At 71.1% G+C, this 56213-nt stretch carries 51 protein-coding genes and 1 riboswitch; of the genes, 20 read left to right on the forward strand and 31 right to left on the reverse strand.

The window, feature by feature from the left end; translation table 11 throughout:
- Positions 1–470 precede the first annotated feature (470 nt).
- The 3 genes from P3T39_RS07830 to P3T39_RS07840 are packed head-to-tail and all read right to left on the reverse strand — an operon-like array spanning position 471 to position 3750.
- A complete protein-coding gene (locus P3T39_RS07830) occupies positions 471–1574 on the reverse strand; it encodes a low specificity L-threonine aldolase (protein WP_280696633.1) in 1104 nt (367 codons plus the stop codon).
- Positions 1571–2332: an SDR family NAD(P)-dependent oxidoreductase gene (locus tag P3T39_RS07835; RefSeq protein WP_280696634.1), complete on the reverse strand. Its 762-nt coding sequence runs from the start codon at positions 2330–2332 to the stop codon at positions 1571–1573. The genes P3T39_RS07830 and P3T39_RS07835 overlap by 4 nt, the downstream gene beginning before the upstream one ends.
- Complete coding sequence (locus P3T39_RS07840) at positions 2329–3750, reverse strand: DUF6421 family protein (RefSeq protein WP_280696635.1); 1422 nt, start codon at positions 3748–3750, stop codon at positions 2329–2331. Before P3T39_RS07840 ends, P3T39_RS07835 begins: the two co-directional genes overlap by 4 nt.
- 457 nt (positions 3751–4207) lie before the next feature.
- Between P3T39_RS07840 and P3T39_RS07845 the strand changes: the two genes are divergently transcribed.
- The 5 genes from P3T39_RS07845 (at position 4208) to P3T39_RS07865 (ending at position 8852) form a co-directional block, all read left to right on the forward strand.
- A complete protein-coding gene (locus P3T39_RS07845; RefSeq protein WP_280696636.1) occupies positions 4208–5113 on the forward strand; it encodes an ABC transporter substrate-binding protein in 906 nt (301 codons plus the stop codon).
- Positions 5110–6018 (forward strand): amino acid ABC transporter permease, encoded by a 909-nt coding sequence (locus P3T39_RS07850; protein WP_280696637.1) that lies wholly within the window; start codon positions 5110–5112, stop codon positions 6016–6018. The genes P3T39_RS07845 and P3T39_RS07850 overlap by 4 nt, the downstream gene beginning before the upstream one ends.
- A complete protein-coding gene (locus P3T39_RS07855) occupies positions 6015–6770 on the forward strand; it encodes an amino acid ABC transporter ATP-binding protein (RefSeq protein WP_280696638.1) in 756 nt (251 codons plus the stop codon). The genes P3T39_RS07850 and P3T39_RS07855 overlap by 4 nt, the downstream gene beginning before the upstream one ends.
- 229 nt (positions 6771–6999) lie before the next feature.
- The gene (locus P3T39_RS07860; protein ID WP_280696639.1) at positions 7000–7575 is read left to right on the forward strand and encodes a DUF5134 domain-containing protein; all 576 of its coding nucleotides are present in this window, start codon (positions 7000–7002) and stop codon (positions 7573–7575) included.
- A 302-nt stretch (positions 7576–7877) separates the two neighbouring features.
- On the forward strand, positions 7878–8852 hold the full coding sequence (locus P3T39_RS07865; RefSeq protein WP_280696640.1) for a M56 family metallopeptidase: 975 nt from the start codon (positions 7878–7880) through the stop codon (positions 8850–8852).
- A 7-nt stretch (positions 8853–8859) separates the two neighbouring features.
- Here P3T39_RS07865 and P3T39_RS07870 read toward each other — a convergent pair whose 3' ends face one another.
- Positions 8860–9297 (reverse strand): MarR family transcriptional regulator, encoded by a 438-nt coding sequence (locus P3T39_RS07870; RefSeq protein ID WP_280696641.1) that lies wholly within the window; start codon positions 9295–9297, stop codon positions 8860–8862.
- Positions 9298–9384: 87 nt separating this feature from the next.
- Between P3T39_RS07870 and P3T39_RS07875 the strand changes: the two genes are divergently transcribed.
- Entirely contained in the window at positions 9385–10923 is a 1539-nt protein-coding gene (locus P3T39_RS07875) for an MFS transporter (protein ID WP_280696642.1), read from the forward strand.
- A gap of 240 nt (positions 10924–11163) precedes the next feature.
- Positions 11164–11802 (forward strand): TetR family transcriptional regulator, encoded by a 639-nt coding sequence (locus P3T39_RS07880; protein ID WP_280696643.1) that lies wholly within the window; start codon positions 11164–11166, stop codon positions 11800–11802.
- Positions 11803–11937: 135 nt separating this feature from the next.
- On the opposite strand, the gene P3T39_RS07885 is transcribed toward P3T39_RS07880, so the two are convergent.
- The gene (locus P3T39_RS07885; protein WP_280696644.1) at positions 11938–12804 is read right to left on the reverse strand and encodes a helix-turn-helix transcriptional regulator; all 867 of its coding nucleotides are present in this window, start codon (positions 12802–12804) and stop codon (positions 11938–11940) included.
- A gap of 418 nt (positions 12805–13222) precedes the next feature.
- Here P3T39_RS07885 and P3T39_RS07890 point away from each other — a divergent pair, with 418 nt between their 5' ends.
- Positions 13223–13759, forward strand: a complete 537-nt coding sequence (locus tag P3T39_RS07890) for an ATP-binding protein (protein WP_280696645.1) — start codon at positions 13223–13225, stop codon at positions 13757–13759.
- Between the two features lie 264 nt (positions 13760–14023).
- Here P3T39_RS07890 and P3T39_RS07895 read toward each other — a convergent pair whose 3' ends face one another.
- Positions 14024–14260 carry a DUF397 domain-containing protein gene (locus P3T39_RS07895; protein ID WP_280696839.1) on the reverse strand — a complete coding sequence of 79 codons (237 nt, stop codon included), beginning with the start codon at positions 14258–14260 and terminating at the stop codon, positions 14024–14026.
- Between the two features lie 442 nt (positions 14261–14702).
- Here P3T39_RS07895 and P3T39_RS07900 point away from each other — a divergent pair, with 442 nt between their 5' ends.
- The 3 genes from P3T39_RS07900 to P3T39_RS07910 all read left to right on the forward strand — a co-directional run bounded on the left by P3T39_RS07900 (position 14703) and on the right by P3T39_RS07910 (position 18022).
- Positions 14703–15596, forward strand: a complete 894-nt coding sequence (locus P3T39_RS07900; protein ID WP_280696646.1) for a hypothetical protein — start codon at positions 14703–14705, stop codon at positions 15594–15596.
- Positions 15597–16323: 727 nt separating this feature from the next.
- Positions 16324–16493, forward strand: a riboswitch (cyclic di-AMP (ydaO/yuaA leader).
- Positions 16480–17670 (forward strand): transglycosylase family protein, encoded by a 1191-nt coding sequence (locus P3T39_RS07905; RefSeq protein ID WP_280696647.1) that lies wholly within the window; start codon positions 16480–16482, stop codon positions 17668–17670. Its footprint overlaps the riboswitch before it by 14 nt.
- 151 nt (positions 17671–17821) lie before the next feature.
- Complete coding sequence (locus P3T39_RS07910; RefSeq protein WP_280696648.1) at positions 17822–18022, forward strand: hypothetical protein; 201 nt, start codon at positions 17822–17824, stop codon at positions 18020–18022.
- Between the two features lie 35 nt (positions 18023–18057).
- On the opposite strand, the gene P3T39_RS07915 is transcribed toward P3T39_RS07910, so the two are convergent.
- The 9 genes from P3T39_RS07915 to P3T39_RS07955 form a co-directional block, all read right to left on the reverse strand.
- Entirely contained in the window at positions 18058–18582 is a 525-nt protein-coding gene (locus tag P3T39_RS07915; RefSeq protein WP_280696649.1) for a hypothetical protein, read from the reverse strand.
- A gap of 284 nt (positions 18583–18866) precedes the next feature.
- Complete coding sequence (locus P3T39_RS07920) at positions 18867–19910, reverse strand: LacI family DNA-binding transcriptional regulator (protein WP_280696650.1); 1044 nt, start codon at positions 19908–19910, stop codon at positions 18867–18869.
- A 1-nt stretch (position 19911) separates the two neighbouring features.
- Positions 19912–21618, reverse strand: a complete 1707-nt coding sequence (locus tag P3T39_RS07925; RefSeq protein ID WP_280696651.1) for a glycoside hydrolase family 13 protein — start codon at positions 21616–21618, stop codon at positions 19912–19914.
- Positions 21619–21668: 50 nt separating this feature from the next.
- On the reverse strand, positions 21669–22571 hold the full coding sequence (locus P3T39_RS07930; protein ID WP_280696652.1) for a carbohydrate ABC transporter permease: 903 nt from the start codon (positions 22569–22571) through the stop codon (positions 21669–21671).
- Between the two features lie 52 nt (positions 22572–22623).
- Complete coding sequence (locus tag P3T39_RS07935) at positions 22624–23622, reverse strand: sugar ABC transporter permease (RefSeq protein ID WP_280696653.1); 999 nt, start codon at positions 23620–23622, stop codon at positions 22624–22626.
- A 108-nt stretch (positions 23623–23730) separates the two neighbouring features.
- Entirely contained in the window at positions 23731–25017 is a 1287-nt protein-coding gene (locus P3T39_RS07940; protein ID WP_280696654.1) for an extracellular solute-binding protein, read from the reverse strand.
- A gap of 437 nt (positions 25018–25454) precedes the next feature.
- Complete coding sequence (locus P3T39_RS07945) at positions 25455–26126, reverse strand: helix-turn-helix domain-containing protein (RefSeq protein WP_280696655.1); 672 nt, start codon at positions 26124–26126, stop codon at positions 25455–25457.
- Positions 26127–26220: 94 nt separating this feature from the next.
- A complete protein-coding gene (locus P3T39_RS07950) occupies positions 26221–27285 on the reverse strand; it encodes an aldose epimerase family protein (RefSeq protein ID WP_280696656.1) in 1065 nt (354 codons plus the stop codon).
- Positions 27286–27511: 226 nt separating this feature from the next.
- A complete protein-coding gene (locus P3T39_RS07955) occupies positions 27512–30490 on the reverse strand; it encodes an AAA family ATPase (RefSeq protein ID WP_280696657.1) in 2979 nt (992 codons plus the stop codon).
- A 264-nt stretch (positions 30491–30754) separates the two neighbouring features.
- On the opposite strand from P3T39_RS07955, the gene P3T39_RS07960 reads away from it, so the two are divergent.
- The 3 genes from P3T39_RS07960 to P3T39_RS07970 all read left to right on the forward strand — a co-directional run bounded on the left by P3T39_RS07960 (position 30755) and on the right by P3T39_RS07970 (position 33935).
- Complete coding sequence (locus P3T39_RS07960; RefSeq protein WP_280696658.1) at positions 30755–31702, forward strand: hypothetical protein; 948 nt, start codon at positions 30755–30757, stop codon at positions 31700–31702.
- A 330-nt stretch (positions 31703–32032) separates the two neighbouring features.
- Positions 32033–33556, forward strand: a complete 1524-nt coding sequence (locus tag P3T39_RS07965) for an aldehyde dehydrogenase family protein (protein ID WP_280696659.1) — start codon at positions 32033–32035, stop codon at positions 33554–33556.
- 1 nt (position 33557) lies between these two features.
- Positions 33558–33935 (forward strand): DUF779 domain-containing protein, encoded by a 378-nt coding sequence (locus tag P3T39_RS07970; protein ID WP_280696660.1) that lies wholly within the window; start codon positions 33558–33560, stop codon positions 33933–33935.
- A gap of 98 nt (positions 33936–34033) precedes the next feature.
- Here the strand turns inward: P3T39_RS07970 and P3T39_RS07975 are convergent, their stop codons facing one another.
- On the reverse strand, positions 34034–34462 hold the full coding sequence (locus P3T39_RS07975; protein WP_280696661.1) for a DUF6325 family protein: 429 nt from the start codon (positions 34460–34462) through the stop codon (positions 34034–34036).
- Between the two features lie 166 nt (positions 34463–34628).
- On the opposite strand from P3T39_RS07975, the gene P3T39_RS07980 reads away from it, so the two are divergent.
- Together P3T39_RS07980 and P3T39_RS07985 are read left to right on the forward strand one after the other, a co-directional pair.
- Positions 34629–34952 (forward strand): nuclear transport factor 2 family protein, encoded by a 324-nt coding sequence (locus P3T39_RS07980; protein ID WP_280696662.1) that lies wholly within the window; start codon positions 34629–34631, stop codon positions 34950–34952.
- A 50-nt stretch (positions 34953–35002) separates the two neighbouring features.
- Positions 35003–36034 carry an alpha/beta fold hydrolase gene (locus P3T39_RS07985; RefSeq protein WP_348534316.1) on the forward strand — a complete coding sequence of 344 codons (1032 nt, stop codon included), beginning with the start codon at positions 35003–35005 and terminating at the stop codon, positions 36032–36034.
- Positions 36035–36064: 30 nt separating this feature from the next.
- Here P3T39_RS07985 and P3T39_RS07990 read toward each other — a convergent pair whose 3' ends face one another.
- On the reverse strand, positions 36065–37291 hold the full coding sequence (locus P3T39_RS07990; protein ID WP_280696663.1) for a serine hydrolase domain-containing protein: 1227 nt from the start codon (positions 37289–37291) through the stop codon (positions 36065–36067).
- A 209-nt stretch (positions 37292–37500) separates the two neighbouring features.
- Here P3T39_RS07990 and P3T39_RS07995 point away from each other — a divergent pair, with 209 nt between their 5' ends.
- Positions 37501–38028, forward strand: a complete 528-nt coding sequence (locus P3T39_RS07995; protein ID WP_280696664.1) for an NUDIX domain-containing protein — start codon at positions 37501–37503, stop codon at positions 38026–38028.
- A gap of 122 nt (positions 38029–38150) precedes the next feature.
- Here P3T39_RS07995 and P3T39_RS08000 read toward each other — a convergent pair whose 3' ends face one another.
- Both P3T39_RS08000 and P3T39_RS08005 read right to left on the reverse strand, forming a co-directional pair.
- Positions 38151–38849: a cytochrome b/b6 domain-containing protein gene (locus P3T39_RS08000; protein WP_280696841.1), complete on the reverse strand. Its 699-nt coding sequence runs from the start codon at positions 38847–38849 to the stop codon at positions 38151–38153.
- Positions 38800–39525: a molybdopterin-dependent oxidoreductase gene (locus P3T39_RS08005; RefSeq protein ID WP_280696665.1), complete on the reverse strand. Its 726-nt coding sequence runs from the start codon at positions 39523–39525 to the stop codon at positions 38800–38802. Before P3T39_RS08005 ends, P3T39_RS08000 begins: the two co-directional genes overlap by 50 nt.
- A gap of 116 nt (positions 39526–39641) precedes the next feature.
- Here P3T39_RS08005 and P3T39_RS08010 point away from each other — a divergent pair, with 116 nt between their 5' ends.
- Together P3T39_RS08010 and P3T39_RS08015 are read left to right on the forward strand one after the other, a co-directional pair.
- Positions 39642–40493, forward strand: a complete 852-nt coding sequence (locus P3T39_RS08010) for a TetR/AcrR family transcriptional regulator (protein ID WP_280696666.1) — start codon at positions 39642–39644, stop codon at positions 40491–40493.
- A gap of 172 nt (positions 40494–40665) precedes the next feature.
- Positions 40666–42837 carry a hypothetical protein gene (locus P3T39_RS08015; RefSeq protein ID WP_280696667.1) on the forward strand — a complete coding sequence of 724 codons (2172 nt, stop codon included), beginning with the start codon at positions 40666–40668 and terminating at the stop codon, positions 42835–42837.
- A 79-nt stretch (positions 42838–42916) separates the two neighbouring features.
- On the opposite strand, the gene P3T39_RS08020 is transcribed toward P3T39_RS08015, so the two are convergent.
- The 11 genes from P3T39_RS08020 to P3T39_RS08070 all read right to left on the reverse strand — a co-directional run bounded on the left by P3T39_RS08020 (position 42917) and on the right by P3T39_RS08070 (position 53758).
- Positions 42917–43603, reverse strand: a complete 687-nt coding sequence (locus P3T39_RS08020) for a spermidine synthase (protein WP_280696668.1) — start codon at positions 43601–43603, stop codon at positions 42917–42919.
- Positions 43604–43766: 163 nt separating this feature from the next.
- The gene (locus P3T39_RS08025; RefSeq protein WP_280696842.1) at positions 43767–44750 is read right to left on the reverse strand and encodes a putative sulfate exporter family transporter; all 984 of its coding nucleotides are present in this window, start codon (positions 44748–44750) and stop codon (positions 43767–43769) included.
- Between the two features lie 89 nt (positions 44751–44839).
- Positions 44840–45403, reverse strand: coding sequence for a cysteine dioxygenase family protein (locus tag P3T39_RS08030; RefSeq protein ID WP_280696669.1), 564 nt, complete (start codon positions 45401–45403; stop codon positions 44840–44842).
- 120 nt (positions 45404–45523) lie between these two features.
- A complete protein-coding gene (locus tag P3T39_RS08035) occupies positions 45524–46429 on the reverse strand; it encodes a LysR family transcriptional regulator (RefSeq protein ID WP_280696670.1) in 906 nt (301 codons plus the stop codon).
- 78 nt (positions 46430–46507) lie between these two features.
- Positions 46508–47371 carry an amino acid ABC transporter permease gene (locus P3T39_RS08040; protein ID WP_280696671.1) on the reverse strand — a complete coding sequence of 288 codons (864 nt, stop codon included), beginning with the start codon at positions 47369–47371 and terminating at the stop codon, positions 46508–46510.
- Positions 47368–48012: an amino acid ABC transporter permease gene (locus tag P3T39_RS08045; protein WP_280696672.1), complete on the reverse strand. Its 645-nt coding sequence runs from the start codon at positions 48010–48012 to the stop codon at positions 47368–47370. The genes P3T39_RS08040 and P3T39_RS08045 overlap by 4 nt, the downstream gene beginning before the upstream one ends.
- 16 nt (positions 48013–48028) lie before the next feature.
- Complete coding sequence (locus P3T39_RS08050; protein ID WP_280696673.1) at positions 48029–48916, reverse strand: glutamate ABC transporter substrate-binding protein; 888 nt, start codon at positions 48914–48916, stop codon at positions 48029–48031.
- A 12-nt stretch (positions 48917–48928) separates the two neighbouring features.
- Positions 48929–49681, reverse strand: a complete 753-nt coding sequence (locus P3T39_RS08055) for an amino acid ABC transporter ATP-binding protein (RefSeq protein WP_280696674.1) — start codon at positions 49679–49681, stop codon at positions 48929–48931.
- 31 nt (positions 49682–49712) lie between these two features.
- Positions 49713–49967, reverse strand: a complete 255-nt coding sequence (locus P3T39_RS08060) for a LapA family protein (protein ID WP_280696675.1) — start codon at positions 49965–49967, stop codon at positions 49713–49715.
- Between the two features lie 180 nt (positions 49968–50147).
- Positions 50148–51920: an ABC transporter ATP-binding protein gene (locus P3T39_RS08065; RefSeq protein WP_280696676.1), complete on the reverse strand. Its 1773-nt coding sequence runs from the start codon at positions 51918–51920 to the stop codon at positions 50148–50150.
- The gene (locus P3T39_RS08070) at positions 51917–53758 is read right to left on the reverse strand and encodes an ABC transporter ATP-binding protein (protein ID WP_280696677.1); all 1842 of its coding nucleotides are present in this window, start codon (positions 53756–53758) and stop codon (positions 51917–51919) included. The genes P3T39_RS08065 and P3T39_RS08070 overlap by 4 nt, the downstream gene beginning before the upstream one ends.
- A gap of 337 nt (positions 53759–54095) precedes the next feature.
- On the opposite strand from P3T39_RS08070, the gene P3T39_RS08075 reads away from it, so the two are divergent.
- The gene (locus tag P3T39_RS08075) at positions 54096–54950 is read left to right on the forward strand and encodes an aldo/keto reductase (protein WP_280696678.1); all 855 of its coding nucleotides are present in this window, start codon (positions 54096–54098) and stop codon (positions 54948–54950) included.
- Positions 54951–55100: 150 nt separating this feature from the next.
- Here P3T39_RS08075 and P3T39_RS08080 read toward each other — a convergent pair whose 3' ends face one another.
- A complete protein-coding gene (locus tag P3T39_RS08080; RefSeq protein WP_280696679.1) occupies positions 55101–55925 on the reverse strand; it encodes a MarR family winged helix-turn-helix transcriptional regulator in 825 nt (274 codons plus the stop codon).
- Between the last annotated feature and the right edge of the window lie 288 nt (positions 55926–56213).

Genomic DNA, 56213 nt, shown 5'->3' on the forward strand with positions numbered 1-56213 from the left:
AGCCAGGATCAAACTCTCCGTGAATGATTACTCGGCCCCAAAATTCCAAGGGCCGGTTCACACTCGCGTTGAGCGGCACGGCAACCACCGGAATAAGGTAGTCCCGCGCACTGCGTCCTCGCTGTGTTTTATTTCAAAAGGAATCTCCAGCAAGACCATGACGGTCTCGCCGGGGATGTCAACATATCTGGCGTTGACTTTTGGCACGCTGTTGAGTTCTCAAGGAACGGACGCTTCCTTCGAGCCGCCTTCCAGCGGGCCCTCCGGGCGCTTCGTTCTTTCGTGTTTCCAGCTTATCAGATGTTTTCCGCTCCGTTTACCGGCGCTTCACTCACCAGACTTGCTTTTCTTCGCCCCTCTCGGTGCGACTCCGGAACTGTACGGGTCCCGGACCTCCATAAGCAAATCGCCCCCGCCCGGAGCCCCCCACGGGTCCCGGACAGGGGCGATCGACGGACCGGACACCGAGGTCAGGCCCGGCTCATCTCCTCCGCGATCGCTGCCGCGAAGGCGTCGATGTCGGCCTCTGTCGTGTCGAAAGCGGCCATCCAGCGCACCTCGCCGGTGTGCTCGTCCCAGAAGTAGAAGCGGTACCGCTTCTGCAGACGCTCACTGACCTCCCGCGGGAGCAGCGCGAAGACCGCGTTCGCCTCGACCGGGCGGACGACCGTCACACCGTCGATCTGGCGGACGGCGGCTTCCAGGCGCTTGGCCATGGCGTTGGCGTGTCCGGCGTTGCGCAGCCACAGGTCGCCGGCCAGCAGGGCCTCGAACTGCACGGAGACGAAGCGCATCTTCGAGGCGAGCTGCATCGACATCTTGCGCAGGTACTTGATGTCGCGGACCCGGTCGGGGTTGAGGACGACCACGGCCTCACCGAAGAGCAGGCCGTTCTTCGTGCCGCCGAAGGAGAGGACGTCGACGCCCGCGTCCGTGGTGAAGGCGCGGAAGGGGAGGCCGAGCGAGGCTGCGGCGTTGGCCAGGCGCGAGCCGTCCATGTGGACGAGCATGCCGCGCTCGTGGGCGTGCTCGCAGATCGCCCGGACCTCTTCGGCGGTGTAGCGGGTGCCGAGCTCGGTGCTCTGGGTGATGGAGACGGCGAGCGGCTGGGCCCGGTGCTCGTCGCCCCAGCCCCACGCCTGCTGGTCGATCAGCTCGGGGGTGAGCTTGCCGTCCGGGGTGGGAATGGTGAGCAGCTTGATGCCCGCGATCTTCTCGGGGGCGCCGCACTCGTCCACGTTGATGTGGGCGGTCCCTGCCGCGATGACCGCGCCCCAGCGCGGGAGCAGGGCCTGGAGGGCGACGACGTTGGCGCCGGTGCCGTTGAAGACGGGGTACGCCTCGGCGCGCTCGCCGAAGTGCTTGCGGAAGACCGTCTGGAGGTGCTCGGTGTACTGGTCCTCGCCGTAGGCGACCTGGTGGCCGTCGTTGGCCAGGGCTATCGCGGCGAGGATCTCGGGGTGGACCCCGGCGTAGTTGTCGCTGGCGAAGCCGCGGACGGCGGGGTCGTGCCGCCGTACCGCGTCCGTCGTTCCGGGGAGTGCTCCAGCGGGTGCGCCGGGGGTGGTGCTCATCGGGCTGTCAGCCACAGGTGCTGTCCGTTCAGTTCTGCTGCGGGGCGGTCCCAGAGGCCCGCCAGGGTCTCGGCAAGGTCGGCGGTGTCGGTGAAACCGGCGAACTTCGCCTCCGGCTTCTCGGCGCGCATCTCCGGGGTGACCAGTGCCTTGATCACCAGAATGGCAGCCGCAGCGGTCGGCAGGCCGTCGGTGGAGGTCGTCTCCTTCTTGAAGGAGTCGGCCATGGCGAGCGTCCAGGCTTCGCTGGCCGCCTTGGCGGCGGCATAGGCGGCGCCGCCCGCGGTCGGCTTGTGCGCGGCGGTGGCCGAGATCATGGCGTAGCGGCCGGAGGCGCTGCGGACCAGCGCGGGCTGGAAGGCCAGCGAGGTGTGCTGGAGGGTGCGGACGACCCGGTCGTGCAGCCAGTCCCAGTCGTCTATCCGGCTGTCGAAGAAGGTCTTGCTGCCGCGCCAGCCGCCGACGAGGTGGAAGAGGCCGTCGACGTGGCCGTGCTCGGCCTCGAGGTGGTCGGCCCAGTCGTGGACCTCCTGCGGGTCGAGCAGGTCGATGACCTGGCCGCTGATCCGCGCGCCCGGTACGGCCGAGCGCACCGCGTCGGTGGCGGCGTCGAGGCGCTGCGCGTCGCTGCCGGCGGCGATCACGGTGGCGCCCTGGGCGGCGAGGCGGCGCAGCGTGGCGCGTCCGGCCGGTCCGGTGGCGCCTGCGACGGCGACGACCTTGTCCGCGAGGGCGGTCGAGTAGGAGGGCGTGGTCACGCGGCGGCTCCCTGGAGGCCGGCACCGGTGATGCCGGTGGTGGCGGCGATGACGCCGCGGAGCTTCTTGGAGAGGGCCTCGTAGAACATGCTGAGCGGGAACTCGTCGGGCAGGACGGCGTCGCACAGCGCCTTGTTGAGGGCCTTGCCGTCGGTGATGTCGAGCGGCAGCGCCTCGGTTCCCTTGGCCCAGGTGGAGGCCGGGTGGGGGGTGAGGTAGCGGGAGACCAGCTGGTAGGCGGCGATCCAGTGGGCGGTCTTGGGGCGGTCGATGCCGTCGCGATAGAGGGTCTCGATCTCGCCGCACAGCTGGTTGGTGACCTCGGCGACGCGGGTCCAGTCGATGGTGAGGCGGTTGTCGCGCCAGCGCAGGGCGTCGTGCTTGTGCAGGTAGGCGAAGAGCAGCTGGCCGCCCATGCCGTCGTAGTTGCGCACGCGGTCACCGCTGACCGGGAAGCGGAAGAGGCGGTCGAAGAGGATCGCGTACTGGACGTCGCGGCCCTGTGCGTAGCCCTCGGCCTCCAGGTGGACGGCCTCCTTGAAGGCGGTCAGGTCGCAGCGGAGCTCTTCCAGGCCGTACATCCAGAACGGGCTGCGCTGCTTGATCATGAACGGGTCGAAGGGCAGATCGCCGTGGCTGTGGGTGCGGTCGTGGACCAGGTCCCACAGGACGAAGGTCTGCTGGGCGCGCTCCTGGTCGGTGAGCAGCTCGGCGGCGTCGGCGGGGATCTGGAGGCCGAGCTGGTCGACGGCGCTGGTGGAGACGGCGCGGAAGCGGGCGGCCTCGCGGTCGCAGAAGATGCCGCCCCAGGTGAAGCGCTCGGGGGCCTGGCGGACGGCGACCGTCTCGGGGAAGAGCACGGCCGAGTTGGTGTCGTACCCGGCGGTGAAGTCGCTGAAGGTGATCGGCACGAACATCGGGTTGTCGAAGCGGGTGTGCTCCAGCTCGGCCAGCCACTCGGGCCAGACCACCTTGAGCAGGACGGCTTCGAGGTTGCGGTCCGGGTTGCCGTTCTGGGTGTACATCGGGAAGACGACGAGGTGCTCGAGGCCGTCGGCGCGCTGCGCGGCGGGCTGGAAGGCGAGCAGCGAGTCGAGGAAGTCGGGCTCGCGGTAGCCGGTGTCGGCCCATTTGCGCAGGTCGGCCCGGACGGCGGTGAGGTACTCGGCGTCGTGCGGGAAGAGCGGGGTGAGCTCCTCGATCGCGGTGAGCACGGTGGTCAGCAGCGGGTCGACGACGTGCCGCTGCACGGCGGCGAGGTCGATGGAGCCGTCCTTGGACTGCAGGGGGCGCAGGGCCTCGACGGCGTCCTTGAGCCGGAGCCAGGCGGGGTGGGCCGCGTGGCCGGAGGGCTGGGTGGCCGGGGTCGCTACGGGAAGGTCGGCCGCCACAGCGAGCCTAGGCGAAAGATTCTGCATCTGAGACTCACTTCGACAGGAGTTATTTCGACACGGACACCATAGATTCGAAAGGTTCTCCTGTTCAAGGGGAACCGGTTCGCGATCCGGTGCAATCCGGGAGGTGTCCGCTATCTGGACAGCTCTCGGATGGTGTGGACAGCGGTGCGGACGGGATGCGCACCTCCCGCCGTGCTCCCGGCGGATCTTGTGACCTCCGGCCACCCCGACCTGCTCCGGGTGCGCTCCTGTTGTCGCGCGCGCGTCTGCTGCCTCTGCCGCCGCTGTCGTCACTGACGCCTGCTCGGGAGGCACCGCGGAGACGGTGCCGTACGCCGACCATGCCTCGTGCCCTGCAGCGCCGCCACCGGGAGGGATCCGGTGTTTTCACCGCGCGTGGTGGGCACCTTCCCGAGGGCATTCGTCCGCGATCCCACCTCTTCGCCCTCTCTGGAGTCCTGCCATGTGGAGTCCCGCCATGACCTCTGCCCCTGGTTCGCGTGCCGCCCGGCTGGCGCCGTTCGCCGCCCTGCTCGTCGCGGCCTCGGCGCTCACCGCCTGCGCCCCGCAGGAGGCCAAGACCGGTGGCGCGGCCTCGCCGGCCACCGGTGCCGGCTCGGCGCAGGCCGCGGGCGACTGCGCGAAGGGAGCGCTGGCGACCAGGAAGGCGGGCACGCTGACGGTCGGCACCGACAAGCCGGCGTACGCCCCGTGGTTCTCCGACGACAAGCCTGCGAACGGGAACGGCTTCGAGTCCGCCGTGGCATACGCGGTCGCCGAGCGGCTCGGCTACGGCAAGGACAAGGTCGACTGGGTCGTCAGCCCGTTCAACAAGGCGTTCGCGCCGGGTGCCAAGGACTTCGACTTCGACATCAACCAGGTCTCGATCAACGACGACCGCAGGAAGTCGGTCGACTTCTCCTCCGGCTACTACGACGTGCGGCAGGCCGTGGTCGCCCTGAAGGGCTCCAAGTTCGCGGGGGCCGCCGGCCTGGCCGGCCTCAAGGGCGCCAGGCTGGGCGCGCAGGTCGGCACCACGAGCCTGGCGAGCATCACCGACCAGATCAAGCCCAGCGGCCCGCCGGCCGTCTTCGACGACAACGATCTGGCGAAGGCCGCACTGAAGAACGGTCAGATCGACGCGCTGGTGGTCGACTTGCCGACCGCCTTCTACATCACCGGCGCCGAGGTGACGGACGCCAAGGTGGTCGGGCAGCTGGAGGGCGGCAGCGGCGCCGAGCAGTTCGGCCTGGTGCTGGACAAGGGCAGCACGCTGACCGGCTGCGTCAGCCAGGCTGTGAACGCGCTGCGCTCCGACGGCACGCTGGCCAAGCTGGAGCAGCAGTGGCTGTCGGATGCCGTGTCCGCCCCGGTGCTGAAGTGAGCGCCGAAGTGGGTACGCCGACGGCGGAGAGCCGGCGGCGCGGGGGCGGCGCGGCCGAGCCGTACCGCCCGTCCGACCGCCGGCTGGCCCGCGAGGCGTACCGCAGACAGCGTGCCCGCCGCTCGGCGCTGATCGCCGCTCTCAGCACTGCGGCCACCGCGCTGGTGCTCTACCTGGTGGTCGTCAACTCCCCGGGCTGGCAGCGCACTCGGGAGACCTTCTTCAATGCGCACTACGCCTGGCAGGCGCTGCCCGAGGTACTGAAGGGCCTTCGGGTCAACCTCGAACTGATGGTGTGCTGCGGGGTGCTGATCCTGGTCTTCGGCCTGCTGCTGGCGGTGCTGCGCACCCTGCGCGGACCGGTCTTCCTGCCGGTGCGGCTGCTGGCCACCGTGTACGTGGACTTCTTCCTCGGCCTGCCGATGATCATCTGCCTGCTGATCATGATCACCGGTGTGCCCGCGCTGAGGCTGACCGGTGTGACCACCGATCCGCTGCTGCTCGGCGGCGCGGCGCTGGTGCTCACCTACTCCGCGTACGTCAGCGAGGTGTTCCGCGCCGGGATCCAGTCGGTGCACCCGAGCCAGCGGGCCGCCGCCCGTTCGCTGGGGCTCAGCAACGCCCAGGCGATGCGCTACGTGGTGCTGCCGCAGGCCGTGCGCCGGGTGGTGCCGCCGCTGCTCAACAACCTGGTGTCACTCCAGAAGGACACCGGCCTGGTCTCCATCGGCGGAGTGATCGACGCGGTGTACGCGGCGAAGATCATCACCTCGCAGACCTTCAACTACACGCCCTACCTGGTCTCGGCGCTGGTCTTCCTCGTGCTGACCATCCCGATGACCCGGTTCACCGACTGGACGACCGCGCGGCTGAACCGCCGCCAGCACCAAGGAGGAACGGTGTGACCGAATCCGTGCTGCGTTTCGAGTCCGTCCGCAAGGGCTTCGGCGAGCACCTGGTGCTGCACGACGTCGAACTCGCCGTGCCCGCCCATTCGGTGACCGCTCTGATCGGTGCGTCGGGATCCGGCAAGTCCACGCTGATGCGCTGCGCCAACCTGCTGGAGGAGATCGACGACGGCGCGATCTTCCTGGACGGCGAGGAGATCACCGACCCGCGCGCCGACCAGGACACGATCCGGCGCCGGATCGGCGTGGTCTTCCAGGCGTACAACCTCTTCCCGCACATGACCGTGCTGGACAACATCACCCTGGCCCCGCGCCGGGTGCACGGCGTCGGCCGGGCGGAGGCCGAGGCCGGGGCGCGGGAGCTGCTGGACCGGCTCGGACTGGCCGACAAGGCCGGGGAGTACCCGGACCGGCTCTCCGGTGGGCAGCAGCAGCGGGTCGCGATCGTCCGGGCGCTGGCCACCGGGCCACGACTGCTGCTCCTGGACGAGATCACGGCGGCGCTCGACCCCGAGCTGGTCGGCGAGGTGCTGGCCGTCGTCCGGGGCCTCAAGGAGCAGGGCATGACGATGGTGCTCTGCACCCACGAGATGGGCTTCGCCCGCGAGGTCGCCGACCAGGTCTGCTTCCTGGACGCGGGTGTCGTCCTCGAACAGGGCCCGCCCGAGCAGGTCTTCGGCGACCCGCAGCAGGAGCGCACCAGGCAGTTCCTCAGCCGCGTCGTCGCCGCCGGCCGCCTCCCGCGCTGACCCCCACCGGGGCGGGCAACGCCCCAGGGGCGCGGGGTGAGTTCCAGGGGCGCGGGCGATCGAATGCCCGAGCATCCCCCTCACGGGGTTGTTCGCGCAGTTCGTCGCGCCCCCTGGGGAGTTACCCCGGGACTGAACACGTCTGTGCGCCCCTGTGCGCGCCCTGCTACGCCCACCTCTGATCGGTGATCGTGGACGGTGCACATGTGACCGGTCGAGAGGGGCACCGATGCACGGACCTGCCCTCGTCACCTGGCTGCTGGCAGCACTCGCCCTCGCGTCCGGCCTGTACTGCCTGGCCCGGCTGCGGGGTGTCGGCCCCGCCTGTGGCACGCACGGCGGCGCACGACGGCGGTGGCCCACTCATGAGTCCGACGTCACCGAGGCACTGATGGGACTCGGCATGGCCGGCATGGCCCTGCTGCCGGGCAGCCTCTGGGGCTGGCCGTTCGCGCTGCTCGCCACCGCCGAGATCGTCGCGGCGTTCGGCCGGAGCAGCCCGGCCGTTCGGGCGCACCGGCTGCACCACGGGATCGGGGCACTCGCGATGGCGTACATGGCGCTCGCCATGGCCGACGCGCCCGTGCACGCCCACCACAGCGCAGCACCCCCCGGTCTGCCGCTGCTGACGGGGGCGCTACTGCTCTACTTCGGCTGCTACGCGCTCTGGTCCGGCAGCCGCCTGCTCACCGTTCCGGGCGCGGGTGTCTCGGCAACGGTCGGCCCGGCCGTGGGCGAAGGGGTGTCACGGGCCTGTCGGCTGGCCATGGGTGTCGGGATGTTCGCGATGCTGCTGACGATGTGACCCCGTGGACGCGCGGGAGTGCCTCTCGGACGCCCACCACCACGCGCCGGGCACATGCTCACCGGTAGTACACCCGGCCACCCGCCTCGAAAAGGATCTCCTGGGCCGGGTCGATGCAGGAATTAGGAAGGAGGTCCTGAGATGCTTCCGGCCGTTCCGGCCCCGAGCCGGGCCGCCGGGGCTCCGGCGGTCAGTGGTGTTGGTCACCTGCCCGGCCAAGGCGTTCCGTGGGGGGCCTGGCAGCGCATAGGTTGGGGTGAGCGCGATGCCGCGCTCCCGTGTGTCCTGGGGGAGCACTCCTGATGACGGCCCTGCTCAGCCTGCTTCTGCTCGGAACGATGCTGGCCACCGTGGCCCCGGCTCGGCTGGCCCGGGCCCACTGGGCCGAGCGAGAACCGGTGCTTGCCCTGTGGGCGTGGCAGTGCCTGGTGGTGGCCGTGCTGCTCTGCTGTGTGCTGGGGCTGCTGCTGGCCGCCGCGGCCGCGCTGCCGGAACTGCGGCAACTGGTCTTCGCCAACGCGCCGAGGGAGGTCGAGGCCGCGTACGGCCTGGCGGGGGCGGAGGGCTGGGGACGGCTGTGCGCCGGGCTGTTGGCGCTCGGCGGCGTGTGGACGGCCGTCTCGTTCACGCGCGAGGTGCGCTCGGCGCGCGCGCTGCGCGACCAGCGGCATGCCCAACTCAGCCATCGGGCACCCGAGTTGCCTGCCGAGCTGGCCACTCCCCAGCCCAGGGGCGGACGGGAGCGGCTGGTCGTCCTGGAGAACGCGCGGCCCGAGGCGTGGTCCCTGCCCGGCCCCGGCGCCCGGCTGGTGGTCACCACGGGCGCGCTCCAGCAGTTGAGCGACCATGAACTGGCCGCGGTGCTCAGCCATGAGCGCGGGCACGTCCGGGCCAGGCACCACTGGCTGGCCCAGTGTGCGGAGGCCCTGGCCACCGGCTTTCCCGGAGTGGGTGTCTTCAGTGCGTTCCGGGACCAGGTCGGCGAACTGGTCGAGCTGGCGGCGGACGACCGGGCGGCCCGCCGTCACGGCCGGGTGACCACAGCCCTGGCCCTGGTCGAACTCAACTCCGGGCGCGGGGTGTTCGGGCCCTGCGGGGCGCTCGGGTCATGTCCGCCCCATCTGCTGGCCCAGTCCCCCCGCCGGGTGGACCGGCTGCTGGCCGGCGAGCCCCGGCTTCCCGTCCACCACCGGCTGCGACTGACCGTCGCCGCCCTCGCGGCACCCGCCGCCGTCGTCCTGCTGGCCGTCGCGCCGGGCCTGTCGACCCTGCTCTGAAGCCCGCTCAGGCGTCGCAGTCCTCGACCGGCACCGGCTCCAGGAGCGTACGGGCGAGGATCCGGCGGTGCAGCGGGCGGGCCTCGGTGTAGCGGGTGCGCCCCGCCTCGGTGAGGGTGACGTAGATGCCACGGCGGTCGAGGTTGCACATCGCCCGCTCGACCAGCCCCGCCTTCTCCAGTCGGCCGATCAGCCGGGAGAGGGCGCTCTGACTGAGGTGGACGGTCTGGCCGAGGTCCTGGACCCGCAGCTTGTGGTCGACCTGTTCCTCGTCCTCGAAGAGCCGTTCAAGCACCTCGAATTCACTCATGCCCAGGCCGTGCAGCTCTCCCAGTTCGCGCTCCAGCGCGCAGGAGGCCGCCGCATGGCGGGCCAGCAGGTCACGCCATCCGGCGACCAGGGTCGCCTCCGAGGCGTCGGCGGTGACGGCGTCGAGTCCAGGCACGCGAACAGGCTAGCACGTACTCAAGCATTTAATGCGGGTGCATTAAATCTAGTTGCATTGATTGCATATGCATGTAGTCTCCTCCTCATGACCACAGCCCGACGGTCCGCAACCGACCCTTCTGCCAGCCCTTCTGACGATGCATCGGTCCACGGCGACGAACCTTGGAGCCCACGCCTGTGGGGCACCCTCATCGTTCTCTGTGCGGCCCTGTTCCTCGACTCCCTCGACGTCTCGATGGTCGGCGTCGCCCTCCCCTCGATCGGCACCGACCTGCATCTGTCCACCTCCACCCTGCAGTGGGTGGTAAGCGGCTACGTCCTCGGCTACGGCGGACTGCTGCTGCTCGGCGGCCGGGCGGCCGACCTGCTCGGCCGCCGCCAGGTCTTCCTGGTCGCGCTCGCCGTCTTCGCCGCTGCCTCGCTGCTCGGCGGCCTGGTGGACGACGGCGGACTGCTGATCGCCGCCCGCTTCCTCAAGGGTGTGGCGGCCGCCTTCACCGCGCCGGCCGGTCTTTCGATCATCACCACCACCTTCGCCGAGGGCCCCGCCCGCAACCGCGCGCTGAGCATCTACACCACCTGCGGCGCGAGCGGCTTCTCGCTCGGCCTGGTCCTCAGCGGCCTGCTCACCTCGGCCGGCTGGCGCTGGACCTTCCTGATGCCCGTCCCGGTCGCACTGGTCGCACTGGTCTTCGCCTTCCGGCTGCTCCCCCGCCAGCACACCCCCGAGCGCGGCTCCGGCGGCTACGACATCGCCGGGGCGGTCACCGGCACGGGCTCGCTGCTACTGCTCGTCTTCACCGTCACCGAGGCGCAGAGCGTCGGCTGGGCCAGCGCCAGGACGCTGCTCTCGCTGCTGGTGGTCGCCGTACTCGCGACCGCCTTCCTGCTGATCGAGAAGCGCACCGAGCACCCGCTGGTCCGGCTCGGGATCTTCCGCAACGGCGGGGTCAGCCGCGCCAACCTCACCGCCTTCGCGATCTTCGGCTCGTACGCGGGCTTCCAGTTCATCGCCACTCTCTACCTCCAGCGGCTGCTGGGCTGGTCCGCGCTGGAGATGGCCTTCGGCTTCCTGCCCGCCGGGGCGCTGGTGGCGCTCTCGGCCCCCAGGACGGGCGCCATCATCGACCGCTTCGGCACCAGCAGGCTGCTGCCGATCGGCGTGCTGGCACTGACCGCCGGGTACGTGCTCTTCCTCCGCCTCGGCGAGCACAGCGGCTATGTCTGGCTCGTGCTGCCCAGCATGGTGCTGCTCGGCGTGGGCTTCGCGCTGGCCTTCCCCGCAGTGAACATCGCCGCCACCAACGGCGTTCCGGACGACGAGCAGGGGCTCGCCTCCGGCCTGGTGAACACGGCCTTCCAGGTCGGCAGCGCCGTGGTACTCGCGGTGGTGACGGCGGTGATCACCGCCGGAAGCGGCGGCGGCGAGACCCCGCAGGCCCAGCTCGACGGCTACCGCCCGGCGCTGCTGCTGGTCGCGGGCGTCTCCCTCGCGGGCCTGCTGGTGGCGGTGTCCGGTGCCGTACTCGACCGTCGGCGGGAGCGGGCCGCCGTGGCACCGCCTTCGGTGCCGGACTACGACTACAGCCGGTCCCCCGCGGCCGAGGTGCTCGTCGAGCGGTGACCGGCCGCTCGGCGCGAGCGGCAGCTACCGAGATTTTGCCGAGCCGACGAGAGCCGACGAGAGCCGACTCCACCAAACCCCCGTGTTGGTGGAGTCGGCTCTCAGCCATGGGCCCGTACGACTCCGCCCGCCTCCGTGCCCCGAGGACCTCCGGGTACAGGGGCATCCGGGTTCGGACGCGGCGGACCAGGCTCCAGAAGTATATTGGCCAGGAGCCAGTCAACGTACGGAGCAGACACGATGGCACCTCGCGGGGAATCGGTCAACGAGGAGATGCGTCAGCGCTCCCGGCAGCGCATCATGCGAGCCACCGTCGAGCTGGTGGACCAGCACGGATACGCCGGGACGACGCTCGGCGACATCGCCGCGCGGGCCGGTCTCGCCCGGGGGCTGCTCTCGTACTACTTCGACGGCAAACGACTGCTGATGCAGGCCGCGACCCACCGCCTGATGCACCTGGAGCTCTCGGCGGCGCTGGCCGAACTGCCCGCCGACGCCGGCCCCGAAGCCCGGCTCGCCCGCGCCATCGACGCCGTGCTCGGCCTGGCCTTGGAGCATCCCCGGGTGATGCGCTCGCATCTGGCACTGATCCTCGACCCGGACGTGGGCGCCTTCGTCCAGGACCCGGAGCAGCAGCAACTCGGGGCAATCCTGCGGGAGTTGATCCGCGACTGGGGCGCGGCCGATCCGGTCGCCGAGCACGCCGTACTGCGCAGCGCCCTGATGGGCGGCTGCATCGGGGTCCTGCTGCCGGGCGCCGCGCTGCCGCTGGCGCCGATCCGGGCGGACCTGTTCGCCCGCTACGGGCTGGCCTGGGAACTGGGCGTGCCGCCACAGCCCCAGGCCCCGGCCCGGCCACAGCCGTCGGTCAGGGCCTGAGGAGTGCCGCCTCCCCTGCCCACAGGGAGATCTCCACGATCAGCCATGCAGCACCCCCGGGTGCTGCATGGCACGGTCCGCGTCAAACCTTCCCCCGCACCCCTGAGGCGGTGCGTGGTCCGCCGGGTGCGGATCTCAGCGGTCGGCGAGGATCGACTTCAGCAGGTCGATCGTCTGGTCGGGCGTGAGGCTGTCGACGCAGAGGCGCTCCATGACCTGGACGTAGGCGTCGACGTCGTCGCGCTTGTCGAGGTAGAGCGCACTGGTGAGCTGTTCCAGATAGACCACATCGGCCAGGTCCTGTTCAGGGAAGCGCAGGATGCTGAACGCGCCGCTCTCACCGGCATGCCCCCCGAAGCGGAACGGCATCACCTGGATCACCACGTTGGACTCCTCGGCGACGTCGATCAGGTACTGGACCTGGGCGCGCATCACGGCGGGACCACCGACCGGCCGGCGCAGCGCCGCCTCGTCGATGACGGCCCACAGGCGCGGGCTCTGACCCTCGGTCAGGAGCTTCTGGCGGCGCATCCGGAGGCTGAGGCGGCGCTCCAGCTCCTCGTTGCTCAGGACGGGTCGGGTCTGGGAGAAGACGGCACGCGCGTACTCCTCGGACTGGAGCAGGCCGGGGATGAACTGCACCTCGTAGGTGCGGATCAGCGCGGCGGCCTCCTCCAGGCCGACGTAGGTCTGGAACCAGCCGGGCAGCACGTCGTTGAAGCTGTGCCACCAGCCCGGCTTGTTGGCCTCCCGGACCAGGCCGAGCAGTGCCTCGCGCTCGGTTCCGTCATGGACCCCGTAGAGGGTCAGCAGGTCGGCGACGTCGCGCTCCTTGAAGCTGACCCGGCCGAGCTCCATGCGACTGATCTTCGATTCGGAGGCGCGGATCTGGTAGCCGGCGTCCTCGCGGGTGATGCCGTGACCCTCGCGCAACCTTCGGAGCTGGGAGCCGAGGAGGATGCGGCGCACCATCGACCCACCGTTGGGCTGAACTGCGGTCATGCCGTCGAAACCTCCACCTTGGGCAAACAGGGCACAGTCTGCCATCAGTTGAGCGCTCAGGGTGCCGGTACTGGCATAACGATCTACCAGTTCTGCATCAGTCCCCCCATGATGCACGTGCATCCGGCGCTTGCATATGCCAATAGTGCGATTGCACGTGAATCGACTCTTGCATCTGCAGTGAGCGCAGAGGACCATGGTGCACGTGCACCTGCACATCCCTGGCAATCCCGCGGGCTCCGCGTTCGACCCCACGCGCGAATCCGCACACCGCTCGGCCGCGCCACAGCTCGGCCGGGCGCGCGTGTGCGCGAAGTGGGCCGTCGAGGAGGCTGCCGCGCGGCCGAGCGAGTCGGAGGTGACCGGCATGACCCCGATGGGTCCAGCCGTGTCCGCCCCCTTATGGGAGGAGCTCTTCATGAGCACCGGTACGGCCGTGATGGCCGACCCCCACGTGGTCACCTGTACGCTCGCGCCACGCTTCGACGCCGTCAGAACCGCCAGGGAGTTCGCCAGGTCGACACTGCACGGCTGGGGCCTTGGCGAGCTCTTCGACGATATCGCCCTGGTCGCCTCCGAGTTGGTGACCAATGCGCTGCGGCACGCCCTCGAACCCCGCCGGAGCGAGCAGGCTGCGATCGCCCCCAGCTACCTCCCGATGCAGCCGGGTCCGCAGCAGTCGGCGGACGACCGGCTGCCGATCCGAATAAGCCTGGTGCACCGTGCCCCGCAGGTGGTCTGCGCGGTGAGCGACCCGAGCAGTGCCGGGCCGATCGCGCGCGAGCCGGACTTCGTCGCCGAATCCGGCCGGGGCCTGCACCTGGTGGACTCCTTCAGCCGTTCCTGGGGCTGGCACCCGCTGGCGGGCGCGGGCAAGGTGGTCTGGGCCATGTTCGAGGCCGAGTCCGAGGCGACGGCCGGGATGTCGGTCGGCCGGCACCGCCGCTCGGCCTGAGCTCCCGTCCGATCCGCGGGGAGCGCGGCCGCTCCCGACAGCCGATCGGCGAACTCCTCCCCGCGCAGGCCCCCAGGCTCCTTCGGACTCCCGAAGGCCCTCCGGGCCCCGCAGGAGCCCCAAAAGAGACCCCACAGGGCCCCGCCGCACCCCCCGGGGGCGGACCGCCCGGCGAACTCTCCCGAAGAACAGTGAAGGCCGTCGCGGTGAGTCCCACGACGGCCCGTCCGCAGCAGAGTTGACGGCAGCAGGGCTGATGACGGCTCAGCCCGTCAGATGGTCGAACTCCCCGTCCTTCGCACCGAGCAGCATCGCGGTGATCTCCGCCCGGGTGTAAATCAGCGCCGGACCCTCGGGAAAGCGCGAGTTGCGCATGGCCACCTCGCCACCCGGCAGGGCGGCGAACTCGACGCAGTTGCCCTGGGAATTGCTGTGCCGGCTCTTCTGCCAGACCACGCCTTCAAGGTCCGCAGCCGCCATGCCGTTGTACGTTTCCTGCATCTCCTGCACCGAATTCTCCCGACGTGCCTGGCTTACGCCTCACTTGACGTGATGATAGCTCCAGTGCACGTGCATCAGCACGGGACAGTGCTCGTGCAGAAGTCATGTCGGAATACACCTTGAACGCTCCGCTTAGCCGACTCTGACGGAACGTAAGCGGACATAGCCCGCGAATCGCCGACCGGCCGATGACTGCCCGTGCCGGGGCTGCGCCACCGTGTTGATCTTCATCAGCGCCAACGGCGGACGATCCGTCACTCGGAGACCGCTGTGAGACACGTCACCCAGGACGGCCTCGAACGGCCGCCGGTTCCAGTGCGAGACCGGATGTCAGCATGACTTGGGTGATTTGGCAGCATATGTCCGCATTACCGATCGACTCGGTGTCCACTCCTGGGATCCGACTGCAGGCATGTCTGCGGAATGTCCTACGATCTCCGCCATGAGCACCGCAGCCATCCCGGGCGCGCCACTGCCCGTCCGCACTCCAGGCTCCCGTGCGCGGGGGCGCCACCGCCGTCCCGAGCGCCCCGAGGTCCCGGCCGGTTCCCCGGCGCTTGTGCTGGCTGTCCCGGCAGCGGCCGGGCCCGAGGCAACCCCGGTCGTCGAGGAACTGCTGTCCATCGTGCGCGGCGAGCAGCCGGGCATCGAGACGGCCGCCGCCTACCTCGTCGGCTCCCACTCCGAGACCGACGGCACGCAGGCCGCCCAGACCGTCGCCGGGCTGCTCGCCCAGGCCGCCGAGGCCGGCCTTCCCGCACCCGTCGTGATCCCCCTGCTGGCAGGCCCGCACGGCTTCCTGACGGAGCTGCACCAGCTGGCGGCCGAGACCGGGGCCCGGGTCACCGATGTGCTCGGCCCGCACCCGTTGCTGGCCGAGGCGGTGCACGTACGGCTCTCCGAGGCCGGTCTCGCCCGAGCCGACCGGGCCCGGCTGTTCGCCATCACCACGGCGGCCGACGGCGTGGTGCTGACCACGGCCGGCGGCGAGGAGGCCGCTGCGGCCGCCGGGATCACCGGCGTGCTGCTGGCCGCCCGGCTCGCCGTGCCGGTGGTGGCCGCCGCCCTGGACGTGCCCGGATCGGTGGCCGCCGCGGTCGACCACCTGAAGGCCACCGGCTCCCAGCGCCCCGCCCTGGCTCCGCTGGTCATCGGCCCGGAGGCCGACCCGGAGCTGCTCGCCGCGGCCGCCGAGGAGACGGGCTGCCCGAGCGCGGCACCGATCGGTACGTACCCGACCGTCGGTCAGCTCATCGCCTCCACCTACCTCGCCGCACTCGGCCTCCCGGCGCCGGGCGAGCCCCAGGCCGCCGCCGAGGAGCACCCGGCCGGCTGAGCAGCCGACAGAGCAGGACGAGAGGCCCCCGCCGAGGGGCCTCTCGTCGTTTCACGGCACGCGGCGGCACCGGCCGGGGCGGCTCACGAAGCGCCGCGGCAGGGCATCCCGCAGGGCCACTGTGCGGCCCGTACGGACCCCGGACCTTCCGACCTGTACAGGCCGATGCCCGTGCGGCGCTCAGCGCCCGGTCAGCGCCGCGCACAGCCCTGCGGATCGTGGACCGCTCGGCCACCAGGGCCCGTCCGGCCGAACCTGGACGACGATCGGCCATACAGCACCCAGGGAGGCGGGTCCGAAAGCACTCCCCCGGTCCCGGCCGGCCGCTGGGGCGGAGCGCTCGCAGCATCCGGCGGCGCCTCCCCCGTCGAGTCACATTGGCCTACATTTCGGACATTTCCCACCATCTCGCCCGCCCAAGCCCTTTGACTCCGGATTCAGGCTCCGGCGAGCCTTTTCAAAAACTTCACAACCGGTCGTCGAATCGACCCGAAGATGCCGCACCATCACCTGAAAGACAGGCAGATTGCCGCCCTCGCGGGCCGACTGAAAGAGACCCATCGAATTCGATCGGAATGACCTTTCGTATTCGATCTTGAATGGCCGGCAGATGCCCTGTGAGGGAGCTCACAGATGTTTGCGGATTCAACTTAAGTCTGTCTAACGTGCTCCACGTTCGTGGTCACACGGACCCAACTCACCCGGAACGCCGAGTCCTGCCGCCGGATGAGCTGGAACGCAGAACGCACCTACGGCAGGGGCGGGGGAACCAGGTAAGTCGCCCGGGAGCCGGTCAGAAACGACCGGCGCCGGGCTAGGGGTGAAGCCGTGCACTGCGCGGCCGGGCAACTCCAGCCCGAATCCGACAGCTCACCTCGCAGGCGTGGGAGAGGAACGCATCTTCATGCTGCCCATCAACGCCAACAAGCGTGCCCGCCGTCTGATCGCCGCGACCGGCGTGGTCGGCCTCGGCCTTTCGATCCCGTGCCTCACCGCCGCCGGCGCCTCCGCCGCCTCCGTCGCCACCTGGGACAAGGTCGCCCAGTGCGAGAGCACCGGCAACTGGAGCATCAACACCGGCAACGGCTTCTACGGCGGCCTGCAGTTCACCTCCTCCACCTGGGCCGCCTACGGTGGCACCCAGTACGCCGCGCAGGCCAACCTCGCCACCAAGGCGCAGCAGATCGCCGTCGCCGAGAAGGTCCTCGCCTCCCAGGGCCCCGGCGCCTGGCCGGTCTGCTCCGTCCAGGCCGGTCTGACCAAGGGCGGCGCCCCCGCCCAGGTCGACACCTCCGCCGCGGCTCCCGCGCAGAGCACCCCCGCCCCGAAGGCCCCGGCCCCGCAGGCTCCGGCCGCCAAGAAGCAGGACAGCGCCCCGGCCACCACCGCCCCGGCTGCGGACAGCGCCAAGTACACCGTCGTGGACGGCGACTGGCTCTCCACCATCGCCCAGAAGAACAGCGTCGAGGGCGGCTGGCAGAAGCTGTACGACCTCAACAAGTCGGTGCTGACCCAGGGCCCGGACGTCATCTTCCCGGGCCAGCAGCTGACCCTGGGTGGCAACACCGCGACCGCCGCGCCGCAGCAGGACACCCAGAAGCCCGCCACCAAGCCGAGCAGCAAGCCCGCCACCTCGGGCAGCTCCAGCACCTCCGGCGGCAGCGTGAGCGCGACCACGACCGCCAAGACCACCACCACGGCCCCCGCCGCGACCGGCAGCAAGGCCGCCGCGGTCAACTTCGCCCTGTCCAAGGTCGGCCAGGCGTACGTCTACGGCGGCAGCAGCGACGGTGGCTGGGACTGCTCCGGCCTGACCCAGGCCGCGTACCGCCAGGCCGGCATCTCCCTGCCGCGCGTGGCCGCCGACCAGGCCGACGTCACCACCCACGTCTCGCTGGACAGCCTGCAGCCGGGCGACCTGCTGTTCTGGTCCAACAACGGCAGCAACTCGGGCGTCTACCACGTCGCCATCTACGTCGGCAACGGCAAGTACGTCGAGGCCGCCAACCCGAGCTCCGGTGTGAAGACCGAGACCATCGCCAACTGGGCCCCGGACTTCGCCGGTCGCGTCTGACCCTCCCCCGGACTGCTCTGGCTGTCCCCACGGGCAGGCCGCTGCCCCCGGTGCTCTGGTCGGCGCCGGGGGCAGCGGCCTGTCCGCGCCCGGCTTGCCGGCGGGGACCGCCGGGTAGGCTTCACGGCAGGACTTCAGGGGGAGTACCGCCATGGCGAAGGTCAGCATCACCCTCGACAGCGATCTGGCCATCGACGCCATGCTGCTGTCCGGCACCACCAGCCCTCAGGACGCGGTCGAGTTGATCGTCCGGGACTACCTGGCCACCGGCCGCCGCACCGAGGCTCGCACCGGCGACGCCGCCGACCGGCATCGCCTCACCGACCCGAAACCGGGCCCGGCGGAGGGCTGAAGGCCGAGGGCTCAAGGCGGAGGACTGAGGGGCGATCACTTCTCAGTGCCGTGCTCTCGGGCACGGTCCTTGGCACGGCGGGACCGACGCGAGCGGGAGAAGACCAGGAGTCCCACGAAGAGCACGCCGGCGATGATCGCACCGGTGAGGGTCGCGCCGCGAAACCAAGGCGCCCTGACGTCCATCACCCGCTGCCCGGCATGCGCGCCGCTGCCGCGCCCCACCGCCACGCCCAGCGTCCAGAGGTTCGGCAGCGCGAGCACCACCGCGAGGACCAGCCAGGCGACCGCCGCCTTCCACGGCCGCCGCCGGTGCAGACCGAACCAGGCTGCCACCAGCGGCAGCAGCGTGAAGCACACGCCGAAGACGAGTCCCAGGATCAGTCCCACACTCAGGTGGCCGTTCACCATGTCGCCCACCCGCTGCGACCACCACCGCGGAATCGTGGCGGCCCAGAGGAAGTAGACGGCCACCGCGGCCACCAGCAGCCCCCCGCCGAGCAGCAGCCGTCTGCGCCAGAGGAGTCCCGCTTCGCTCTCCCTCGTCCGACCAGGTCTCATGCCTCGATGCTGGCAACAACCGGCCCCGCCCGCAGCACGATGCCCGCCCCCGCCCAGAGCCTTCCGAGGAGCCGCGCCGTCCACGGGAGAGCGGGCGGGCCCGGGGAGGAGCCGAACGCTCACCGGCCGGTACTGCTCCGTCCGGGCGAGGGCCGGCGGGCCCGGGGCCCGTCCGACCGGCTCTGAGGGCATCCCGGCACCGGGTGCGGCAACACTTCGGCCCGCCAGGTTCCAACCTGGCGGGCCGAAGGCGTCCACCGGGGCCGCCGCCCCGGTGGATGGATTCAGTGGGGCCTGGCCCCGGTGGAGCCGCGCATCACCAGTTCCGGCTGGAACATGAACTCGGCGCGCTGCGCCGAGCCGCCGCCGACCTCCTCCAACAGGGCGTCCACCGCCGCCGTGGCCATCGCCTCGACCGGCTGGCGGATGGTGGTCAGCGGCGGCTCGGTGAAGGCGATCAGCGGCGAGTCGTCGAAGCCGACCACCGAGATGTCGTGCGGCACCGAGAGACCGCGCTGGCGCACCGCGCGGATCGCGCCGAGCGCCATCATGTCGCTGCCGCAGACGATCGCCGTGCAGCCCTGGTCGAGCAGGGCGCCCGCCGCCGCGTGCCCGCCCTCGACGCTGAACAGCGTGTGGTGGACCAGTCCTTCGGCCTCTTCCCTGGTCCTGCCGAGCAGTTCCTGGACGGCCGCCGTGAAACCCTCGATCTTGCGCAGCACCGGGACGTAGCGGCGCTGGCCCACGGCCAGGCCGATCTTCTCGTGACCGAGCTCGACCAGGTGCTGGACGGCCATCCACATCGCCGCCCGGTCGTCCGGCGAGATGAACGGCGCGGCGATCTTGTCGCTGTAACCGTTGATCAGCACGAACGGTACCTGACGACCTGTCAGTTTCGCGTAGCGGTCGTGGTCGGCGGTGGTGTCGGCATGCAGTCCGGAGACGAAGACGATGCCCGCGACACCGCGCTCGACCAGCATCTCGACCAGTTCGTCCTCGGTCGAGCCGCCGGGCGTCTGGGTGCAGAGCACCGGGGTGTACCCGTGGCGGCTGAGCACCTGCTCGATCACCTGGGCCAGCGCGGGGAAGATGGGGTTGCTCAGCTCGGGGGTGATCAGACCGACCAGGCCCGCGCTGCGCTGGCGCAGGCGGGTCGGCCGCTCGTAACCGAGCACGTCGAGCGCCGCCAGCACGGTCTGCCGTGTGGTGGCGGAGACGCCTGCCTTGCCGTTGAGGACGCGGCTGACGGTGGCCTCACTGACCCCCGCCTGCGCCGCGATGTCCGAGAGTCGCGCCGTAGTCACGGTCCCGAAGCCTATTGCAACCATCTCAGACCTCCCACCAGGTGGTGCTGTCCGCTTCCAGCACGGCCTTGGCGCCGGTCACTTCGGTGCTCCCGGCGGAGGAGAGCAGGACCGTGCCGGGTGCGATGACGGTGACGGGTTCGGCGGTGGTGTTCACCGTGCAGACGAACGAGCCCTCCGCACTGTCCCGACGGAAGGTCAGCGTGCCCTCGGGGCTGTCCAGCCAGGTCACCTCGGCGCCGGCGCCGAGCGCGGGCTGCGCCCGGCGGACGGCGAGCGCGGAGCGGTAGAGCTCCAGGGTGGAGTTCGGGTCGCCGGTCTGAGCCTCGACGCTCAACTGCGCCCACTCGGCGGGCTGCGGCAGCCAGCTGGGACCGCCCGGGGTGGGGCCGAAGCCGTACGGGGCCTCGGTGCCGGACCACGGGATCGGGACGCGGCAGCCGTCGCGGTAGCCGTCCTGACCGGCCTTGCGGAAGAAGGACGGGTCCTGGCGGACCTCGTCGGGCAGGTCGGTGACGTCCGGCAGGCCGAGCTCCTCACCCTGGTAGAGGTAGGCGGAGCCGGGCAGGGCGAGCATCAGCAGGGTGGCGGCGCGGGCGCGGCGCAGGCCCTGTTCGCGGTTGCCCGGGGTGCGGATCTGGGTGCCGCCGGGCAGGTTGCCGAAGCGGGTGGCGTGCCGGGTGACGTCGTGGTTGGAGAGCACCCAGGTGGTAGGGGCGTCGACCGGGCGCATCGAGTCCAGCGAGACGTCGATGACCTCGCGCAGTGCGGTGGCGTCCCAGTAGGCGCCCAGGTACTGGAAGTTGAACGCCTGGTGCAGCTCGTCGGCGCGGACGTAGTTGGCGGTGCGCTGGACGGTCGGGGTCCAGGCCTCGGCGACACCGATCCGCTCGCCCGGGTACTCGTCCAGGATCTTGCGCCAGGCACGGTAGATCTCGTGCACGCCGTCCTGGTCGAAGAACGGCATCACGTCGTTGCCGAGCAGCTGGAGCTGGTCGCCCGAGCCTATGTCGGGCAGTCCCGGGGCCTTGACCATGCCGTGGGCGACGTCGATCCGGAAGCCGTCCACGCCCATGTCCAGCCAGAAGCGCAGGATGGAGCGGAACTCGTCGGCGACGGCCGCGTTCTCCCAGTTGAAGTCGGGCTGCTCGGGGGCGAAGAGGTGCAGGTACCAGTCGCCCGGGGTGCTGTCGGGGTTCTCGGTCCTGGTCCAGGCGGGGCCGCCGAAGATGGACTCCCAGTCGTTGGGCGGGAGTTCGCCCGCCTCGCCCTTTCCGGGGCGGAAGTGGTAGCGGTCGCGCAGCGGGGACGCAGGTCCCTCGCGCAGGGCGCGCTGGAACCACTCGTGCTGGTCGGAGGAGTGGTTGGGGACAAGGTCCACGATGATCCGCAGGCCCAGCTGGTGGGCGTCGCGGATCAGGGCGTCGGCGTCCAGCAGGGTGCCGAACATCGGGTCCACGGCGCGGTAGTCGGCCACGTCGTAACCGGCGTCGGCCTGCGGGGAGGCGTAGAACGGAGAGAGCCAGACGGCGTCCACGCCGAGGTCGCGCAGGTACGGCAGGCGGCTGCGGATACCGGGCAGGTCGCCCATGCCGTCACCGTTGGAGTCGGCGAAACTGCGCGGGTACACCTGGTAGATGACCGCATCGCGCCACCAGCCTCTGGTCGCACTGGCGTTCGCGGCGATCGGCGCTGCGGCGGGCCGGGACGTGTCGGCCAGGTTCTGGGTCATCGGACAAGTCATCCTTTGAGGAAACGGTTGCTTCGGGGAACGGTTGCTGATCAGGACTTCGCGGCACCGGCGGTCAGACCGGTGACCAGGTGCTTCTGGACCAGGTAGAAGAACAGCGCGGCGGGCAGCGCGATCAGCACCGAGGTGGCGGCCATCAGGTGCCACTGCGCGTCGTGCTCGCTGATGTAGGTCTGCAGGCCCACCGCCAGCGTGTACTTGTCGGAGCTGAGCATGAAGGTCGAGGCGAACGGCACCTCGGCCCAGGCGGTGAGGAAGGAGTAGAACGCGGCGACCGCCAGTCCCGGCCGGGCCAGCGGCATGATCAGCCGCCAGAAGGTGCCGAACGGGGACAGCCCGTCCACCCGGCCGGCCTCGTCGATCTCCACCGGGATGGTGTCGAAGTAGCCCTTCATCAGCCAGGCGCAGTACGGGACGATGGTGCCCGAGTAGGTGAGGATCAGGCCGAGGTAGCTGTCCAGCAGGTCGAGGCTGGACAGGATGGTGTACATCGGCACGATCACCACGGCGATCGGGAACATCTGGGTGAGCAGCAGCGTCCACATCAGCTGGCGGTGGCCGGGGAAGCGCATCCGGGAGACCGCGTAGCCGGTGGTGGCGGCGACCAGGACGGCGAAGACCGTGGTGCCGATCGCGACCAGCATGGAGTTGCCGAACCAGGTGAGGAAGTCGGTGTGCTGCAGCACGAAGCCGTAGTTGCCGAGGCTCATCTTGCCGAGGATCTGGCCCGGGTGAAGGTAGTCGGTCTTGTCCGGGCCGAGCGAGATCCAGGCGATCCACAGCACCGGGAAGAGCGCGATCAGCGAGGCCACGGTGAGCAGTCCGTGGAGGAGCGCCGTGAGGGCCGGTCCGCGCTCGCCGCGCGCCCTCCTGCGCGGGGCGGCGGCCGGCTGGGCCTGCGGCACGGGGGTGGGGAGTTCGGTGGTGACGCTCATTCGCTGGCCTGCCTCGTCGTGGTCGGTGGGGTGACTGCGCCGGTCCGCGCCATCAGGCGTTCCCCTCGTTGCGGACCTGCCAGCGACGGTAGAAGCTGGTGAAGACGACCAGGATGGAGAGCAGCAGTACCCCGTAGGTGGCCGATTCGGCGTAGGCGCGCGGCTGTTGGCCGAAGCCGAGGCGGTAGGCCCAGGTGACCAGGATCTGGGCGTCCGGCGAGCCGTCGCCCAGCAGCAGGAAGATGATGGCGAACTGGTTGAAGGTCCAGATCACGCCGAGCAGGACGACGGTGCTGCTGACGGTGCGCAGCCCGGGCAGGGTGACGTAGCGGAAGCGCTGCCAGGCGGTGGCGCCGTCCATCTCGGCCGCCTCGTACAGCTCGGCCGGGATCGACTGCAGGCCGCCGAGCAGCGAGACCATCATGAACGGCACGCCGCACCAGGTGTTGACGATGACGGCGGCGGCCTTGGAGGCGAGCGGGTCGCTGAGCCAGGACGGCTGCGGCAGGTGCAGGAAGCCGAGAGCGGTGTTGACCACTCCGCTGTCGGAGAGCATCAGCCGCCAGGAGAAGACGGTGACGAAGGTGGGCACGGCCCAGGGCAGGATCAGCAGCATCCGGTATGTGGTGCGGCCGCGCAGCTTCTGGTTCATCAGCATGGCCAGGCCCAGGCCGATGGAGTAGTGCAGGCCGACGCAGAGGACCGTCCACAGGACCGTCCAGATCAGGTGCGACCAGAGCCGGTCGTACGAGCCCGGGCCCCAGAGCACGTCGGCGTAGTTGTGCAGGCCGACGAAGTCGAAGCTGTCGGGGATGTGGTTGACGCCGATCTGGCGGCCCACGTTCAGGCTGTTGGCGTTGGTGAGGGTCAGGTAGATGCCCCGCCCCAGCGGGTAGCCGACCAGTACGCCGAGCACGACGACCACCGGCGCGACCATCGCATAGGCGTACCAGTGCTTGCTGTACGAGAGCTTGAGGCGCTGGACGAGGCCGGGCCGCGGTTCACGGTCGCGGCTGCCCTGGCTGGGAGCGCCCTGCACGGCGACTGCCATCTATCGACACCTTCTCGGGAGGTCCGCCGCCTCGCTGCGGCGACTGCTGTGCATACACGGGAGGCCGCCCGGCCCGCCGGTGGGGCGACGGGCCGGGCGGCTGGGGACTTACTTGCCGAAGCCGGGGAGCAGCTTGGCGAAGTCGGTGGCGGCGCCGTCCAGGCCGGCCTGGGTGCCGGCCTGGTCCTGGGCGATCTTGACCAGATCGGTGTTGAGCGGGGTGAACAGCGAGCTGTACTCCGGCAGTTCGGGGCGCGGCTGGGCGACCGGGAGGACGGCCTGGAAGCCGGCGATGCCCGGGTTGCCCTTGACCTCGGCTGTGAAGGCGTCGGAGCGGGTCGGCAGGGTGGAGTTCTTCAGCGCGAGGAAGGTCTGGCTCTCGGCGGAGGTCAGGAAGGCGGCCAGCTTCTCGGCGGCGGCCTGGTGGGCCTTGTCCGAACCGGCGTAGACCGAGACGTTGTGGCCGCCGGTCGGGGCGCCGGCCTTGCCGGTGGAGCCGGCCGGGACGGGCGCGATGCCGAGGTTGTTCTTGTCGGCGAAGGCGGAGCCCTTGTAGATGTTGGTGATCTCCCAGGGACCCTGGATGATCATCGCCGCCTTGCCGTTGTTGAAGGCGTCCATCATGTGCGCGTAACTGTCCGTGGTCACGTCGGCCTTGACGGTGCCGGGCGAGGTGAACATCGACTTGTAGGTGTCGATGGCCTTGACGGCCTCGGGCGAGCCGATGGTGATCTTCTTGTTGGCGGCGTCCACCATGTTGGTGCCCTCGCCGTAGAGGAACGGCATCGCGAAGTAGCTGTCACCGGCCCGCATGAACAGGCCGTCCACGCCGGTCTTGTCCTTGAGCTGGGCGGCGTCGGCCTTCAGCTCGTCCCAGGTGGCGGGGGCCTTGGTGATGCCCGCCTTGGCGAACAGGTCCTTGTTGTAGAGCAGGCCGAGGGTGTCGGTGACCAGCGGCACGCCGTACAGCTTGCCCTCGTAGGTGGCCTGCTTGATCAGGCTGGGCTGGAACGCGGAGGTGTCCTTGGCGGCGTCGGTGCCGTCCAGCGGTGCCAGGAAGCCGGCCTTGGCGAAGGCGGCGGTCCAGCCGACCTCGGAGCGGAAGACGTCCGGGGCACCCTTGGCGCCCATCGCGGTCTGCAGCTTGTTCTGCGCCTGGTCGAAGGGCACGTTGACGAAGTTGACCTTGACGGTCGGGTTCGCGGCCTGGAACTTGTCGACCAGCGCCTGGTAGTTCGGCGCCTCGTTGGTGGCGTTCGAGGTGTCCCAGTAGGTGATGGTGACGGGGCCGTCGGCCTTGCCGTCCGAACCGGAGCCGCCGCTGCTGCTGCCGCAGGCTGCAGTCGAGACCGCGAGGGCCGCAACGAGGGCGGAGGCCGCGATGCCACGCCGCATGAGAACTCCTAGAAGGTGGGGGTGCCCGAGATGGTGAGGAACCGCGCATAATGGCTGTCCCGTGCCGACTGCGCCATTGCGGCCGTCGGGCTTGGGCAGGAACGTAACAGGCGCGCAATCGCCACGGAAAGGTCTTGCAGCAAGTTTCTGCAAGATCTTGCGATCGTTACGCGCGCGTGTCCTCCGCGTTGCCGCAAGGTAGTCGACTGACGCTGATTCGGCATCAATTGTCCGATTTACTTCGTACTGCCGTGACTGCAAGGCGCCACACAGGGAGCCGTCGGCACCACCGCACGCATTTAAAAGGATCTGCGGCCCGCTGCCCTTCATGCGGGCGGCGCGGGCCGAGCTGCTCCGGCGCGGCGTGCCCGCCCAGGCGATCAACTACGAGGTGTCCGGCCCCGACCTCTGGCTCGCCTCCGGAAACTGACCTGCCGTCAGTCCAGGTGTCCCGCCATCGAAATGCTGCAGATCCCGGGGCCCACGAAGGGGTGCAGGCGGAGCGTGCCGGGCTGACCGGCACGCTCCGCCATCGCGTCCAGCAGACCCTGGTGCACCGAGCACACCACCTCGGGGTGGCGCTCCGCGTTGTGCTGGAACGGACAACCGTGCAGCAGCACCTCGCCGCCGTCGGAGGCCTGCGAGCCCTTGGATCCGGCGCCGGTCCGGAGCTCCGGCTCGAAACCCCAGCGCTTTGCTGCGGCCAGCACCTGCCCGGTGAGCGAGCCGCCCGTCCCCTGCTCGGCGGCACCCCAGATCCGGCCGGCCTCCCCCGCGCGCACCGACCGCTCGTCCCGGCTCGCGCCGAAACCGAGCGCCAGCACCTCCACCAGCGTGCGGTAGGCGGCGAGTTGCTCACGGGCGGGCGCCGCCGCGTACAGCAGCCGGGGCCGGCCGCGTCCGCCGTTCGGCTCCTCCTGGCGCACCTCGACCAGCCCAGCCTCGACCAGCGCGGTCAGATGGTGGCGCACCGTGGTGAGGTGCTGCCCGACCAGCCCGGCCAGCTGCCGGTTGTCCAGCGGCTCGGCCGCGTCGGTCAGCGCCGCCAGCAGCACCCGCCGCGCGGGCACCGCAAGGGCCTTGTGCACACCGGGGTCCGAGCTCTCCATCCACCCAATACTACGGCGCCGACCGGCAGGGTCTCGGGGCACGGAACCCCTGGGCACCGAAGTCCGGGGCGCAGAAGCCCAGGGTCGCGGAGCCTCAGGCCACGCCGAGCCGCAGCACGGTCGTGGAGCGGAACTCCTCGCCGGGGCGCAGCCGAGTGGACGGGTACGAGGGCTGGTGGGGCGAGTCCGGGTGGTGCTGGGTCTCCAGCGCGACGCCCGCGTACGGCCCGTACGGGACGCCGCTCGCACCCGTGACCGCGCCGTGGAAGCTGTTGGCGGTGTAGACCTGGATGCCGGGTTCGCTGGTGAGCACCTCCAGGGTGCGCCCGCTGGCCGGGTCCTCCAGGAAGGCCGCGCGCGCCGGGCTGCCGTCGGCCGGGCGGGGCCTGAGCACCCAGTTGTGGTCGTATCCGCCCGCGCGCAGCTGCGGGTGCTCGTCGTGGATGCCCTTGCCGATCGGCCTGGGGGCGGTGAAGTCGAAGGGTGTACCGGCGACCGGCTCGTACGGCCCGTACGGGATCAGCCGCTCGTCGACGGGGGTGTACTCCTCGGCGTCCAGGGTGAGCAGGTGGCCGAGGATGTCGCCGCCGCCCTCGCCGGACAGGTTGAAGTAGGCGTGGTTGGTGAGGTTGACGACGGTCGGGCGGGTGGTGGTGGCCCGGTAGTCGATGGTGAGGGCGTCACCGCTCAGGGTGTAGGTGACCTGGACGTCGAGCGCGCCGGGGAAGCCCTGGTCGCCATCGGGACTGTGCAGACGGAGGCGGACTCCGCCGGGCGCCTCCTCGGCGGCCCAGATCCGGTGGGCGAAGCCGTCGGGGCCGCCGTGCAGGGTGACGCCGCCCCCGGTGGGGGCGAGCTGGTGCTCCTCGCCGTCGATGGTGATCCGGCTGTCGGCGATCCGGTTGGCGTAGCGGCCGACGACGGTGCCGTAGTGGCGGGCGGCACCGAGGATGGCGCCGAGCTCGTCGGTGCTGAGCAGGATCTGGGCGGTGGCACCGGTGCGGTCGGGGGCCGTCAGGGTGTGCAGGGTCGCGCCCAGGGTGAGCACGGTGGCCTCGATCCGGCCGTTGCGCAGCGTCCAGCGTTCGATCGCGGCCCCGGCGCCGCCGGAGGCGAAGTGCGCCCGGCTGACCTCGGTGTTCTCGGCCGACCCCGTCATGGCTCGCTCCTCCCTGCGACCGCCGGTGCGGCGACCACCCTGGTTCGAGATCTGTACGAATCCATCGGTACGAACAGCGCTGTGCGCATCCGGGCGATCCGCTCGCCGCTGCTGCCAGGGTAGCCCCGGCGGGTGCACGGACAGTGGCTGCGACCCTCCGTCGCTCCTCTGGGACACGAGACTCCGCCTCGCGCCCCAGAGGAGTTGTCCGCCGGCCGACCGGTCGTCAGCCTGTTTGCCCGGTCTCGTCCTCGGGCAGTCCGAGTGCCTTGGCGAGGCCCTCTGGTCCGCTGCCCGCCTTGCGGTGGACGGCGGCGAGCCGACGGTGCACCAGGCTGAGCGGGAGGTCGAGTTCCTCGGCGATCCGCTGCGGCGGGACGTTCTGGACGGCCAGCTTGGCGACCTCCCACTCGGGCTCGCTGAGGCCCTCCTTGCTCAGGGTGCGCAGGCGGTTGGGCCGGAGCACCGAGCCGGCCAGTTCGGTGCGGGCCCGGTCGACAAGCCCGTCCGCTCCGCAGGTCTGGGCCAGCTCCATGCCCTGGTACAGGTACTCGGCGGCATCGGTGAGCCGTCCGGTCCGCCGCAGCGCGGCACCCAGATCGACCAGCGCGTAGGCGAGTTCGTACCCGGCCGGGGACTGGGAGAGCCACCGGACGGCCTTCTCGAGCAGCTGGACGGCCCGCTGGCCGTCCCAGAGCGTGGCCTGGATCCGCAGCGCGGTGCCGATGGCGGAGGCCGAGCCGAAGTTCTCGGCCCGGGCGACGGCCTCTGCCGCGAGTTCGCGGGCCCGCTCGGGACGGTCCGGGAACAGCGCCAGCGCGAGGTGACCGACCCACGGTGCCCAGAGGGTGTTGTGCCAGCCGCGCGCGGTGAGCTGTTCGCCGACCTCCTCGAAGACGGCGGCCGCGGCGGCGTGCTCGCCCCTGGCCAGCAGCAGCTTGCCGTAGAGCGTGGGCGCGTCGGGCAGGACCATCGCGGTGGGGTGGTAGGGCGGCGCGAAGCGGTACTTCTGCGCCAGCTCCCACGCCTCGTCCGTCCGGCCGCGGGCGAGCAGGGTGTCGACGTACACACCGACGATGTCCCACTGGAGCGGGATGTCCGGCGCGATTCGCTCGGAGAGCTTCAGGCCCTGGCGGAGGTAGTCCTCGGCCTCGACCAGGAAGCCGCGCCGGAAGCGGGTCAGGCCCATCAGGAAGTAGCTGAAGCCCTTGTGGGCACCGCTCCATCCGGCGAGTTCGAAGCCCAGCACGGCCTCCGAGAAGAGCTTCTCGGCGCGGGCGAGCTGGTCGGTGTAGGTGTACGTCAGACCGATCAGTGCGGGCACTTCGAAGCCCCAGGTGGTGCTCGTCCAGCCGAGCTCCTTGGGGAGGCGGCCGTTCTCCAGGGCCTGGTCGGCCAGTTCGATCGCCTCGGCCACGGGCTTGCCGCGCAGGGTCAAGTCCCAGGCACGCATGGCGAGTACGGCCCGCTCCGCGGTGCTGCGTCCGGTCAGGCTGGCGGACAGCTCCTCCAGCCGCGTGGAGCGGGCCGGGCCGTCCTCCTCGTCGCGCTGGAAGGCGATCCACACGAAGTGTGCGGCGTGCAGGCGGAGTTTGCCGGGCCCGGGCTCGGTGCGCTCGGCCTCCTCCAGCAGGACGTTGGCGGCCTCGACCAGCTCGCCCGCATGGGCGAGCACCTCGGAGAGCCGGAAGGTGGCGTCCACTCGCAGTTCGGGGCTGAGGCCGGGCTCCAGCGAGAGGGCCAGCTTCAGCTGGTTGACGGTGGCGAGCGGGTCGGTGAGCAGGGCGGCACAGCCCGCCTCGTACAGCACCTCGGCGCGGTCGTCCTCGTCGGGCGGCTCACTCAGGGCGCGGGCCAGGCAGCGCTGGGCGGCCTCCGGTGCGCCGATCGCCAGGTGTTCGGCGGCGGCCGCGCGGAGCTTGCGGACCATCAGATCGTCGCCCTCGGGGTGGGTCTCCAGCAGGTGCCGGGAGGCCTCCAGCAGGGTTCCGCCGTTGTTCTCGATCACCATGGCGGCGATGCCGTGCATTCCGGTCCTGGTGCCGGTCGGCATGGACTGGTAGATGGAGGTGGCGATCAGCGGGTGGACGAACTCCAGGCGGCCGCTGGGCAGGCTGGTGAGGATCCGCTGCCTGCGCAGCCGGCGGACCGACTCGTCGGCCTCGGTCTGGCCCTGGGCGGAGATGCTGGCCGCGAGACTCTGCTTGATGTCGGAGCCGAGCAGGGCGGCCGCCCAGGCGAAGCGCAGGGTGCTCGGGCCGAGCTTCTCCAGCCAGTGCTGGAGAGTCATTCCCTTGGCGGCGGCGGCCAGGTCGCGCAGCTGCGGGCTGTTCTCCTCGACCGGGTCGAGGCACTGCTCACGGACCTCGCGCAGCAGGGCGGTGGTGTCGTACGGATTGCCCGCGGTGACGGCCCAGACCTGACGGCAGAAGGCGTCGTCGGCCGCATCGCCGAGTTCGGCGCGGACCAGTTCGGCGACGGACGCCGGGTTGAGCGGCCGCAGTTCGTGGCGGCGGGTGGCCTGGGACTGGATCTGCTGCCTGAAGTTCTGGGCATCCTCCTGGAACTCGTCCCGGTAGGCGAAGACCAGCAGCACCGGCAGGTGCCGGGTGCGGACGGCGAAGGACGCCAGCCAGGTGAGCGACTCCTGGTCGGCGAAGTGGAGGTCGTCCACCACCATCACCAACGGTGCCCGGCGGGGCGCGAGTTGGCTGAGCAGGTAGTCGAGGCCGTCTCGGACGCCCTGCGGGTCGAGGCGCTCCACCTCGTCGGAGGGCGGGATGAGACCGACGGCCGGACCGACGATGCCGTACCAGCCGCCGAAGACCTCGGCCAGCTCCTCCTTGGTGAGCGTGCCGAGCACCGGGAGCAGCAGCTGCCGCAGCACGTGGAAGGGTGCCTTCATCTGGCGCTCGCCGCCGCGGCCGGAGAGCACGGTGCAGGGCTCGTGCAGACTGGCCAGCCTGCGGATCTCGTCGAGGACGGAGGTCTTGCCGCCACCGGCCGGTGCGGAGAAGACCAGGACCTCGCCGATCTCGGTGCCGCCGGCCGCGAAGCGGCGGCAGAGCTTGTTCAGCGCCTGCTCGGCGGAGCGGAGTTCGGCCTCACGCTCGTGCAGCCCAAGGGCGATTGCCGTCGGCCCTGCCCCCGTCGCGCCGACTCCGTGCTCACCCTCGCCCGTCAGCTCGCTGTGCTGTTCGGCCACCGTCGCGCCTCCGCCTCACCGATTCGTGGTTCCGCTGCCGAGACTATCCCCGCCGCCGTTCGCGTGCGGGTCATTCTCGCAGGCCGCAGGACATCTCCAGGGTTCGAACGCAGCGGCAGGGGCAAATGCCCTGTTATCTCCAACATCTGATGATCAGATGGACTAATCTTCCGCCCGATACCGGCAGTTGATCTCTACCACGCAGGAGCCGGCAGGAACCTCAGAAGACCGCACCAATGATCCTCCAGCAGCGCCGGGAGTCCGATGTCCGACGACACCTCACTTGAGCTTCCGTTCCCGCACCGACGCAACCCCCATCAGAACCAAGCCGCCGAGCAGCACCGCAACTGGCTCCAACGTCACCGTGAACTCGCCGCCGTGGTCGACCCGTCCACCTACGCCCGCTGGGACATCGTCGAACTCGCCGCCCTGGTCTACCCCGAGAGCACAGCCGAGGACCTGGCACTGGCCGCCGACCTCATGGGCTTCTACTTCCTCTTCGACGACCAGTTCGACGGATCGCTCGGCCGCCGCCCCGACCAGGTGGCCATGCTCTGCGAGCGGCTCACCGCGATCACTTACGGCGCCCGCCCGGCCGGCACCTCCGTCGAGCGCGCCTTCGCCGACCTGTGGCGGCGCATCACCAAGGGCATGACGGCCCGCTGGAAGGCCAGGGCCGCCTACCACTGGGAGTGGTACTTCGCCTGCCACCCGGCCGAGGCCGCCGGTCGCAACGCGGGGCAACCGCCGGACCGGGACGGCTATCTGATGCTCCGACGCGGCACCGCCGCCATGGAGAGCATCTTCGACATGATCGAGCGCCTCGGCCGTTTCGAGGTGCCGCAGCACGTCCTGCACCACCCCCTGCTCCGCGAGCTGCGCCAACTGGCGGCCGACATACCCTCGTTCACCAACGACGTGCGCTCCTACGCACAGGAGGCACAGCGCGGCGACGTCGCCAACCTGGTGATGATCGTCCAACGCGACCGGAGCTGCTCCGCCGAGGAAGCCTGCGCGGTGGTCTGGGACGAGGCCCAGCGGATGGCCGATCGCTTCTTCGAGCTCCGCGAACAACTCCCCGACGCCTACCGGTGGATGGAGCTGGACCGGGCGCAGCAGCAGGTTGCCCAGCGGTACGCGGACGGCATGGCACTGTGGCTGGCGGGCTATCTGCGCTGGGAGTCGCGGACCGCCCGCTACCACCTCGACTGACCGGACAGGGCCCGGGCCACGCCGACAGCGGCTCCAGGCCGCAACTCGGCCGATCCACCCGCGAGTCCGAATATTTCCACAACCGGCGCACAGCCGCCATGCACGCCCGCGGAGTGACCGAGCGTGCACCATGGCGGGCCGCGCCGAGCGCGGCTAGGGTGCGGCGCGGGGAGCCGACTCCCCGCGCCGCGCACGTGTCACATCCTTTCGCCGGGCCCGCGTACAGGCCCGTGCCCAGTTCTGCCCGCACAGCTCTGCTCGCGCCGTCCCGCCTGAGCCGTTCGGCCTGGCCGGGGACGGCGCCCCGACGCAGCGAGGAGACACCACACCATGACCGTCTACCAACCCCCCGGCCGACCCGGCAGCGTCGTCAGCTACCACCCCCGCTACGAGCACTGGATCGGCGGCACCTGGACTCCGCCCGTACGCGGCCGGTACTTCGAGAACCCGACCCCGGTGACGGGCCTGCCATTCACCGAGATCGCCCGGGGCACCGCCGAGGACATCGAGGCCGCCCTCGACGCCGCGCACGCCGCCGCCCCCGCCTGGGGCCGCACCGCCCCGGCCGAGCGGGCCCGGCTGCTGCTGCGGATCGCCGACCGGATGGAACAGCACCTGGAGGAGCTGGCGGTCGCGGAGAGCTGGGAGAACGGCAAGCCCGTCCGCGAGACCCTGGCCGCCGACCTGCCCCTGGCCGTCGACCACCTGCGCTACTTCGCGGGCGCGCTGCGGGCCCAGGAGGGCGGCCTCTCCCAGATCGACGAGGACACCGTCGCCTACCACTTCCACGAGCCGCTGGGTGTGGTCGGCCAGATCATCCCGTGGAACTTCCCGCTGCTGATGGCGATCTGGAAGCTGGCCCCGGCGCTGGCGGCCGGCAACGCCGTGGTGCTCAAGCCCGCCGAGCAGACCCCGGCCTCGATCATGCTGCTGATGGAGCTGATCGCCGACCTGGTACCACCGGGCGTGATCAACGTGGTGAACGGCTTCGGCGTCGAGGCCGGCAAGCCGCTGGCCTCCAGTTCCCGGATCCGGAAGATCTCCTTCACCGGTGAGACCACCACCGGCCGCCTGATCATGCAGTACGCCAGTGCCAACCTGATCCCGGTCACCCTGGAGCTCGGCGGCAAGAGCCCCAACGTCTTCTTCGCCGATGTCGCCGACCGCCGGGACGACTTCTACGACAAGGCGCTCGAAGGCTTCGCCATGTTCGCCCTCAACCAGGGCGAGGTGTGCACCTGTCCGAGCCGGGCGCTGATCCAGTCCTCGATCTACGACGGCTTCCTCGGCGACGGCCTCGAGCGGGTCCGCGCGATGCGGCAGGGCAACCCGCTGGACACCGAAACCATGGTCGGCGCCCAGGCCAGCAACGACCAGCTGGAGAAGATCCTCTCGTACATCGACATCGGCCGGGCCGAGGGCGCCAAGGTGCTGGCGGGCGGCGAGCGGGTGGACCTCGGCGGCGAGCTGTCCGGCGGCTTCTACGTCGCCCCGACCGTCTTCGAGGGCGACAACAGCATGCGGATCTTCCAGGAGGAGATCTTCGGACCCGTCGTCGCCGTCACCCGCTTCGAGGACTTCGAGGACGGCGTCGGCCTGGCCAACGACACCCTCTACGGGCTCGGCGCGGGCGTCTGGAGCCGGGACGGCTCGACGGCGTACCGGGCGGGACGGGCCATCCAGTCCGGCCGGGTGTGGACCAACTGCTACCACCACTACCCGGCGCACGCCGCGTTCGGCGGCTACAAGAACTCCGGCATCGGCCGGGAGAACCACAAGGTGCTGCTCGAGCACTACCAGCAGACCAAGAACCTGCTGGTCAACTACAGCCCGAAGGCCCAGGGGTTCTTCTAGGATGCGCCCCTCCCAGGTGGCAGTCACCTCGCAGGCCGCCGAGCTGCTGCGGCAGCTCGGCGGCGAGCACGGGCCGCTGATGTTCCATCAGTCCGGCGGCTGCTGCGACGGCTCGGCGCCGATGTGCTACCCCGCCGGGGAGCTGCACGTCTCCCAGGAGACCGACCGGCTGCTCGGCGAACTGGTGGTGGAGGGGATGGACCCGATCCCGGTCTGGATGGCCAAGGACCAGTACGCGTACTGGTCCCACACCCACCTCACCATCGACGTGGTGCCCGGCCGGGGCAGCGGCTTCTCCCTGGAATCCCCCACCGGCCTGCGCTTTCTGACCCGCTCCCGCCTGCTGACCGACGAGGAGGCCGAGGCTCTGACCCCCTGAGCACCCGCCGACCACCCACCGCGGTCGATCGAGCGCCCGAGATCCGCCGGATCGGGCGCTGCGGTCGGTCCGCCGGGCGGCCCACAGGCATGGCGTCCTCACTTCCCGGCCGCGGCACGGGCCTCGGCGGCGCGCACGGCCTCCTCGATGTTCTCCGGCGGAATCCGCACGCCCGAGGCGATCCGTCCGCCGACCCTGCGCAGCGCCTCGGCGGCGGCCTTCGCCCAGACATGCTCGATCAGCACCAACAGCGCCACCGTGCCGGGCTCCAGCAGTTCGGCAGCCTCCTGGGCGTCCTCGGGGCCGATCAGCGGAAGCTCGTCGCCGCCGCCCCCGACGACGCACTTGAGGTGCTCGAAGTCGGCGAGTTCCCCGTAGGTGGCCTCGCCGTCCAGGTGCCTGGTGACGACCAGTGAGTCGACCACCCGGATGTCACCACCGGTGCGCAGCTCGGACAGTGCCGACGCCGCCTCGGCGGTGATGGTCTCCTGAGGGAACGTCAGGACGAGCAGTTCGGCCGGCCCCATCCACGGCCCCCTTCCGATCGCGATTGCCCCATATCGGATCAAAGCACACCAATACCTTGATTCTTCGCAAACATGGGCATGCCCGACACCCACGACGGTGAGTGCGCGGAACATCACAGTGTGCGACAGTTCTGCCGTTCGGTCCCCTAGCCCGAGGAGTCGTCAGATGACCATCTCCACCGCCAAACTGTCCGACCCGACCGTCCGCGCCGCCGTCAGCGCCATCAACAGCAACGACCGGCAGGCGTTCCTCGACCTGCTCACCGAGGACGCGACGATGTCCGACGACGGTTCGGACCGCGATCTGCGCCAGTGGATCGACCACGAGATCTTCTCCACCCGCGGCCATATGGACGTTCAGTCCGAGTCGGACGGCGGACGCGCGCTGCTGGCCAACTTCAGCAACGAGACCTGGGGAGAGATGCGTACCGCCTGGAAGTTCACCGTCGACCACGGGAAGATCAGCCGCTTCGAGACCGGCCAGGCCTGATCCTCGGAGCCGTCTCCCGGCCACCGGAACAATCCGGTCTCCTCCGGACGTTGAGCGCCAACACCGGATCACCTGATCGACGCGTTCCCGACGAGGAGACCACCGTGCCGCTGACCGACATGTCCTACCAGGACCTGGTGACGTACCGTCCGGCCCTGACCGAGCCCGCCGACTTCGACGCCTTCTGGGAGCGGACGCTGGCCGAGGCCCGCGCCGCCGGCGGCGAGGTTCGGCTGACGCCCGTCACCGACACCCTGCTCACCACGGTGGACGTCCACGATGTGCGTTTCCCCGGCTGGCGCGGCGAGCCGGTGGCGGGCTGGCTGCTCACCCCGCGCGGGGCCACCGGACCGCTGCCGACCGTGATCGAGTACCTCGGCTACAGCCGGGGCCGCGATATCCCGACCGAGTGGCTGGTCTACCCCTCGGCCGGTTTCGCGTACTTGGTGATGGACACCCGGGGCCAGGGCCACGACACCCCCGACCAGCACGAGGGCTCGGCCTCGCAGTGGTACGGCGGGTTCATGACCAAGGGCATCGACGCACCCGAGAACTACTACTACCGCCGGCTGTTCACCGATGCCGTCCGGGCCGTGGACGCGGTGCGCGGCCTCGACATCGTGGACGCCGACCGGGTGGTGGTCGCCGGGAACAGCCAGGGCGGCGGCCTCGCGCTGGCCACCGCCGCGCTCGCGGACGGCCTGGTGGCCGGCGCCATCGTCAATGTGCCGTTCCTTCAGCACTTCCGGCGCTCCGTGGAGATCTCCCCGCTCGGGCCCTACCCCGAGATCGCCAGCTACCTGCGGACGCACAGCCGCGACAAGGTCGAGCAGACCTTCCGCACCCTCTCCTACTTCGACGGCGTCCACCTGGCCGGACGGGCGAGCGCCCCGGCCCTGTTCAGCGTCGGCCTGATGGACCCGGTCTGCCCGCCCTCCACCGTCTTCGCCTCCTACAACCGCTACGGCGGCCAGAAGGACATCGAGGTCTGGGAGTTCGCCGACCACGCCGGCGGCGGAAGCACCCAGGTCCGCCGTCAGCTGGAGTGGCTGCGCGAGCGGGGCCTCGGCCCCAAGTCCTGAGTGCCCGGCCCCGTTACCGGTCGGTCCGGGTCAGATGCGGTCGGCCAGGCACCGGCGGACCGCCGCGATCAGGGTCCGTGAGCGGATGTCGCCCGTGACGCCCGGCTGCATGCCGTTGGTGACATAGCCGAAGCCGATCCCGAGTTCGGGGTCGGCGAAGCCGAGCGAGCCACCGCGGCCCGGGTGGCCGAAGGCTGCCGGGGAGGACATCGGCGAGCTGGGGCCGTGCCGGAAGAAGCCCAGGCCGAAGGTGGTGTTGACGATCAGCACCCGGTCCGGGCCGCTGACGGCCGGCCCCATCGCCTCGTCCAGCAGCTCCAGGCCGAGCAGCGGCGGCAGCAGCTCGCCCGGCGTACCGCCGTGCCGGTCCGCCGCACCGATCAGCGCCGCGTAGAAGCGGGCCACCGAACGCGCGGTGCCGATGCCGCCCGCACCGGGGATCTCGACCGCCTGCACCGCCGGGTCGTTGAGGTCCACGGCCGGGCGCACCGAGGCGAAGGCGCGGGCGGTGAGCGAGTGCCGGTCCCGGTAGGCGTCCACCACGGCCTGCTTGGGCCGCACCCTCAGACCGGACGGGCCGCTGTGTGCCGCTTCGGGCGCGGGCAGGTCCACCAGTCGCCCGACCCGGGGAACGACACCCGTCGGGAGTCCGATCCACAGGTCGAGGCCGAGCGGGCGCGCGATCTCCTCGGCGAAGTACTGGCCGATCGAGCGCCCGCTCGCCCGCCGCACCACCTCGCCGACCAGCCAGCCGAAGGTGTACGGGTGGTAACCGTGCGCGGTGCCGGGTTCCCAGGCGGGGGTCTGGGCGGCGACGGCGGCCACGGCGGGCTCCCAGGCGATCACGTCCTCGACCCGCAGCGGAACGTCTAGGGCGGGCAGCCCGGCCTGGTGCGAGAGCAGCCAGCGGACCGGCACCCGCTCCTTGCCCTCGGCCTTGAACTCCGGCCAGTACGAGGCGACCGGCGCGTCCAGGTCGAGCCGCCCCTGCTGGACCAGGTGCAGCGCCGTGGCCGCCGTGAGCCCCTTGGTGACCGAGCGCAGCACCTGTACGGTGTCCGCCGTCCACTCCACGGCCGGGGCAGGCCGCCCGCCGACCTCGGGCCGGGCGTCGCCGCCCCACAGATCGACCACCTTGCGGCCGTCCAGGTAGAGCGCGAAGGCCGCGCCCAGTTCGCCGTAGTCACGGAAGTTCTGCGCGAACGCCTCACGGACCGGCTCGAAGCCCTGCGCCGCCTCGCCCCAGATCTCGACCACCGCGCGCCACCTTCTTGCTCGTGCGTCCACATTCCTCAGAACATTCCTCAGACCTTTCGAACGATAGTCGGACCACCGCGGGGACGCCGAGCCGGTGTCAGGTGCGCTCCCGCCGCCGCGCGGCCTCTCCGTCCGCCACCCGGGGCGCGGTGCGGTGCATGGTCACCCTCCGCGGACGATTCCACCAGTCGGCGCCTAGCGTGTACCCCATGACGAACCCCGCCGAAGAGCTGCTGGACGTGGTGGACGCGCAGGACCGCGTCATCGGAACGGCCACCCGTGGGGAGGTGTACCGGGACGGGCTGACGCACCGTTGCGTCTTCGTCCTGGTCCGCGACCCCCAGGGGCGGATCTTCACCCACCGCAGGACCGACACCAAACTCTTCGCCCCCGGCGCCTACGACTGCTTCGTCGGCGGCGTGGTCGGCTCCGGCGAGAACTACGCCGACGCGGCCCGACGGGAGGCGGAGGAGGAGCTGGGCGTGCACGGTGTCGAGCCCGCCCCGCTGTTCAAGTTCCTCTTCGAGGAGATCGTCGAGGGCCGGAAGTACTCCTGGTGGTGCGATCTGTACGAAGCCCGGTGGGACGGCCCCGTCTCCCCGCAGGTGGAGGAGGTCGCCTGGCACGGCTGGCTGAGCGAGGAGGAGCTCGGACAGCGGCTCGCCGAGGGCGACTGGGACTTCGTACCGGACGGGCGGGAGGCGTACCGGCGCTACCTGGCCCGCCGGTCGGGCTAAGCCCGACCGGCGGGCCAGGTAGCACGGGTGAAGGAGCGGCGCTGGGGTGCGCGCATCGCAAGGCGGAGGAGGGGGTGGCAGCGGAGCTGCGGCGACCGACGACAACGCAGTCCGGACGAGAGCTATCGGCACGCGACGCCGCGGGCCGTGTCGCCGGTCGGTCCTGCCTCGGCCGGCTGCTCGGCCCGGTAGTCCCAGTGGGTGTGCTCGCGGGCGGCCCAGCCCGGATCGACCCGGCCGGTACGCAAACCGCGCCGGGCCTCCGGATCCTTCGCCGCCTGGCGCAGGTGCCCCACGACCGCGACCACGATCGCCACGGTCAGCCAGTCGTGCACAAAGGTGGCGCCGGTCCGCCAGAGCAGCGGAGCGAGACGGGTGAACCACATCAGCAGCCCGGTGCCCACCATCACCAGCACCGCCCCGGCCGTCCACGCCGCGTAGAGCTTCTGCCCGGCGTTGAACTTGCCCGCCGGACGGCGGTACGAGCGGCGGCGCACCGCGCGCAGCCACTCCCGGTCGTACGGGGCAAACCGGTTCAGCCTGGACAGATCGCCGCGCAGCGCCCGCGAGGCCAGACCCAGCAGCAGCGGCACCGGCAGCAGCACCCCGCACCACACGTGCAGCGTCACCACGAGCCTGCGACGGCCGACCAGTTCGGCGAGCGGCGGGTAGTAGAGGCAGCCGGCGGTGGCCAGGCAGACCAGCATCAGCCCGGCGGTCGCCCAGTGCACCCAGCGTTCTGCCCGGGTGAAGCGCAGCACCGGGCGACGGTCAGCCGGTCGGGGCGTCGTCGCGCCCGTTGGAGCGGCCGACCCAGGCATCGACGTCATATCCGAAGTGCTCCCAGTAGCCGGGTTGGACGGTGGAGGTGAGGGTGATCGAGTCGAGCCACTTCGCCGACTTGTAGAAGTACATCGGCGCGACGTACAGCCGGACCGGCCCGCCGTGCTCGTGGCCGAGCGGCTGGTCCTTCATCCGCAGGGCCACCAGCACGTCCTCGCGCCGGGCCTGATCCAACGTCAGACTCTCGCTGTAGCTGCCGTCGAAGCAGCCGAAACTGACGGCGGTCGCCTCCGGACGCACCCCGGCGGCCTGTAGCAGATCCGCGAGCGGGACGCCCTCGAACGGCGTCCCAGGCACCCGCCAGCCGGTGACGCACTGCACGTCGTGCACGATCCTGCGCTGGCGCATCGCCTGGAGGTCGGCCAGCCGATAGGTGGCCGGGCGGTCGACCAGGCCGCCGATGGCGAGGGTGTAGTCGGCCGCCGTCCTTGCCGGGACCGTGCCGGCCACCGAGTAGTAGCGAAATCCCCCGCCACCCGGCAGCAGGCCGCTCAGCCCGGTCGGGTCCTTGCTGGTCACACCCTCGACCGCCCGTTGGAGGTACGGCCCGGCGGCCACCCCGGCCGCGCCGAGGCCGAGCATGCCGAGCACCACCCGGCGGCCGACCGGTGGGCCGTCCTGGTGGCCCGGGGAATCACCTGGGCCGGCTCTCATGGCGTGGCTCTCTCTGCGTTCACGTCGCCATTCGAGCAGGCCGGGGACGCGCTGCCCAGGCCCGGGGCCCGGACGTCAGGGTTTCGTCATCTTCTGCCACGGATAGGGTGGCGGGCATGGCTTCCTCCCGTACACCGGCGGTGGCGGACCACCACGCCGACGACGAACACGCCACGGCCGGGCGCCCGGCCGCCGGGCGTTCCGTCGGCGAGCGCTCGACCAGCGGGCGCTCGACCGGCGGGCGGGCTCCGCGGCGCAGACTGAGCGTGGACGAGCGGCGGGAGCAGCTGATCGCGGTCGCACTGGACCTCTTCAGCAAGTACCCGCCGGAGGACGTGTCCATCGACGACATCGCGGCGGCGGCAGGCGCCTCACGGCCGCTGGTGTACCACTACTTCCCCGGGAAGCAGGCGCTGTACGAGGAGTCGCTGCGGCGGGCCGGACAGGAGCTGGCCGGACGCTTCGAGGAACACGCGCAGGGTCCGCTCTCGGAGCGGCTGTACCGGGTGATGGGCCGCTACCTGGACTTCGTCGACAGCCACGGCCCCGGGTTCGCCGCCCTGCTGCGCGGTGGTTCGGTGGCGGCCAGCCCGGGAACGACGGCCGTCATCGACGACGTCCGGCGCGCCGCGCACGACCAGATCCTGCTGCACCTGGCCGTCGCCGAGCCCAGCGCGGGCCTGCGGCGGACGGTCCGGGCGTGGATCGCCAACGCCGAGATCACCTCGCTGGAGTGGCTGGCCGAACGGGCCGTGCCGCGCGAGGATCTCCAAATCCAGCTGGTCCAGGAGTTCGTGGCCGCGCTGACCCTGACCGCCGCACGCGAACCCGCCCTCGCGCTGGAACTGGCGGACTTCTTCGCCGCCGAACGCCCCGACGGCCCCACCGGCCGCCTCGTCCGCGAGCTGGCCGCCCTCCTCACCGTCCCCGGCCTGGCCAGCCAACTCACTCGCCTCGCCACCCCTTGACCGTCCCACCTCCCGCCCCGCCATCTCCCTCGACCCCCGCCCCGGGCCCGCCCCAGGCCCCTCCACGGCCCCGTTCCGCCCACCTCCTCCACGTCCCTGTCCCGGAGTGTCAGCGGTTTCTGATAGAAAGTGGACGGAATTTCGGCTTTTGGGTGAGGGGGGCTTCAGCGCCATGATTCAGGACGACTTCGCCGGCGCGGAGCAGATCGGAGCCACGCTCGACGTGCTGGCCGCGGCCCTGCTCGACGGGCGGGCCACTCACTACCCGGTCGCCTCGTTGACCGGTTTCCGCCGCGACGCCCACCAGTCCGCCTCCGCGCTCTTCGGCCTGCGCCTGAGCCCCAACGGCCCGGGCACCCTGACGGTCCGTGGCCTCGGCACGGTAGTCGCGGGCAGCACCGCCGACCCGTCCGCACCGGACGCCGCCGTCGCCGCCGAACTGCTCTCCCGCTTCGGCGGCGGCGCCGTCCGGGGAGTCTTCGCCTCCGCCCACGGCCTCGACGCCGGGCAGTTCCAGCTGCCGGTCGGCGCGGACCGCACCGACGACGAGAAGCTCCGCCCGTCCTTCCCCGCCGTCCTCGCCGAACTGGCCGCCGACCGGCAGACGGTGGCGCCCGAGGAGCTGTCCACCGGTTCGGGTGTCGAGATACGCCTGGTGGTTCCCTCCGTCTTCCACGCGCTCGCCGTCCGGGGGGCCACGCCGGCCCGTACCGCCCAGCTCGCGGAGGTCGCGGAGGAGATCTTCGCCGGCGGCGACCTCCGTACCCGCAAGGAGTGGGCGGTGCTGACGGGCGCCCTCGCCCAGCCGCTCGGCACCGCCGGAGTGCTGTTCGCGGGGGTCGCCGCGCTGCGCGTCTCGGAGCGGCCGAGCCATGCCTCGCTGGTCGTCTCGCTGACACACCGTCCGGTCCAGGTCTCCGAACTCGCCACCCAGCTCGCCGACTCCCGCCCGCACGCGGAGGTGTGGACGGTCCTGCTGCCCTCCGGCCCGGCGGCCGTCCTGGTCGAGGGGCGGACGTCCCCGGTTCCGCCGGCCCTGTCGAGCGACGGACAGCCGTACCGGACGTCCAGCTCGGTGGCACAGGCTTTCGTACCGCTGCCGGACGGCGCCTCCGTGCTGGCCGTTCAGCTCTCCGTCGCACAGCCGGAGGACTGGGAGCTGTACATGGCGGCTTTCGCCGATGTCCTGAAGAGCATCCAGCTCGGTTGGGACGGCGTGTACGGCGCCCAACTGCCCATCCCCGTCCAGACCCAGTCCCCCACCGACCCGTACGCCGCCGCCGCACCGGCAGTCCCGGCTCCCACCGACCCGTACGCCGCCGCCGCACAGACCGCCCCCGCGACGGACCCGTACACCGCTGCCCCGGCGCAGTCGCAGTCGCAGTCGCCCCAGCCTGTGATTCCGCCGCAGCCGACCAGCGCCCCGCCGATCCCGTCCGCTCCGCCGGTTCCGCCAGCCGCTCCTGCCGCTCCGCCGGTGGCCGTGTCGGTTGCGGCAGCCGAGCAGTCTGCGCCGAAGGGCACACCCGTCACGGTGCCGCCGGCGGACTTCAACCCCTTCGCGCCGCCCTCGGCCTCGGTCCCGGCCCAGTCGGCTGCGCCGGCCGAGGAGGCACGGCCGCTCAAGGGGACGCCCGTCCAGGTACCCCCGGCCGACTTCAACCCCTTCGCACCCCCGGCCCCGTCCGCTGCCGCACCGGCGGCCGCGGCTCCTGCCCCGGGCAAGGGGACGGCCGTCCAGGTGCCGCCGGCGGACTTCGACCCCTTCGCGCCCCCGGCCCCGTCCACCGCTCCGGCCGCCAACGCCTCGGCCCCGGGCAAGGGGACGCCCGTCCAGGTGCCCCCGGCCGACTTCAACCCCTTCGGCACACCGGCCTCACCCGCCCCGGTGCCCGCTGCCCCGGCTGCCGCACCGGCTCCGCAGCCGGCGCAGTCGGCCGACCCGTTCGGGACGGTGATGAACAACGAGCCGACGGACCCGTTCGGGACGGTGACGACCGGTTCGTCGCCCGCCCGTGCCGCCGCTGCGCCCGCCCCGGCTCCCACCTTCGCCGCGCCCCCGCCGCCGTCGGCCCCGCCCACGGTCCCGGCTCCCGGCAAGGGAACGCCTGTCCACGTGCCTCCGGCCGACTTCAACCCCTTCGCGCCCCCGGCCCCGTCCACCGCTCCGGCCGCCGAGGCACCCGCCGCCACCGAGGCACCCGCCCCGGGCAAGGGGACGCCCGTCCAGGTACCCCCGGCCGACTTCAACCCCTTCGCGCCCCCGGCCCCGTCCACCGCTCCGGCCGCCAACGCCCCGGCACCGGCCACCCCGGAGCCCCCTGCCAACTACCCCTTCGGCTGAGCCACCCCCGGGGGTGGCCGAACACGGCCACCCCCGGATAGTCAAGGACATCGGCAACGGGCTGGAGCAGCCCGGCAGTTCAGGCGCGGCGCGCCAGGTGCACCACATCGGGCACACCGCGCAGCACCGGGATCTCCAGCGTGTGCACCTCGGCGAATCCGGCGGTCCGCAGCGCCTCCTCGAAGGCGGCGGACTGCTGTGCGCTCCACACCGCCAGCACCCCGCCGGGCGCCAGCCGCCGCCGGGCGGCGGCCAGTCCGGCGGGACCGTAGAGGCCGAGGTTGGAGTCGGTGACCGTCCAGTCCGGGCCGTTGTCGATGTCCAGGCAGAGCGCGTCGTAGGTCTCGCCCTCGGCGCGCAGGTACTCGACCAGATCGGTGTGGAGCACGGCCACCCGAGGGTCGTCCAGGGCGTGTTCGGAGAACGCGGCCAGCGGGCCCGAGCGGTGCCAGCCGATGATGGCGCCCTCCCGCTCGGCCACGGCGATCCGGCCCCAGCGCGGCTCGGCGGCGGCGTAGGCGAGCGAGAAACCCACGCCCAGACCGCCGATCAGCACCGAGGGGCGCTCGGCGGACAGCTCGTCCAGCGCCGCCTGGATCAGCAGCCGCTCGGAGCGTCCGTCGGCGGTGTCCATCAGGAAGCACCCGTTGGCGATGATCTCGAAGTGCTCGCCGCGTCGCCGCAGCGCCACTTCGCCGTACGGCCCCTCGCACCGGTGGAGCGTGACGGGAGCGTCCAGTCCGTCCCGGTCGGGCAGTACAGACATCGTCGTCCTCACAGTGCGTGGTGGTCGGCGGCAACCCACCCACTCTATGACACCCGCCCGACCGTCCTCCGCCCCATCACAGCCACCTGCCAGGCAAATCCGCAGAGCCCCACGCACACTGCATCGCCGACGTCCACGGAGACCGGCCCCAGACCCTCCGGTCTTATGCAGTGAGCAGCACGCCCGCGTACGAAACGCCGGCGACCACCGCCCAGGAGGCGAGCCCGAGTGCCGCGACCCGTCCGCCGGTTCGGGCCAGGGTGGGCAGGTGGACGGCGCTGCCGAGGCCGAACAGAGCGGCCGCGAGCAGCAGTTCCTGTCCGTTCTGGGCCAGCGTCAGCACGGCCGTCGGGACGTCCACCACACTGCGCAGCACGATCATGGCGAGGAAGCCGAGGACGAACAGCGGCACCAGCGGCGGCCGTTTGCCAACCGCCCTGCCCTCGGCCCGAGCCGCCGAGCCACGCCGCCGGACGATCGCCAGCGCCACCCCGGCGGTCAGCGGCGCCAGCAGTACCACCCGCATCAGCTTGACCAGGACGGCTTCGCGCAGCGCGTCCGCCCCGCCGGTCTGCGCGGTGGCGACCACCTGGCCGACGTCGTGCACACTCGCGCCGACCCAGCGTCCGAACTCGGCGCCGGCGAGCCCCAACGGGTGCTGCAGCAGCGGCAGTACCGCGATCGCCAGGGTTCCGCAGAGCGTGACCAGGGCGACCGAGGTGGCGACATCCTCCTCGTCGCTCTCCGCGACCTGGCTGACCGCGCCGATCGCCGAGGCGCCGCAGATCGAATAGCCGGTGGCGATCAGCAGCGGCTGATCGCCGCGCAGTCCGAGCTTGCGGCCCAGCCAGAGAGTGCCGAAGAAGGTCGCGGTGACCACGGCGAGGACCATCGCGACGGTGGCCCAGCCGAGGCCGAGTACGTCGCCGATGCTGAGTTTGAGGCCGAGCAGCACGATTCCGGCGCGCATCAACCGGCGTCCGGCGAGGGAGAGTCCGGGCCTGGCTGCGCCGCGGACCAGTGCGCGCAGCCCGGGGACGTGTGCGGCGGCCACCCCGAGGACGACGGCGGCGGTCAGCCTCGGGATGGCGGGGACCAGCTGGTGCACGGCCCAGGCTGCGGCCACGCCGAGGGCGGCGAGGGCCAGTCCTGGGCCGTTGCGCCGGAACGCGGGCCGGAAGGCGGGCGGTGCGGCGGGGCGTGCGACGGTTCGGAGGGTCAGTGCCACGGGTCCGCTCACACCTCGTCTGCGGGCAGGCGGTAGACCCGGCGGACGCTGCTGCCGAGCCTGGAGATGTCCGCGCCGTAGACGTGCAGGGAGATCGCGGTGGCGGTGCCGCAGTTCTGCACCCGGTGGATGTCGCCGGGCGGGGCGAAGCCGCAGACCGCGCCGAGCGGGTTGGTGACGTCCTCGGTGGCGATCAGCCGGGCGGCGCGGCCGTCGGAGACCAGACGGTAGCGGCGCTCGCTCTCCATCCCTTGGTGGACTCCGGTGGCGCACCAGGAGACGTGGTCGTGGATGGAGGTGTGCTGGCCGGGCAGCCAGACCAGGGCGACCAGGGAGAAGCTGCCGTCCGCCTCGGCGTGGATCAGGTGCTGGCGGTAGCGGTCGGGGTCGCCGAGCTGCTGCTCGGGGGTGAGCAGGTCGGGGGCGCCGAGGTGCGGCGCGAGCTGCTCACCGATGAGGTATGCGGTCAGGTCCGGGGGGAGGCCGCGGTCGACGACCTCGCGCAGCGCGCCGATCAGGCGGTGCATACGCTGTGTGCGCCGCTCGGCGCCCAGGGTGGCGGAAGTTGTCATGCTTGCAGCGTCGGCCCGACCCACCTATCACGTCCAACGACAGTTCTTTGGCGATATGCCAACGTCCGCTTATGGGTGGGCGGGCGAAGAGATCGGCTCCGACGGCTCGCAGCCCGTGCCTCAGCAGCCCACGCGCACGGCGGCCGCCCTGCGCAGCTCGTCCAGCACCAGCGCTGTGGCCGGCATCCGCAGGTGCTCGCGCAGCAGGTACGCGGAGACCTGGCGGCGCAGATGGGGTTCGACCAGGCGGCCGGTGACCTTGCGGTGGCACATGAAGGAGAGCACCAGTGCGGGCATCAGGGCGATCCCGACCCCGGCCGCGACCAGACTCTGCACGGCGAGGTTGTCGTCGGTGGAGAACACCACGTCCGGGGCGAAGCCCTCGTCGGAACAGACCTGGAGCAGATTGGCCCGACAGCGCGGACAGCCGGCTATCCAGCGCTCGGCACCGAGGTCGGCCAGGCGTACCGCGTGCCGGCGGGCGAGCTGGTGGCCGACCGGGAGCACCACGGTGAGCTGATCCTCCATCAGCGGGACTTCGACCAGCTCGGGCGGGGTCTCGGCACGTGATCCCGGGTAGCTGAAGGAGAGCGCGATATCGCACTCTCCGCGCAGCAGACGCTGCACGGACTCGGGCGGCTCGGCCTCCAGCAACTCGACCCGCACGCCCGGGTGTTCCGCGAGCAGCCGGGCCATCGCCTCGGGGATCAGGGTCGCGTTGGCGCTGGGGAAGGCGCAGACGCGGACCCGTCCGGCGCGCAGTCTGGCGAGCGCGCCGAGTTGCTGCTCGGCAGCTGCCATACTGCCGAGGATGACCTCGGCATGCCGGGCGAGGGCTTCGCCGGCCTCGGTGAGCCGCAGTCCGCGCCCCGCGCGGGTGAACAGCGGGACGCCGACATCCCTCTCCAGCGCCTTCATCTGCTGGGTGATGGCAGGCTGGGTGTAACCGAGGGCGCGGGCGGCGGCGGAGTAGGAGCCGCTGCTGACGACCTGGTGGAAGGTCCTGATGTGCCGTGAGTCGAACACCCCTGAATCATAAGCAGATTTTGGGTCGGCCGAGCAATATCCCTTCGGCCCCTTTGATGTCCGGGGGTCTCCCGCCTGCTACTGCGCCTCCGGCGGCAGTCCCATCACCACTCCGGCCTTGGCGATGGGGGCGCCGCCCCTGACCTTCGGGCTGCGCCGCCCGCGCTTCTCCACCCAGCGGGCCAGCCAGGAGAGCAGCAGACACATCCCGATGTACACCGGCACGATGACGATCACCACCGGGATGAACGGCAGGTCGTAGTCGAGGTTGGTGGCGATCAGCTTCCCGGCGTGCAGGAACTCCTCGTAGGTGATCAGGAAGCCGAGCGAGGTGTCCTTGAGCGCCACCACCAGCTGGCTGATGATGGTCGGCAGCATCGCCCGGTTGGCCTGCGGCACCAGGATGTACGTCATCACCTGGGTCTTTCGCAGCCCGAGCGCGAACGCGGCCTCGCGCTGCCCCTTGGGTACGGCGAGCACGCCCGCGCGGAAGACCTCGGCGAGCACCGAGCCGTTGTAGAGGGTCAGCCCGGCGACCAGCGCCCACAGCGGCTGCACCTTCATGGCGACGAAGATGAAGAAGATCATCACCAGTAGCGGCATGGCCCGGAAGAACTCCACCACCAGCGTGGAGAACCAGCGCACCGCCCGGTGGTCGGAGAGCCTTCCGGCGGCGAACAGCGCACCGAAGGGCAGCGCGAAGACCACCGTCCAGGCAAAGGCCCTCAGGGTGTTGCCGAGTCCGCGCAGCAGCAGGTCCTGAACACCCCGGTACTCGAAGGGCATCCACTTCTGGTAGGTGAACTGGTGGGTGTGGAAGAGCATGTACACCACCCAGCCGATCAGGGCGGCGATCACCAGCAGCGCGAGGCCGCCGTAGAGCCGGTGGCGGGCCAGCGCCTTGGGGCCGGGGACGTCGTACAGCGCGGAGCTGGTGGTCATCGCGACACCGCCGCCCGTCGTTCGAGGAGGTTGAAGATGGCGCTGATCGCCAGGGTGATGATCAGATAGCCGACCGCGATCCAGACGAAGGTCCACAGGATGCTGTAGCCGAGCTCGTTGATGGTGCGATAGGTCCCGAGCAGCTCGACCACGCTGAACGAACCGGCGATCGCCGTGTTCTTCGCCAGCGCGATCATCACACTGCCAATCGGCGCCACCACCGACCGGTACGCCTGCGGCAGCACCACCGTGCCCAGCGTCTGACCGAAGGTCATCCCCAGACTGCGCGCCGCCTCCCCCTGCCCGGAGGGAACGGTGTTGATACCCGAGCGCAGCGCCTCGCAGACGAAGGCCGAGGTGTAGCAGCCGAGCGCCAGCACCGCGAAGGTGAAGAACGGCAGCACGATGTCGAAGCGCGGCAGTCCCAGCACCACCACGAAGAACAGCAGCGTCAGCGGAGTGTTGCGCAGGACGGTCACCCAGCCGGTGCCGAAGGCCCGCAGCGGCCGCACCGGGGAGACCCGGAAGGAGGCCGTCAGCACACCGAGCAGCAGTGCCAGCACCGCGCTGACCACCGTGAGTTCGAGCGTGCCGAGGAACCCGTGCCAGTAGATCGAGAAGTTGTCGGTCAGGACTTTCATACCGGGCCGGCCCTCCTCAGTACCGGTCGATCGGCGGCGGGGTGGGCGCAGGCACCCCGGACAGGCCGAGCGTGGCGTCGTACGCCTTCTTCCAGTCACCGTTCTGCTCGTGCCGCGCGAGCGCATCGTCGATGGCGAGGCGCAGCACCTTGTCGTCCTTCGGCGTACCGATGCCGTACGGCTCGGTGGAGAACGGCTGCCCGGCCATCTTCAGCTCGTCCGGGGCCTTGGCCGCATAGCCCTGCAGGATCGCGTTGTCGGTGGTCACCGCATCCACCTGATCGGTGATCAGATTGTCGACACAGGCGGAGTAGGTGTCGTACGACACCAGATGGGCCTTCGGGTACTTCTGCTCGATCCGCTGGTACGGCGTCGAGCCGCCGGCCGAGCAGACCTTCTTGCCGTCCAGGTCCTGCGGGCCGTGGATGCTGTTGTCGTTCTTGCGCACCAGCAGGCTCTGCCCGGCGATGAAGTACGGTCCGGCGAAGCCGACCAGCTTCTTGCGGTTGTCGTTGATGGTGTAGGTGCCGACGTAGTAGTCGACCTGGCCGTTCTGCAGCGCGGTCTCGCGGTTGGCCGAGGCGATGGTCTTGAACTCGATCTGGCCGGGCCCGAAGCCGAGATCGGCGGCGACCATCTTGGCGATCTCGATGTCGAAGCCGGAGTACTGGCCGGTGGCCGGGTTCTTCTGCCCTAGGTAGGGCTGGTCCTCCTTGACGCCGATCACCAACCGCCCCCGCGCACGCGCCCGGTCGAGGGTGGGGGAACCCTGGATCCCGGAGGCGTTCTGCACCTGGTAAGTGGGCAGTGCACCGGGCTGCGGGCCCTTCGGCGGCGGGGTGCCGGGCTTGCCGCAGGCGGCCAGCAGGACAAGGGAGGCCAGCAGCAGGGGCAGACGCTTCATCGGAGCATCCCCTCAGTGCTTCAGGATCTTGGAGAGGAAGTCCTTCGCCCGCTCCGTGCTGGGCGAACCGAAGAACTCCTCCGGCGGACGGTCCTCCAGGATCCGGCCGTCGGCCATGAAGACGACCCGGTTGGCGGAGGCCCGCGCAAAGCCCATCTCATGGGTGACGACCACCATCGTCATACCCTCGCGCGCCAGTTGGCGCATCACGTCCAGGACCTCGTTGATCATCTCGGGGTCGAGGGCCGAGGTCGGCTCGTCGAACAGCAGCGCCTTCGGGTCCATCGCCAGCGCACGCGCGATCGCCACCCGCTGCTGCTGACCGCCGGAGAGCTGCGCCGGGTACTTGTCGGCCTGGGAGGCCAGGCCGACCCGGTCCAGCAGGTCGCGGGCCTTCCGCTCGGCCTCCTCCTTGCCGCGCTTACGGACCTTCAGCGGAGCGAGCGTCACATTCTGCAGCACGGTCTTGTGCGCAAAGAGGTTGAAGGACTGGAAGACCATCCCGACCTCGGCACGCAGCATGGCCAGGCCCCTGCCCTCCTCGGGAAGCGGGACGCCGTCGATGGTGATGGTGCCGGACTCCACCGGCTCAAGCCGGTTGATCGCCCGGCACAGCGTGGACTTGCCGGACCCGGACGGGCCGATCACCACCACCACTTCACCGCGTCCGACGGTGAGGTCGATGTCCTGCAGTACGTGCAGCTGGCCGTAGTGCTTGTTGACGCCGCTCAGTTCGATCAGCGGTGTGAAACCTGCGGTGCTCATATTGCGGGAACCCTCCCGGGGCTCGGGACGGCTACTTGCCGCGTCGGCCCTTGGCCAGCCAGCCGAGTGCGCCGCCGGCGACAAGGGTCGCCAGCAGGGCGATCCAGAGCGGGGCGGTCACGGTGAACACCCAGAACTGGATCTTCACCTTGTCCAGATTGGCGAACAGGAACCAGATCGCCAGGATCACGATCACACCGATCGCGATCACCCGGGTCGGGATACCCGCGATCTCGCCCCTGCCCCGGCTGCCGGGGGATGAGGAACCGCCTGAAGTCTTGGCCACGGACGCAGTCTGCGCCGCGACTACACCATCTCCGCAGCCCACGCCGCCCGTGATACCCCGCCTGGCCCACCCCGTGCACCCACCCGGGTGCACAGCGCCCCAGGGGCGCGGGGCTGTGCTTGATCAACTGCCGGCACGACCGCCCCTGGGTAGTGCAGGGCCAACGGTCCGGACAGCGCCCTACCCCTCGTCCCGCCAGGAGCGCCAGAGCGCCGCGTACGGTCCACCGGCCGCCACCAGCTCGGGGTGACTGCCGTACTCGCTGATCCGGCCCTGCTCGACCACCGCGATCACGTCCGCGTCGTGCGCGGTGTGCAGCCGGTGGGCGATCGCGATCACTGTACGGCCCTCCAGCACCCGGGAGAGCGAGCGCTCCAGGTGCCGGGCCGCGCGCGGATCGAGCAGTGAGGTGGCCTCGTCCAGCACCAGGGTGTGCGGGTCCGCCAGCACCAGCCGGGCCAGCGCCAGCTGCTGGGCCTGCGGAGGTGTCAGCACCATGCCGCCCGAGCCGACCTCGGTGTCCAGGCCCTCTGGCAGGGCCGCCGCCCAGTCCTGCGCGTCCACCGCCGCGAGGGCGGCGTGCAGTTCGGTGTCGTCGGCCCCCGGGCGGGCGAGGCGGAGGTTGTCACGCAGGGTGCCGACGAAGACGTGGTGCTCCTGGTTGACCAGCGCGACCTGGGCCCTGACCCGCTCGGCGGGCATCCTGGCCAGCGACGCCCCGCCGAGGGTGACGCTGCCCCGGCCGGGGGCGTAGATCCCGGCCAGCAGTCGGCCGAGCGTGGACTTCCCCGCGCCCGAGGGACCGACCAGGGCGACCCGGCTGCCGGGCGCCACGTCCAGGCTGATGCCGTGCAGCACGTCCGCGCCCTCCCGGTAGCCGAACCTGACCTCGGCGGCCGAGACCTGCCGGCCCACCGGGTGCGCGTCCTCGTCCGTCTCCGGATCCGTGACCTCGCGGACACCGACCAACCGGGCCAAGGATGCCTGGCCGACCTGGAGTTCGTCGTACCAGCGGAGGATCAGATCGACCGGGTTGGTCAGCGCCTGGGCGTAGAGCACTCCGGCGGTCAACTGGCCGATGCCGATCCAGCCCTGGACGGTGTAGACACCACCGAGGGTGAGGGTGGCCAGCACCGCCAGCGCATAGGTGGCGTCCACACTCGGGAACCACATGGTGCGCAGCCACATGGTGTACCGCTCCCAGGCCAGCCATTCGCCGATCTTGCGGTCCGTCAGCCGGACCCTGGCCTCGCCCAGGCGCAGCGCCTCGACGGTACGCCCGGCGTCCACCGTCTCGGCGAGCACGGTGTTGACCGCGGCGTACCCGGCCGCCTCGGAGCGGTAGGACTGCGGAGCACGGCGGAAGTACCAGCGGGAGGTGGCCAGCAGCAGTGGCAGGCCGACGATCGCGGTGACGGCGAGCAGCGGCGAGGTGAGCACCAGGGCACCGAGTACCAGCACCACCGAGACCAGGGCGACGGCCAGTTCGGGCACCGCCTCGCGGACCGACTTGGCGAGCCGGTCCACGTCGGTGGTGCCCCGGGAGACCAGGTCGCCCGTCCCCGCCCGCTCCAGCACACCGGGCGGCAGCGCGACCGAGCGGACCAGGAAGTCCTCCCGCAGATCGGCCAGCACCTCCTCGCCGAGTACCCCGCCGCGCAGCCGGGAGAAGCCGATGAAGACGGACTGGACGAGGAGCGCCAGCAGATACCAGCCGATGGCGGCCAGGATCCGGCCCTGGGCCGTCCCGGCGTTGAGCTCCTGCACCAGCGAACCGAGGACCCACGGGCCGACCAGGCCCGCGACGGTGGCGACGGAGTGCAGGACGATCACGGCGGCGAAGCCCGAGCGGTGCCGCCGGGCGAGCAGCCGTACATAGGAGCGGACGGTGGCCGCGGAGGCGACCGGCAGCATGCCGGCCGGCCCGTGCTCCTGACCGACGGGGGGCTTCATACCTTCTCCTTGACGGGGGTCGGCCCATCGGCGGCAGGCCGTTCGGCCGGACTGAGCGGATCGGCCGGGCCGGGCAGATCGGCCGGTTCGGTGTCGCGGGTGACGACGGACCGGTACTGCCGGTCGGTGTGCAGGAGTTCGCGATGGGTGCCGGCCGCGGCGACCCGGCCCTCGTGGACCAGCAGGACGGTGTCCGCCTGATCGAGCAGCAGTGGGCTGGTCGCGAAGAGCACCGTGGTACGGCCACCGCGCAGCTCCCGCAGCCCGGCGGCGATCCGCGACTCGGTGTGGGCGTCCACCGCACTGGTGGGCTCGTCCAGGACCAGTACCGCCGGGTCCGCGACCAACGAGCGGGCCAGGGCGAGCCGTTGACGCTGACCGCCGGAGAGGGAACGTCCCTTCTCGGTGATCCGCGCCCGCATCGCATCTCCTTCGCACTCGGGCGAGCCTTCGACCAGGGCGTCCAGTACATCCTCCGCGCGGGCGGCGGCGAGCGCCTGGCCCGGGGTGACCCGCCCGGACGCGGGCACCTCGAACAGCTCGGCGAGGGTGCCGGAGAGCAGCGTCGGCTCCTTGTCGTGGACCAGCACCGCTGCTCGCACCTCGGCCAGCGGTACCTCCTCCAGCGGGATGCCGCCGAGGCGTACGGAGGGCTCGGGCTGCTCGTCCTCGGCCAGCGGGACGTGACCGCCGAGCCGTGCGGCCAGTCGGCCCGCGATGTCCGGATCGCCGCAGACCACGGCGGTGATCCGCCCGGCGCGGGCGGTGAGGCCGGTGACCGGGTCGTGCAGGTCGCTGCGCTCGGGGCGGGTGAGAGTGGCGACGAGGGCCTCGCCGTCCGCCGTGCGGCTCAGCCCGAGCACCTGGGTCGCCCGCTCGGCGGAGACCCGGGCGACGCTCCAGGCGTGTGCGGCCTCGCCGAGGATCCGCAGCGGGGCGGCGAGGAAGGCCATCGCCCCGTACACGGCGATCAGTTCACCGACACCGATCTGCCCGCGTACCGCGAGCTCGGCCCCGTACCAGGTGGTGCCGGCCACGAACAGGCCCGGAAGCAGCACCTGTTGGGCCTGCATCAGCGAATGGACCCTGGCGGTGCGGACGGCGGCGCCGCGTACCTCCTGCGAGGCGAGGCGGTACCGCTCGAGGAAGAGCTCCTCGCCGCCGATGCCGCGCAGCACGCGCAGCCCGGCCACGGTGTCGGCGGCCAGCTCGGTCGCTCTGCCGCCCAGCGTGCGCTGCCTGCTGTAGCGGCGCTCCAGGGGCGCCAGCAGCGGCCAGACGGAGGCGGCGAGAGCCGGGACACCGAGCAGGACGGCGAGGCCGAGCACCGGTTGGCGAACCGCCACGACCACGCTGACGCCGAGCCAGACCGCCACGGCGGCCCGCACCCGGGCGTTCAGCTCGACGTACCAGCCGATCCGCTCCACATCACTGCTGCTGACGGCGACCATCTCGCCGGTGGCGATCCTGCGGGCAAGTCCGGCGCCGAGCCGGGACGCCTGGCGGGCCAGCAGTTGGCGCAGCTGGGCGGCGGCGGTGATCCAGTTCCACACCGCCTGGCGGTGCAGCAGGACACCGCCGACCGACTGGAGAGCGGCGAGGCCGAGTGCGAGGGCGCCGGCACGCCAGACACCGGCGGTGTCGCCCCGGGCCGCGGCCTGGATGCCCAGGCCCAGCGCCGCAGGGAGGGCGGCCTGGCAGGCCAGTTCCAGAACCGCCCAGCAGGTGGCGAGCAGTTGGCCGCGCCGCTGGCTGCGCTGCATCCAGCGCAGGAAGGCGGGCGGTGAGCTGAGATCGGGACTGCCGGGATCGGGCATCGGCAGAGGTCTGAGCGGCATGACGCTCCGTTACAGGGTGGTACGGGCAGGAAGCTCTGGCACGCGGCCCAGGTCGTGGGCGCGGCGGGGCCGCCCGGCGCGGTGCGCGGGCCAGGGCGGACAGGGGTGACGGCGGAGTGCTGGTCATCAGGACGTCATGGGCACCGAGCGTGCCGCTCATGTGTGACGTGCGCAACAGGTTTTCCGGCGCGAGCCTCCGGCGCCGGGGCCACAGAGCGTCAACAATGGTCCAGATTCATCATTTCTGGTGAATCATTGGATATCTGGGAACAATGCCACCGATTCTGGGGTTGCTCCCCACCGGCACTATCCGACGGACCGGAGGGCACCCCTTCCAGTGAGCACCATTCCCAGCGTCACCCTGAACAACGGCGTCCAGATCCCGCAGCTCGGCTTCGGTGTCTGGCAGGTCCCGGACGCCGAGGCGGCGATCGCCGTCCGCACCGCGATCGAGGCCGGCTACCGCAGCATCGACACCGCCGCGATCTACGAGAACGAGGCCGGCACCGGCCAGGCGATCGCGACGGCCGGCGTGCCGCGCGAGGAGCTGTTCATCACCACCAAGCTGTGGAACTCGGGCACCAAGGACTGGTCCGGCCAGCAGGGCCAGGACGCCGTGCTCCGCGCCTTCGACGAGTCGCTGGCCAAGCTCGGCCTCGACTACATCGACCTGTACCTGATCCACTGGCCGCGCCCGATGCACGGCACCTTCCTCAACATCTGGAAGGCGTTCGAGAAGCTGTACGCCGAGGGCCGGGTCAAGGCCGTCGGTGTCTCCAACTTCGGCCCGCAGCAGCTGGATGCACTGCGCCAGGAGAGCTCGGTCGTGCCGGTGCTCAACCAGGTCGAGCTGCACCCGCACTTCCCGCAGCTCGAGCTGCGCGAGTACCACGCCGAGCACGGCATCGCGACCGAGGCGTGGAGCCCGCTGGGCCAGGGCAAGGCGCTGCTCACCGAGCCCGCCCTGGTGAAGATCGCCGAGAAGCACGGCCGCACGGTGGCCCAGGTGGTGCTCCGCTGGCACCTGCAGAGCGGCGTCATCGCGATCCCGAAGTCGGTCACCCCGTCCCGGATCGCGGAGAACATCGACGTCACCGGCTTCGAGCTGGACGCCGACGACCTGGCCGCCATCGCCGGTACGGCGACGGGTACGCGCCTGGGCCCGGACCCGCAGAGCTTCGACTGGAGCTGACACCGTCGGCCGCTGCCGGGTGACAGCAGACGAACGGCCGGTCACCGCCCTGACTTTGGGCGACCGGCCGTTCGTCACTGCTCTTCACTTGACTGTCCGCGACCTGGAGAGTCGGCAAATCGTTACTGCCACGGGCACTGCGCCGAATCGTTACAGCCTGGCGGCCTTGGCGATCAGCGCCAGCGCGGGCTCGTGCTCGTGCGCCTCCAGCGGGGAGAGCAGAAGTTCCTGCACCTCCCGCACCCCGGCCGCCGATCGGTGCAGCAGGTCCTGCCCGGCCGGCGAGAGCGAGAGCAGGTTGCGCCGCCCGTCCGAAGGGTCGCGCCGACGCAGCACCAGGCCGCGCCTGACCAGTCGGCTGACCATCTCGGCCATGGTCGCCTTGTCCAACGAGGCCAGCTCGCCGACGGTGCGCTGGTCGGCGCCGGGCTCGGTCTCCAGGGCGTCCAGCACCGCGTACTGAGGTGCCGTCAGTTCGGCTCCGACCTTGTCGGACCAGAGCTTGGTGTGCACCTGCTGGCTGACCCGGATCAGGTAGCCGATCGCCCGCTGGGCGTCCAGCATCGGCCGGGCGTCCGTCATGACCGCGACGGCGGCCGGCTCGAGCCGGGCTATCTTCGCCATCACCCGGACGATCTCGATCTGCTCCTCGGTACTGAGCGGCTCGAAGAGCGTCCGCTGAACACGGACCACTCCGCCGGTGGCCTCGCGGACCGCCTGCGCGCCGTTCTGCGAGAGCGCCAGCAGCTTGCGGCGGCCGTCGGCCGGGTCGCGGCGGCGCAGCACCAGGCCGCGCCGCACCAGGCGGGCGACCATTTCGGCCATCGTGGCCTTGTCGAGCGAGGCCCGCTCGCCGACCGTTCGCTGGTCGGCTCCCGGCTCGAGTGCGAGTACGAGCAGCACGGCGAACTGCGGAGCCGTGAGCTCGGAACCGACGTACTCGGACCACAGGCGGGTGTGCACCTGCTGGGCCACGCGGATGAGGTGACCGGGCGACTGCTGAAGTCGCGCGGGCACACGGGTCGTCGGGATCTCCCCCAGCACCATGAAATCCGTCCCGATGTCACACCCGGCGTGTGTAGGACACCCGGGCGGGGCAGTAACGGCGAGTGAGCGTCCCGCTGTGAGGGTAGGCACGCCAGCCGTGCAGCCGGTGGCTGCTGGCGCACACTATACAAACGGTCGGCCCGCGCTGGCAGGCAGGGGCCAAGAGTAGACGCATGTTCGTCGAAGTTGGCATATTTCCGCAGCATGTCGCGGTCA

This window comes from Kitasatospora sp. GP82, from assembly GCF_029892105.1.
Classification (GTDB): domain Bacteria; phylum Actinomycetota; class Actinomycetes; order Streptomycetales; family Streptomycetaceae; genus Kitasatospora.

Excerpts from the sequence above, each read along its gene's own strand:
- P3T39_RS08050 (WP_280696673.1), bottom strand. The coding sequence starts at position 48,916 with ATGAAGCGTCTGCCCCTGCTGCTGGCCTCCCTTGTCCTGCTGGCCGCC.
- P3T39_RS07980 (WP_280696662.1), top strand. The coding sequence starts at position 34,629 with ATGACCATCTCCACCGCCAAACTGTCCGACCCGACCGTCCGCGCCGCC.
- P3T39_RS07860 (WP_280696639.1), top strand. The coding sequence starts at position 7,000 with ATGCACGGACCTGCCCTCGTCACCTGGCTGCTGGCAGCACTCGCCCTC.
- P3T39_RS07915 (WP_280696649.1), bottom strand. The coding sequence starts at position 18,582 with ATGAGACCTGGTCGGACGAGGGAGAGCGAAGCGGGACTCCTCTGGCGC.
- P3T39_RS07995 (WP_280696664.1), top strand. The coding sequence starts at position 37,501 with ATGACGAACCCCGCCGAAGAGCTGCTGGACGTGGTGGACGCGCAGGAC.
- P3T39_RS07925 (WP_280696651.1), bottom strand. The coding sequence starts at position 21,618 with ATGACCCAGAACCTGGCCGACACGTCCCGGCCCGCCGCAGCGCCGATC.
- P3T39_RS07895 (WP_280696839.1), bottom strand. The coding sequence starts at position 14,260 with ATGCAGGAAACGTACAACGGCATGGCGGCTGCGGACCTTGAAGGCGTG.
- P3T39_RS07865 (WP_280696640.1), top strand. The coding sequence starts at position 7,878 with ATGACGGCCCTGCTCAGCCTGCTTCTGCTCGGAACGATGCTGGCCACC.
- P3T39_RS08065 (WP_280696676.1), bottom strand. The coding sequence starts at position 51,920 with ATGAAGCCCCCCGTCGGTCAGGAGCACGGGCCGGCCGGCATGCTGCCG.
- P3T39_RS07880 (WP_280696643.1), top strand. The coding sequence starts at position 11,164 with ATGGCACCTCGCGGGGAATCGGTCAACGAGGAGATGCGTCAGCGCTCC.
- P3T39_RS07885 (WP_280696644.1), bottom strand. The coding sequence starts at position 12,804 with ATGACCGCAGTTCAGCCCAACGGTGGGTCGATGGTGCGCCGCATCCTC.
- P3T39_RS07960 (WP_280696658.1), top strand. The coding sequence starts at position 30,755 with ATGTCCGACGACACCTCACTTGAGCTTCCGTTCCCGCACCGACGCAAC.
- P3T39_RS07940 (WP_280696654.1), bottom strand. The coding sequence starts at position 25,017 with ATGCGGCGTGGCATCGCGGCCTCCGCCCTCGTTGCGGCCCTCGCGGTC.
- P3T39_RS07930 (WP_280696652.1), bottom strand. The coding sequence starts at position 22,571 with ATGAGCGTCACCACCGAACTCCCCACCCCCGTGCCGCAGGCCCAGCCG.
- P3T39_RS08030 (WP_280696669.1), bottom strand. The coding sequence starts at position 45,403 with ATGACAACTTCCGCCACCCTGGGCGCCGAGCGGCGCACACAGCGTATG.
- P3T39_RS07945 (WP_280696655.1), bottom strand. The coding sequence starts at position 26,126 with ATGGAGAGCTCGGACCCCGGTGTGCACAAGGCCCTTGCGGTGCCCGCG.
- P3T39_RS08010 (WP_280696666.1), top strand. The coding sequence starts at position 39,642 with ATGGCTTCCTCCCGTACACCGGCGGTGGCGGACCACCACGCCGACGAC.
- P3T39_RS07970 (WP_280696660.1), top strand. The coding sequence starts at position 33,558 with ATGCGCCCCTCCCAGGTGGCAGTCACCTCGCAGGCCGCCGAGCTGCTG.
- P3T39_RS08000 (WP_280696841.1), bottom strand. The coding sequence starts at position 38,849 with ATGCCTGGGTCGGCCGCTCCAACGGGCGCGACGACGCCCCGACCGGCT.
- P3T39_RS08055 (WP_280696674.1), bottom strand. The coding sequence starts at position 49,681 with ATGAGCACCGCAGGTTTCACACCGCTGATCGAACTGAGCGGCGTCAAC.
- P3T39_RS07910 (WP_280696648.1), top strand. The coding sequence starts at position 17,822 with ATGGCGAAGGTCAGCATCACCCTCGACAGCGATCTGGCCATCGACGCC.
- P3T39_RS08045 (WP_280696672.1), bottom strand. The coding sequence starts at position 48,012 with ATGAAAGTCCTGACCGACAACTTCTCGATCTACTGGCACGGGTTCCTC.
- P3T39_RS08070 (WP_280696677.1), bottom strand. The coding sequence starts at position 53,758 with ATGCCGCTCAGACCTCTGCCGATGCCCGATCCCGGCAGTCCCGATCTC.
- P3T39_RS07840 (WP_280696635.1), bottom strand. The coding sequence starts at position 3,750 with ATGCAGAATCTTTCGCCTAGGCTCGCTGTGGCGGCCGACCTTCCCGTA.
- P3T39_RS07935 (WP_280696653.1), bottom strand. The coding sequence starts at position 23,622 with ATGGCAGTCGCCGTGCAGGGCGCTCCCAGCCAGGGCAGCCGCGACCGT.
- P3T39_RS07830 (WP_280696633.1), bottom strand. The coding sequence starts at position 1,574 with ATGAGCACCACCCCCGGCGCACCCGCTGGAGCACTCCCCGGAACGACG.
- P3T39_RS07875 (WP_280696642.1), top strand. The coding sequence starts at position 9,385 with ATGACCACAGCCCGACGGTCCGCAACCGACCCTTCTGCCAGCCCTTCT.
- P3T39_RS08040 (WP_280696671.1), bottom strand. The coding sequence starts at position 47,371 with ATGACCACCAGCTCCGCGCTGTACGACGTCCCCGGCCCCAAGGCGCTG.
- P3T39_RS07900 (WP_280696646.1), top strand. The coding sequence starts at position 14,703 with ATGAGCACCGCAGCCATCCCGGGCGCGCCACTGCCCGTCCGCACTCCA.
- P3T39_RS07845 (WP_280696636.1), top strand. The coding sequence starts at position 4,208 with ATGACCTCTGCCCCTGGTTCGCGTGCCGCCCGGCTGGCGCCGTTCGCC.
- P3T39_RS08020 (WP_280696668.1), bottom strand. The coding sequence starts at position 43,603 with ATGTCTGTACTGCCCGACCGGGACGGACTGGACGCTCCCGTCACGCTC.
- P3T39_RS08015 (WP_280696667.1), top strand. The coding sequence starts at position 40,666 with ATGATTCAGGACGACTTCGCCGGCGCGGAGCAGATCGGAGCCACGCTC.
- P3T39_RS07965 (WP_280696659.1), top strand. The coding sequence starts at position 32,033 with ATGACCGTCTACCAACCCCCCGGCCGACCCGGCAGCGTCGTCAGCTAC.
- P3T39_RS07950 (WP_280696656.1), bottom strand. The coding sequence starts at position 27,285 with ATGACGGGGTCGGCCGAGAACACCGAGGTCAGCCGGGCGCACTTCGCC.
- P3T39_RS07890 (WP_280696645.1), top strand. The coding sequence starts at position 13,223 with ATGAGCACCGGTACGGCCGTGATGGCCGACCCCCACGTGGTCACCTGT.
- P3T39_RS07975 (WP_280696661.1), bottom strand. The coding sequence starts at position 34,462 with ATGGGGCCGGCCGAACTGCTCGTCCTGACGTTCCCTCAGGAGACCATC.
- P3T39_RS07920 (WP_280696650.1), bottom strand. The coding sequence starts at position 19,910 with ATGGTTGCAATAGGCTTCGGGACCGTGACTACGGCGCGACTCTCGGAC.
- P3T39_RS08005 (WP_280696665.1), bottom strand. The coding sequence starts at position 39,525 with ATGAGAGCCGGCCCAGGTGATTCCCCGGGCCACCAGGACGGCCCACCG.